At 66.1% G+C, this 55,995-nt stretch carries 58 protein-coding genes and 1 riboswitch (2 of these 59 running past the window's edge); of the genes, 39 read left to right on the forward strand and 19 right to left on the reverse strand.

Annotated features, from left to right (window positions below; genetic code table 11):
• Window positions 1–645 carry the 3' portion of an ectoine/hydroxyectoine ABC transporter ATP-binding protein EhuA gene (gene ehuA / locus RM463_RS10850; RefSeq protein WP_409228647.1) on the forward strand. Its footprint begins 126 nt before the window's first position, so 645 of the gene's 771 nt are visible here — the last part of the coding sequence; its start codon lies off the left edge, out of view; the stop codon is at window positions 643–645.
• A 27-nt stretch (window positions 646–672) separates the two neighbouring features.
• Here the strand turns inward: ehuA and RM463_RS10855 are convergent, their stop codons facing one another.
• From RM463_RS10855 to RM463_RS10875, 5 genes are all read right to left on the reverse strand, one after another.
• Window positions 673–1,485 carry a transporter substrate-binding domain-containing protein gene (locus RM463_RS10855; protein ID WP_311430140.1) on the reverse strand — a complete coding sequence of 271 codons (813 nt, stop codon included), beginning with the start codon at window positions 1,483–1,485 and terminating at the stop codon, window positions 673–675.
• Between the two features lie 280 nt (window positions 1,486–1,765).
• Window positions 1,766–3,202 (reverse strand): cytochrome D1 domain-containing protein, encoded by a 1,437-nt coding sequence (locus RM463_RS10860; RefSeq protein WP_311430025.1) that lies wholly within the window; start codon window positions 3,200–3,202, stop codon window positions 1,766–1,768.
• Window positions 3,203–3,310: 108 nt separating this feature from the next.
• A complete protein-coding gene (locus RM463_RS10865; RefSeq protein WP_311430026.1) occupies window positions 3,311–3,724 on the reverse strand; it encodes a hypothetical protein in 414 nt (137 codons plus the stop codon).
• 55 nt (window positions 3,725–3,779) lie between these two features.
• Window positions 3,780–4,541 carry a zf-HC2 domain-containing protein gene (locus RM463_RS10870; RefSeq protein WP_311430027.1) on the reverse strand — a complete coding sequence of 254 codons (762 nt, stop codon included), beginning with the start codon at window positions 4,539–4,541 and terminating at the stop codon, window positions 3,780–3,782.
• Window positions 4,534–5,127, reverse strand: a complete 594-nt coding sequence (locus RM463_RS10875; protein ID WP_311430028.1) for a sigma-70 family RNA polymerase sigma factor — start codon at window positions 5,125–5,127, stop codon at window positions 4,534–4,536. Before RM463_RS10875 ends, RM463_RS10870 begins: the two co-directional genes overlap by 8 nt.
• Before the next feature lie 162 nt (window positions 5,128–5,289).
• On the opposite strand from RM463_RS10875, the gene RM463_RS10880 reads away from it, so the two are divergent.
• Window positions 5,290–5,403 (forward strand): TOBE domain-containing protein, encoded by a 114-nt coding sequence (locus RM463_RS10880; RefSeq protein WP_311430029.1) that lies wholly within the window; start codon window positions 5,290–5,292, stop codon window positions 5,401–5,403.
• Between the two features lie 25 nt (window positions 5,404–5,428).
• Here RM463_RS10880 and RM463_RS10885 read toward each other — a convergent pair whose 3' ends face one another.
• Complete coding sequence (locus tag RM463_RS10885; RefSeq protein WP_311430030.1) at window positions 5,429–6,643, reverse strand: YbfB/YjiJ family MFS transporter; 1,215 nt, start codon at window positions 6,641–6,643, stop codon at window positions 5,429–5,431.
• A gap of 521 nt (window positions 6,644–7,164) precedes the next feature.
• Here RM463_RS10885 and RM463_RS10890 point away from each other — a divergent pair.
• Window positions 7,165–7,719: a helix-turn-helix domain-containing protein gene (locus tag RM463_RS10890; protein ID WP_311430031.1), complete on the forward strand. Its 555-nt coding sequence runs from the start codon at window positions 7,165–7,167 to the stop codon at window positions 7,717–7,719.
• A gap of 70 nt (window positions 7,720–7,789) precedes the next feature.
• Here RM463_RS10890 and trxA read toward each other — a convergent pair whose 3' ends face one another.
• The 3 genes from trxA to RM463_RS10905 all read right to left on the reverse strand — a co-directional run bounded on the left by trxA (window position 7,790) and on the right by RM463_RS10905 (window position 9,543).
• A complete protein-coding gene (gene trxA, locus RM463_RS10895) occupies window positions 7,790–8,119 on the reverse strand; it encodes a thioredoxin (RefSeq protein WP_195689509.1) in 330 nt (109 codons plus the stop codon).
• Between the two features lie 14 nt (window positions 8,120–8,133).
• Complete coding sequence (locus tag RM463_RS10900; RefSeq protein ID WP_195689510.1) at window positions 8,134–8,688, reverse strand: carboxymuconolactone decarboxylase family protein; 555 nt, start codon at window positions 8,686–8,688, stop codon at window positions 8,134–8,136.
• A 300-nt stretch (window positions 8,689–8,988) separates the two neighbouring features.
• A complete protein-coding gene (locus RM463_RS10905) occupies window positions 8,989–9,543 on the reverse strand; it encodes a cytochrome b (RefSeq protein WP_311430141.1) in 555 nt (184 codons plus the stop codon).
• 240 nt (window positions 9,544–9,783) lie between these two features.
• Here RM463_RS10905 and RM463_RS10910 point away from each other — a divergent pair, with 240 nt between their 5' ends.
• The 10 genes from RM463_RS10910 to bktB all read left to right on the forward strand — a co-directional run bounded on the left by RM463_RS10910 (window position 9,784) and on the right by bktB (window position 20,541).
• Entirely contained in the window at window positions 9,784–10,785 is a 1,002-nt protein-coding gene (locus RM463_RS10910; protein ID WP_311430032.1) for an aldo/keto reductase, read from the forward strand.
• Window positions 10,786–10,946: 161 nt separating this feature from the next.
• Window positions 10,947–12,125 carry an FAD-dependent monooxygenase gene (locus tag RM463_RS10915; protein WP_311430033.1) on the forward strand — a complete coding sequence of 393 codons (1,179 nt, stop codon included), beginning with the start codon at window positions 10,947–10,949 and terminating at the stop codon, window positions 12,123–12,125.
• 134 nt (window positions 12,126–12,259) lie between these two features.
• Window positions 12,260–12,409: a hypothetical protein gene (locus tag RM463_RS10920; protein ID WP_165927470.1), complete on the forward strand. Its 150-nt coding sequence runs from the start codon at window positions 12,260–12,262 to the stop codon at window positions 12,407–12,409.
• Window positions 12,409–13,143 carry a metal ABC transporter ATP-binding protein gene (locus RM463_RS10925; protein WP_311430034.1) on the forward strand — a complete coding sequence of 245 codons (735 nt, stop codon included), beginning with the start codon at window positions 12,409–12,411 and terminating at the stop codon, window positions 13,141–13,143. The genes RM463_RS10920 and RM463_RS10925 overlap by 1 nt, the downstream gene beginning before the upstream one ends.
• On the forward strand, window positions 13,127–14,017 hold the full coding sequence (locus RM463_RS10930) for a metal ABC transporter permease (RefSeq protein WP_195689515.1): 891 nt from the start codon (window positions 13,127–13,129) through the stop codon (window positions 14,015–14,017). The genes RM463_RS10925 and RM463_RS10930 overlap by 17 nt, the downstream gene beginning before the upstream one ends.
• 20 nt (window positions 14,018–14,037) lie before the next feature.
• On the forward strand, window positions 14,038–15,084 hold the full coding sequence (locus RM463_RS10935) for a metal ABC transporter solute-binding protein, Zn/Mn family (RefSeq protein ID WP_311430035.1): 1,047 nt from the start codon (window positions 14,038–14,040) through the stop codon (window positions 15,082–15,084).
• Window positions 15,085–15,370: 286 nt separating this feature from the next.
• Window positions 15,371–16,597 carry an ABC transporter substrate-binding protein gene (locus tag RM463_RS10940; protein ID WP_311430036.1) on the forward strand — a complete coding sequence of 409 codons (1,227 nt, stop codon included), beginning with the start codon at window positions 15,371–15,373 and terminating at the stop codon, window positions 16,595–16,597.
• A 44-nt stretch (window positions 16,598–16,641) separates the two neighbouring features.
• Window positions 16,642–18,186 carry an acyl-CoA synthetase gene (locus RM463_RS10945; protein ID WP_311430037.1) on the forward strand — a complete coding sequence of 515 codons (1,545 nt, stop codon included), beginning with the start codon at window positions 16,642–16,644 and terminating at the stop codon, window positions 18,184–18,186.
• 23 nt (window positions 18,187–18,209) lie between these two features.
• On the forward strand, window positions 18,210–19,337 hold the full coding sequence (locus RM463_RS10950) for an acyl-CoA dehydrogenase family protein (RefSeq protein ID WP_311430142.1): 1,128 nt from the start codon (window positions 18,210–18,212) through the stop codon (window positions 19,335–19,337).
• Between the two features lie 16 nt (window positions 19,338–19,353).
• The gene (gene bktB, locus RM463_RS10955; protein WP_311430038.1) at window positions 19,354–20,541 is read left to right on the forward strand and encodes a beta-ketothiolase BktB; all 1,188 of its coding nucleotides are present in this window, start codon (window positions 19,354–19,356) and stop codon (window positions 20,539–20,541) included.
• A 121-nt stretch (window positions 20,542–20,662) separates the two neighbouring features.
• Here bktB and RM463_RS10960 read toward each other — a convergent pair whose 3' ends face one another.
• The gene (locus RM463_RS10960; protein ID WP_311430039.1) at window positions 20,663–21,673 is read right to left on the reverse strand and encodes an AraC family transcriptional regulator ligand-binding domain-containing protein; all 1,011 of its coding nucleotides are present in this window, start codon (window positions 21,671–21,673) and stop codon (window positions 20,663–20,665) included.
• A gap of 161 nt (window positions 21,674–21,834) precedes the next feature.
• Between RM463_RS10960 and RM463_RS10965 the strand changes: the two genes are divergently transcribed.
• The 12 genes from RM463_RS10965 (at window position 21,835) to RM463_RS11020 (ending at window position 35,889) form a co-directional block, all read left to right on the forward strand.
• The gene (locus RM463_RS10965) at window positions 21,835–22,521 is read left to right on the forward strand and encodes an ABC transporter ATP-binding protein (RefSeq protein WP_311430040.1); all 687 of its coding nucleotides are present in this window, start codon (window positions 21,835–21,837) and stop codon (window positions 22,519–22,521) included.
• The gene (locus tag RM463_RS10970) at window positions 22,521–25,031 is read left to right on the forward strand and encodes an ABC transporter permease (protein ID WP_311430041.1); all 2,511 of its coding nucleotides are present in this window, start codon (window positions 22,521–22,523) and stop codon (window positions 25,029–25,031) included. Before RM463_RS10965 ends, RM463_RS10970 begins: the two co-directional genes overlap by 1 nt.
• Window positions 25,032–25,502: 471 nt before the next feature.
• Window positions 25,503–26,645, forward strand: coding sequence for an amine dehydrogenase large subunit (locus RM463_RS10975; RefSeq protein ID WP_311430042.1), 1,143 nt, complete (start codon window positions 25,503–25,505; stop codon window positions 26,643–26,645).
• Between the two features lie 10 nt (window positions 26,646–26,655).
• Complete coding sequence (locus tag RM463_RS10980) at window positions 26,656–27,195, forward strand: MauE/DoxX family redox-associated membrane protein (RefSeq protein ID WP_311430043.1); 540 nt, start codon at window positions 26,656–26,658, stop codon at window positions 27,193–27,195.
• 16 nt (window positions 27,196–27,211) lie between these two features.
• Window positions 27,212–27,799, forward strand: coding sequence for a methylamine dehydrogenase accessory protein MauD (mauD, locus tag RM463_RS10985; protein ID WP_229333161.1), 588 nt, complete (start codon window positions 27,212–27,214; stop codon window positions 27,797–27,799).
• A 52-nt stretch (window positions 27,800–27,851) separates the two neighbouring features.
• On the forward strand, window positions 27,852–28,376 hold the full coding sequence (locus tag RM463_RS10990) for a methylamine dehydrogenase light chain (protein WP_161422942.1): 525 nt from the start codon (window positions 27,852–27,854) through the stop codon (window positions 28,374–28,376).
• Window positions 28,377–28,384: 8 nt separating this feature from the next.
• Entirely contained in the window at window positions 28,385–28,927 is a 543-nt protein-coding gene (locus tag RM463_RS10995; RefSeq protein ID WP_311430044.1) for a cytochrome C, read from the forward strand.
• A gap of 54 nt (window positions 28,928–28,981) precedes the next feature.
• Window positions 28,982–30,856, forward strand: a complete 1,875-nt coding sequence (locus RM463_RS11000) for an FAD-dependent oxidoreductase (RefSeq protein ID WP_311430045.1) — start codon at window positions 28,982–28,984, stop codon at window positions 30,854–30,856.
• A 15-nt stretch (window positions 30,857–30,871) separates the two neighbouring features.
• On the forward strand, window positions 30,872–31,363 hold the full coding sequence (locus RM463_RS11005) for a cytochrome c3 family protein (protein ID WP_311430046.1): 492 nt from the start codon (window positions 30,872–30,874) through the stop codon (window positions 31,361–31,363).
• Window positions 31,364–31,508: 145 nt separating this feature from the next.
• Window positions 31,509–32,708, forward strand: a complete 1,200-nt coding sequence (locus RM463_RS11010) for a lipocalin-like domain-containing protein (protein ID WP_311430047.1) — start codon at window positions 31,509–31,511, stop codon at window positions 32,706–32,708.
• Between the two features lie 185 nt (window positions 32,709–32,893).
• Window positions 32,894–35,110, forward strand: a complete 2,217-nt coding sequence (locus RM463_RS11015; RefSeq protein ID WP_311430048.1) for a TonB-dependent siderophore receptor — start codon at window positions 32,894–32,896, stop codon at window positions 35,108–35,110.
• Window positions 35,111–35,208: 98 nt separating this feature from the next.
• Window positions 35,209–35,889: a Fe2+-dependent dioxygenase gene (locus tag RM463_RS11020; RefSeq protein WP_195689528.1), complete on the forward strand. Its 681-nt coding sequence runs from the start codon at window positions 35,209–35,211 to the stop codon at window positions 35,887–35,889.
• Window positions 35,890–36,055: 166 nt separating this feature from the next.
• On the opposite strand, the gene RM463_RS11025 is transcribed toward RM463_RS11020, so the two are convergent.
• Window positions 36,056–37,024, reverse strand: a complete 969-nt coding sequence (locus RM463_RS11025; RefSeq protein WP_311430049.1) for an ABC transporter substrate-binding protein — start codon at window positions 37,022–37,024, stop codon at window positions 36,056–36,058.
• Window positions 37,025–37,181: 157 nt separating this feature from the next.
• Window positions 37,182–37,670: a lactoylglutathione lyase gene (gloA, locus tag RM463_RS11030; RefSeq protein WP_311430050.1), complete on the reverse strand. Its 489-nt coding sequence runs from the start codon at window positions 37,668–37,670 to the stop codon at window positions 37,182–37,184.
• A gap of 278 nt (window positions 37,671–37,948) precedes the next feature.
• Between gloA and RM463_RS11035 the strand changes: the two genes are divergently transcribed.
• The 4 genes from RM463_RS11035 to RM463_RS11050 are packed head-to-tail and all read left to right on the forward strand — an operon-like array spanning window position 37,949 to window position 40,956.
• Window positions 37,949–38,293, forward strand: a complete 345-nt coding sequence (locus tag RM463_RS11035; protein WP_195689532.1) for a hypothetical protein — start codon at window positions 37,949–37,951, stop codon at window positions 38,291–38,293.
• 52 nt (window positions 38,294–38,345) lie between these two features.
• Window positions 38,346–38,852 carry a C40 family peptidase gene (locus RM463_RS11040; protein WP_311430051.1) on the forward strand — a complete coding sequence of 169 codons (507 nt, stop codon included), beginning with the start codon at window positions 38,346–38,348 and terminating at the stop codon, window positions 38,850–38,852.
• 41 nt (window positions 38,853–38,893) lie between these two features.
• Window positions 38,894–39,574, forward strand: coding sequence for a response regulator transcription factor (locus RM463_RS11045; RefSeq protein WP_311430052.1), 681 nt, complete (start codon window positions 38,894–38,896; stop codon window positions 39,572–39,574).
• Window positions 39,571–40,956: an ATP-binding protein gene (locus tag RM463_RS11050; RefSeq protein ID WP_311430053.1), complete on the forward strand. Its 1,386-nt coding sequence runs from the start codon at window positions 39,571–39,573 to the stop codon at window positions 40,954–40,956. The genes RM463_RS11045 and RM463_RS11050 overlap by 4 nt, the downstream gene beginning before the upstream one ends.
• 26 nt (window positions 40,957–40,982) lie before the next feature.
• Here RM463_RS11050 and RM463_RS11055 read toward each other — a convergent pair whose 3' ends face one another.
• Window positions 40,983–41,150 (reverse strand): hypothetical protein, encoded by a 168-nt coding sequence (locus RM463_RS11055; RefSeq protein WP_195689536.1) that lies wholly within the window; start codon window positions 41,148–41,150, stop codon window positions 40,983–40,985.
• A gap of 178 nt (window positions 41,151–41,328) precedes the next feature.
• A complete protein-coding gene (locus RM463_RS11060; RefSeq protein WP_311430054.1) occupies window positions 41,329–41,937 on the reverse strand; it encodes a CBS domain-containing protein in 609 nt (202 codons plus the stop codon).
• A gap of 134 nt (window positions 41,938–42,071) precedes the next feature.
• Between RM463_RS11060 and nhaD the strand changes: the two genes are divergently transcribed.
• The 3 genes from nhaD to thiE all read left to right on the forward strand — a co-directional run bounded on the left by nhaD (window position 42,072) and on the right by thiE (window position 45,141).
• Entirely contained in the window at window positions 42,072–43,538 is a 1,467-nt protein-coding gene (nhaD, locus tag RM463_RS11065) for a sodium:proton antiporter NhaD (protein WP_409228651.1), read from the forward strand.
• A gap of 46 nt (window positions 43,539–43,584) precedes the next feature.
• Window positions 43,585–43,683: riboswitch (TPP riboswitch) on the forward strand.
• A gap of 32 nt (window positions 43,684–43,715) precedes the next feature.
• On the forward strand, window positions 43,716–44,537 hold the full coding sequence (gene thiM / locus RM463_RS11070; RefSeq protein WP_311430055.1) for a hydroxyethylthiazole kinase: 822 nt from the start codon (window positions 43,716–43,718) through the stop codon (window positions 44,535–44,537).
• A complete protein-coding gene (thiE, locus tag RM463_RS11075; RefSeq protein WP_311430056.1) occupies window positions 44,527–45,141 on the forward strand; it encodes a thiamine phosphate synthase in 615 nt (204 codons plus the stop codon). The genes thiM and thiE overlap by 11 nt, the downstream gene beginning before the upstream one ends.
• A gap of 40 nt (window positions 45,142–45,181) precedes the next feature.
• On the opposite strand, the gene RM463_RS11080 is transcribed toward thiE, so the two are convergent.
• From RM463_RS11080 to RM463_RS11090, 3 genes are all read right to left on the reverse strand, one after another.
• Window positions 45,182–46,057 (reverse strand): DMT family transporter, encoded by an 876-nt coding sequence (locus RM463_RS11080; protein WP_195689540.1) that lies wholly within the window; start codon window positions 46,055–46,057, stop codon window positions 45,182–45,184.
• A 112-nt stretch (window positions 46,058–46,169) separates the two neighbouring features.
• The gene (locus tag RM463_RS11085; RefSeq protein ID WP_311430057.1) at window positions 46,170–47,588 is read right to left on the reverse strand and encodes a serine hydrolase; all 1,419 of its coding nucleotides are present in this window, start codon (window positions 47,586–47,588) and stop codon (window positions 46,170–46,172) included.
• Between the two features lie 116 nt (window positions 47,589–47,704).
• The gene (locus RM463_RS11090; protein ID WP_311430058.1) at window positions 47,705–48,466 is read right to left on the reverse strand and encodes a TSUP family transporter; all 762 of its coding nucleotides are present in this window, start codon (window positions 48,464–48,466) and stop codon (window positions 47,705–47,707) included.
• A gap of 199 nt (window positions 48,467–48,665) precedes the next feature.
• Between RM463_RS11090 and RM463_RS11095 the strand changes: the two genes are divergently transcribed.
• From RM463_RS11095 to RM463_RS11110, 4 genes are all read left to right on the forward strand, one after another.
• Window positions 48,666–49,574: a 3-keto-5-aminohexanoate cleavage protein gene (locus RM463_RS11095; RefSeq protein ID WP_195689543.1), complete on the forward strand. Its 909-nt coding sequence runs from the start codon at window positions 48,666–48,668 to the stop codon at window positions 49,572–49,574.
• On the forward strand, window positions 49,571–50,527 hold the full coding sequence (locus RM463_RS11100) for an L-carnitine dehydrogenase (protein WP_311430059.1): 957 nt from the start codon (window positions 49,571–49,573) through the stop codon (window positions 50,525–50,527). The genes RM463_RS11095 and RM463_RS11100 overlap by 4 nt, the downstream gene beginning before the upstream one ends.
• Window positions 50,527–50,982 (forward strand): thioesterase family protein, encoded by a 456-nt coding sequence (locus RM463_RS11105; RefSeq protein WP_311430060.1) that lies wholly within the window; start codon window positions 50,527–50,529, stop codon window positions 50,980–50,982. Before RM463_RS11100 ends, RM463_RS11105 begins: the two co-directional genes overlap by 1 nt.
• Before the next feature lie 166 nt (window positions 50,983–51,148).
• Complete coding sequence (locus RM463_RS11110; RefSeq protein ID WP_027960703.1) at window positions 51,149–52,756, forward strand: BCCT family transporter; 1,608 nt, start codon at window positions 51,149–51,151, stop codon at window positions 52,754–52,756.
• 109 nt (window positions 52,757–52,865) lie between these two features.
• On the opposite strand, the gene RM463_RS11115 is transcribed toward RM463_RS11110, so the two are convergent.
• Entirely contained in the window at window positions 52,866–53,480 is a 615-nt protein-coding gene (locus RM463_RS11115; protein WP_311430061.1) for a hypothetical protein, read from the reverse strand.
• Between RM463_RS11115 and RM463_RS11120 the strand changes: the two genes are divergently transcribed.
• Complete coding sequence (locus RM463_RS11120) at window positions 53,445–54,098, forward strand: hypothetical protein (RefSeq protein ID WP_311430062.1); 654 nt, start codon at window positions 53,445–53,447, stop codon at window positions 54,096–54,098. The genes RM463_RS11115 and RM463_RS11120 overlap by 36 nt on opposite strands.
• Window positions 54,099–54,220: 122 nt before the next feature.
• Window positions 54,221–54,895, forward strand: coding sequence for a Fe2+-dependent dioxygenase (locus tag RM463_RS11125; RefSeq protein WP_195689546.1), 675 nt, complete (start codon window positions 54,221–54,223; stop codon window positions 54,893–54,895).
• A gap of 319 nt (window positions 54,896–55,214) precedes the next feature.
• Here the strand turns inward: RM463_RS11125 and RM463_RS11130 are convergent, their stop codons facing one another.
• Window positions 55,215–55,481, reverse strand: coding sequence for a GreA/GreB family elongation factor (locus RM463_RS11130; RefSeq protein ID WP_311430063.1), 267 nt, complete (start codon window positions 55,479–55,481; stop codon window positions 55,215–55,217).
• Between the two features lie 410 nt (window positions 55,482–55,891).
• Here RM463_RS11130 and RM463_RS11135 point away from each other — a divergent pair, with 410 nt between their 5' ends.
• A protein-coding gene (locus tag RM463_RS11135) for a GlxA family transcriptional regulator (RefSeq protein ID WP_311430064.1) crosses the window boundary here: on the forward strand, window positions 55,892–55,995 show its 5' end (the start). 865 nt of this gene lie beyond the right edge of the window; 104 of the gene's 969 nt are visible here — the first part of the coding sequence; the start codon lies at window positions 55,892–55,894; the stop codon falls past the right edge of the window.

Below are 55,995 nucleotides of genomic sequence, written 5' to 3' on the forward strand. Positions count from 1 at the left end.
ACCACCGTGCTGCGCATGCTGATGACGCTGGAGAAGATCGACAGCGGCGTGATCTATGTCGATGGCGAGCCCCTGACCCATATGGAGCAGAACGGCCAATTGGTGCGTGCCAATGCCGCTCATATGCGTCGGATGCGCGGCAAGATCGGCATGTGCTTCCAGCATTTCAATCTCTTCCCGCACATGACTGCGCTCGAAAACTGCATGGAGGGGCCGGTACAGGTGCTCGGCATACCGAAGAAGGAGGCCGAGGAGCGCGCGCTGGAACTTCTGGAGATGGTGGGCATGGCGCACAAGAGCGACCAGCACCCCTCACGACTTTCCGGCGGGCAGCAGCAGCGCGTCGCCATTGCTCGAGCGCTGGCCATGCGGCCCAAGGTCATGCTGTTCGATGAGGTGACCTCCGCCCTGGATCCGGAAGTCATCAGCGAGGTTACCGGTGTCATCCGCAGCCTGGTCGACCAGCACAGCCTGACTATGCTGATGGTGACCCACCAGATCGGCTTTGCTCGGGATATCTCGGATCGGGTGTGTTTCTTCTATGGTGGACAGATCGAGGAGCAGGGGGCGCCCGGCGTGCTGCTGGACAACCCCCAGAAGGAGCGCACTCAGCAGTTCCTGAGCGCGGTCCTAGAAGCTAACTGATCCAACAGCGACTCATTGAACAAGAGCTTAGTCGGACTGGCAGGCGTCTTCCGTGGTCAGTTCGCCGGGCAGGAAGGCTTCAAGGTAGTTATCCGGGGTGACGGTTGCCATCATTTCCTCTGAGCCCATGTACTCCTCCAGCGCGTCGTTGAATGCCTCGCGAAATGCCGAATCCTCCGGGCGGAAGCCAATGCCGACCACCTGCTTTTCACGCCCCACAAACAGCTCCGGGTCGGTAATATCAAAGCTATCGTCCATATCGGCGGCGTGCTTGGCTTCCAACACGTTAATGGCAACCGCATCGGTCCGTCCGGTGCGCAGTGCCGCCAGGGCTTCCGTGGTGCCCGGCACTTCCGTGATGCTGCTTTCGGGAACGCCGGCACTCTCGGCATCCGCCAGCGTGTTGTAGCCGGAGGGTGCCACCATGGTCAGGTCCTGATCGATCAGATCCTGGTAGGTTTCGAGGTTCTTGGGGTTGCCGCTGGGCACGACGAAGGTATCCCCAAAGGCACCGATTGGATCTGAGAAATCCATGTTTTCGCAGCGCGCTTTGACCACATACATCCCCCCGGTCACCATATCGACACGACCGGCTTTCAGGCTGGGAATCAGGCTGGCCCAGTCGGTCAGCACGGGTTCGATATTGGTGTGGCCCATGCGCTCCAACACATCGACGGCAATCCCGTTGACAAACCCCTGGGGTGAGCCATCATCACCGGCATAGGCCCAGGGCGGTGCCGCGGCGAAACCCAGACGAATCGTGTCACCCTCCTCAATCCGCTCCTCCAGCATGCCGGCCTGAGCGGACGTTGCCGCCATCACGGCGCCCAACGACAGCATTTTCACCCAGTTAGTCTTTGATAAACCCATCGCTCACCTCACTTCCATCAAGTTAAGAATACTCAACCAGTATGGCATAGGTTCGCGATACGCCTCTCACGCTAGGCGGGCGCCTTGGCTTCGACATCAGGCCGTTGAGCCATCTGATCCGATCCACTCCGCGTAGTCAGCAGGGCAGCGTGATCAGCCCAACGTCGAGCCCTTGGCTGCGTACCTCTGGCCGACCCCCGACTGCCCCATCGCACTCGGCGATGGGGCTTCCTGTCTGCCTGGGCTGGGCTCAGGGATTGCCCGGTACGGCGATCCAGAACGGGAAGGCCCCGTCGACCGGCACCTGCTGCACCACCTCGAGGGTCTCGGTATCGATCACCGCGAGGGTATTGTCGCCTGTGATCGAGGCGTAGAGATAGCGGCCGTCCCGGCTGGCCCGCACCCCGTGGGGCCCGGTACCGACCTCCACCTCGGCGGCGATCGTCATGGCCTGGGCGTCGATGACGGTGACCGTGGAGTCGGCGATGGCGCCGGTGGCCACATAGCGCCCGCCGGGCACCACGTCGATGCCGCCATGGCCGTTGCCGACGGCGAAGGTCTCGACCAGGGTGCGGCTCTCAAGATCAAGCACCCCGACCTGGCCCACGAAGTCGCGGATCCACAGCCGCCGGCTGTCTTCGGAAAGATCGAGGTTGTGCGGAGTATCGAGCCCCGGCGTGGGGATCTCGTCGACCTTCTCCAGGCTCGCCATGTCGATCACGGCAATGGCGCCACCACCTTGCAGGGTCACATAGGCCCGGCTGCCGTCGGCGGTGAACACGGCGTTATGCGGCTCCTTGCCGACCGGGATCGTCTTGATCAGCTCGCCGGCGTCGAGATCGATCACCGCCACGATGCCCTGCCCCGGGGCCACGGCCAGGCCATGGCACCCGTCGGGGGCGATCTTCACGCCCTGGGCCACCTCGCCGATCGGCAGCGTCGCGGTGAGCTCGCCGCTACGCGCATCCATCACGTAGACATCGCCGGTCTTGAAGCCTGAGACCAGCAGCCGCGTGCCGTCCGGGCTCAGGGCATCGTAGTGGGCCCCGGGCACCTCCGGCCAGGCCGCTCCGGCGGGCAGCGACTGGATGATGCTGCTGTTCTGCACCGCCACATAGGCGGGCTCGGGGAAGGTCGCCTCGCTCGCTGCCGTCTGCGGTGCTGCCGCATCTGCGCCGGCCTCGGCTGCCGGGGTGGTCTCGGCAAAGCCCGCCAGCTCCCGACGCAGCCGATGCACGTCGCGGCCGCTCAGCGCCTCCTCGCCCAGGGCGGCGATCTCCTCGGCGCGGTAGGGGCGGAAGTTCTCGGGCGCGGCCGCAGGATCGAGCCCGGTCAGCATGTAGTTGAGCACCTCGGCGATCTGGGCATCGCTGAGCGCCCCGCCCCAGGCCGGCATATTGCCGTCATAGGCGACGCCATCGACGACGATCGGCCCGGTCAGGCCATGGTGCAGCACCTGGGCCAGGTAGGTGCGCCCGTCCGGCTCGCCCTCGGCGGCGTAGAGCCCGCCGACATGGCCCTTGTGAGGTGGGAAGACGCCGCTTACTCCCTCGCCGCTCGGCTGGTGGCAGGCGGCGCAATGCCGGTCGTAGAGCGCGGCGCCATCGGTCGTCTCCTGCGCCGCGGCCAGCGTCGCGGTCCCGCCGAGCAGGCAGGCCGTCATCCAGGGAAGCATCGGGTATTTCATCGTCGTCTCTCGTGTCTGGCCAGACACGCTCGCGCTCGTCGTCGAGACGGGCCGCGCACAGCGCTTGCTGGGGAATAAAGAAGGCCGGGGCAGTGCCCGGCCAGGGACTTACTGCACCGCCACGGACCGCACCACCGGCTTGCCGTCGACGACCAGCGGCGGGTCGACGTCCACCGAGCCGGGGCCGAAGGCATACTCGCCGGGCGTGCCGGTATCCCGGTGAAGCATCACGTAGAGCCGCTCGCCGGCGGCCACCTCGCGCTCCAGCGGCACTTCGACGGCCGTATGCTCACCGCCGGCCACGGCGACATGGCCGATGGAGGCTGGCGCCACGATCTTGCCCTCGGCATCGCTGGCATGGACCACCACGAAACCGTCCTCGGCAAGGCTCACCGCCTCCACCGTGACGCGGCTACCGGGCGCCTGCGCCGAGACCTCGAGGCGCGGCGCCTCGGCCGCGACCGCACTACCAACCAGGCCCAGCGTCAGGGCCGCGGCGATCAGGGAATGACGAATCGGCATGGGATAACACTCCTTTGCTTGGGAACAAGATGCATAGAACAGCGGCGCTGGCCCGTCACAGCCGCAGCCGCTCCAGTTCGGCGGGAGGCAACTCGCCCACCACCAGCGAGCCGGCGTTGTCGCCCGGCCAGCCCACCACTGCCTGGTCGCCCAGGTGGGCGACGTAGCGGCCCTGCCGGGCGATCGCCTCGCGCACGCTGGCCCGATTGAAGAACAGCGGGCCGCTGACCACGTACTGGACCACGGTGCGCGCCTCGACCCGGTAGGCCAGCGCCGCCGCCGGCTGCCCCTGCAGCGCGGTCGGCCAGGCTCCGAGGAATTCCACCCCGGGCCCGCCGAGCGGCTCCAGGGGCAGCGAAAGCGTACGCGAGAGAGCCGCGATATCCGCGGACGCCTGGTGCGGCAGCGCGCCGGTCGAGAGCTGGCGGAAATCCGCTACGGCGTCGCGCACCATCGGCACCCCCTGACGCTCCTGCCAGGCCGGCAGCCCCAGCATCATCGCAAGCGCGCAGGCCTGGACCGCCGCCAACCCCCAGCCCAGCCAACCCCACAGCGGACGAGCCGCGCGACGTGTGGCCGGCGGCACCAGTCGCCCACGCAGGCGTTGCTCGGCGGCCGCGGCCGTCCGCTCGCCAGCGGCTAGCCCGGCCAGGCGCCGCTTCACCGCCGATTGCCGGGCCAGCTCCTCCCGGCACAGGGCACATTCGGTCAAGTGATCCGCCATGGCCTGACGCGCCGACTCACCCAGCTCATCATCCAGGTAGGGCGCCACCCGCTCCAGCCAGGCATCGTGAGCCCCACGATCGTGATCACTCATGGCGTTTCCCCTCCCTGCCGGCGGTGGTCTGGCGACCGGCATGCTCCGCCGACTCGGCCAGCAGCGCACCGAGCAGGCGCCGCCCTCGAGCCAGCCGGCTGGTGACCGTGCCCAGCGGCAGCGCCAGCGTCTCGGCGATCTCCCGGTAGCGATATCCCATCAGGTCATGCAGCTCGACGACGATGGCGAAGTCATCCGGCAGCCGGCGCAGCAGGTCCGCCACCCGGTCGTCTGCCTGGGCCGCCACGGCCTGCTCGAAGGGCCCCGGCGTCTCGCCGGCGATGGCCTGCCAGTGCGCCTCCTCGAGATCGGTGATCGGAAGCAGCACCTGACGGCGCGCCCGTGTGCGGTGATGATCGGCGATCTGGCGCAGCAGGATGCGCACCAGCCAGGGCCGCGACGCCGCCGCCGAGCGTAGCCCCTCGAGCTTCTCCCACCCTGCGATGCAGCACTCCTGCACCAGATCCTCGGCCAGGGCAGCATCGCCCGTGCGCTGCAGGGCAATGTGCACCAGGTGCGCCACATGCGGCTGCACCAGGCGTCGATAGCGCCTCTCTCGCGACGAAAAATGACCCAGAAACCGCATCCCGCTCTGCTCCCGATGATGATAGTGCGCTGCCCATGACCATAGAGACGGCACGAGTCCGAGACTTTATTCCCGGCGTGGTGAAATTCGGAGAATGAGACTGGCTTGGCCGCACTTCAAAAGCTCGGCTCACAGAGAGATTGGAGCGGTAGGCGGACGAACGTGATCCAGTCGATGGTCACCAGCGACGCCATCGAGGAGCTCGGCATCGCCGTGGGCAGCGAGGTTCAGGTGGTCATCAAGGCCTCGGGTGTGATGCTCGGCATCGACGACTGAGGTAAGCGAATCGCCCAACGGTGCACTAGGCCACAGCCTTGGCCTCGGCATCCAGCCGTTGGGCGGTCTGGTCCACCCCGCGCAGCCACACCAGCAGCACCGCACCCAGGGCGACGAAGCCACCCGCCAGCCACAGGCCGGTGTCGTAGTGGCCGGTGGCCTCGGCGAGCATGCCGGTCAGCGCCGGGGCGATGATCTGGGCGGCACCGTAGGCCAGTGTCATGCGCCCCATCATGCGCGCCGGGCTTTGTGGGTAGAGCCGGCCGGCCATGGTCAGCACCAGGCTGACACAGCCCAGGAAGGTGCCGCCGTAGAGCAGCGCACTCGCCAGCACCCCCGCCAGGTTGTCGGTCACCGCCGGCAGCACGATCCCCACCACCTGCAGGCCCATGGCGGCGATCAGCGCGCCGAGATAGCCGATCCAGCGCGCGATCAGATCCCACAGCATTACCGCGGGCGCCGCCGCCAGGCCCACCAGAGCGAAGGTCCAGTTGCCGGCCCCGGCCAGCAGCGGCTCACGTTCGACGATGGCGACGATAAAGGTCGCGCTGATCACATAGCCGTAGCCGGCACAGAAGTAGGCGGCCAGCATCAGCCGCATGAAGGTACGGCTGGGCGGCTGGACCCGGCGCTGCTCTCCCCCGCTGCCCGATGCCGGCTTCGCGGGTCTCGGCAGCCAGCACCAGGCGGGGATCAGCAGCGCCACGGCCAGGGCGGCGAAGCCCCACCACTGGGCCTGCCAGTCGAACGAGAGCCGCAGCATCAGCTCGACCGTCAGGGCCGCCAGCAGCATGCCCAGGCCGACTCCAGCGAAGTGGATGCCGAGCTCGCCACGCTGCCGATGGCTGATCAACCAGTGCAGGATCAGCCCCGAGGCGAGCAGCATGGCGCCGCTGCTGGAGAAGCCGGCCACCAGGCGCATCGTCGCCCATAGCCAGAAGCTGTCGGCCAGCGCCATGCCGGCGGTGGAGAGCAGCGCCAGCACCAGGGTGAGGCGATAGAGCGTATCCTTGAGCCGGATGCTGCTGATGGAGGCCGCAGTCAGTGCCCCGAGCATATAACCGGCGTAGTTGAGAGCGGCCAGCCAGCCTCCCTGGGCGTCACTCAGCCAGGTCTGCTGCTGCATCACCGGCAGCAGCGGGGTATAGGCGAAACGCGCCACGCCCACACATAGCAGCTGGCTGAACAGCCCGGCCAGCAGCACGCGGTAGCGCGGTAAGAGTAGAAAGGGCTTGGCCATGCCTGGCGCTCCGTAATCCTTGGAAGGTGGCGCCGATAGGGGGCGCATCACCGGCCAACCTACCACATGCTCGGTGATAGGAAATCGCGACGTTCGCCCAACTGCAGGTGCGTCCCGGCAGACGAGTCAGGCTTGCACGGAGAGGACCCGGCCCATGGGGGCCACCGGATAGCGATTGCGAGCGGGAAGATGATGCAGGCCACATCATCTCTTTTTTGGTCGCAGCCAATGCATGGAAGCAGTCAATGCATAGAAAAGTGCCATGCCTTCACCGCCCCTCGAGACAAAACCGGTGCGATCGAGCATCGTGACAAGCCGCTTAATCAGCCATGAAGGAGGCACTTTTCTGCTTTCATTGACGGCCAGCGCCGAATGGCGACGGCTGGACGCTGGCAGGGCCGAAAGGATAGCATTGAGCGATCACTCAAGCTTTATCCTCAAGGGGTGAAGCGCTTAAATCATGGACCGGCATCATGTCCCGAGTTACACAACATAACCGGCAAGAGTCTCTGGAACGTGCCTTGCAGCTATTTTGGCACAAGGGGTTTCATGACACCTCACTCAAGGATCTCGAGCGGGCGCTGGAGATGCACCCCGGGAGTATCTATGCCACTTTCGGCAGCAAGGGTCAGCTATTCCAGGAAGCGCTGGAGCGCTATGCCCACCTGGCACTGATTGAGCTTGAGCGCACCCTGGCGGCTCACGAGTCACCGCTAGCCGGACTGGCTGCCTATTTGCGCCAGCTTGGAGGACTACGCGATCAAACGGTACCCAGCCGGGCCTGCATGCTGGTCAAGAGCCTGCTGGAACTGGGGGAGCGAGAGAAGGACGCCCGGGAGAAGGCAGAGGCGCTACTGACGACGATGGAGGGGCGCTTTATCGACAGCTTCGCAAAGGCCCAGCAGACAGGAGAGCTGGACGAGGAGCTCGACCCCACCCGGCTTGGCCGACGGTTACAGGCCGAGGTGATGGGGCTGCGCTCCTTCGCCCAGCGCGATGTCGATAGTGCAGCCGTACATGCTCTGGCCGACGACATGGCATCCTCTCTGGAAGCGCTGCGCTCCTCTGCTCACTGAGCGGTAAAGACGTGGCCCGTTGAGGCGATCTCCTCAACGGGCCACATAGCGCCTCTCGATACCCAGGCGCCTAGCCTCGGATGTTGCGATCCAACAGGGCGTCCAGGCTCTCCTTGGGTTGCACTCCACTGAGTGACTCGAGCTTTTCCCCTTCCCTGTAGAGGGTCACGGTAGGCAGGCCCCGCACGCCATTCTGGGCAGCCAGCACCGGCGCTTCATCGACATTGAGGGTCACCACCTTGAGGGTCTCCCTGCGCTCCTCGGCGATGGATTCGATTACCGGGTCGAGCATCTTGCAGGGTGCACACCACGGCGCCCAGAACTTGATCAGTACGGGCTTGTGGCTTTCCACTACCTCGTCGACGTAACTGCCTTCATCGACTGCTGTCAGATTATTCACGTCGTCTCCCTATCTCAGCTGACCTTGTGCCACTCGAACTTCTTGAAGGGTTCGTCGAGCGGTGTATCGGCAAGGTGGTTGGTGTAATTGCTCATGACCTTTTGCGCCACCGCCAGAACCACCTCAAGGATCTGACGCTTGGTGAAGCCCATCTCCAGGAATGCCTGAACGTCGCTGTCCTCGACGTTTCCGCGCCCGCGCACCACTGCAAGCGTGAAGTCTCGCAGGGCTTCCAGACGTGCCGTAGGCAGCGGAGTTTCGTTGCGCAGGGCCTCCGTGATGGCATCGTCCACCTGCATGCTCTTGGCTATGCCGGTATGCGCGGGCACGCAGTAGTGGCACGCATGCTCAACGTTGATGGTTTGCCATACCACGGTCACTTCTTCGTCATTGAAGCTGCTGTCCAGAAACAGCTGGTGAAGCTGCTGGTAAGCATCGAGCAGGCCAGGCGCCTCCGCCATCACGGCGTGCAGGCCCGGGACCATGCCGAAGGCTTGTATGGAGTTATCAAGAAGCTTCTGGCTTTCTTCTGGTGCGCTTTGCTTGTCGTGAAGGGTAAATTCGGTCATTTGGCGAATCCTTGAGTCAGTAAAAATAGCGGCAAACCGACAACATGTCGTCGGGACCTGCATGCATTTGAGTGATCGCTCAAATTTAGACGCATGCATGGTTATGCCGTGTTTCATTAGTCACCCTAACGCATCTTGAGCGATCGCTCAAATTTCGACGCCTGGTCAACCGATCAGGTGGCGTCGACCCGACCTTCCCTCACGCCAGGAGCGGGAAAAACAGGAGGGGGAGGCACCCGGCCTCCCCCTCCTGTGTAGTGGCGACGTGCACCTGGTGAGGTGAGCAGCCAAATCGGCTCCTCAGCGCCGGACACCATGCCGCGGCAGCATGCGAACCAGTACATCCTCGCCCGCCAGGCGACGATGCAGGATCACCATGCCAACATGGCCGACAATCAGCGCCAGCAGCACCCAGCCAAGCAGGCCATGGAAGAGGCTGCCGGTGGCCGTCATCCACTCGATTTCGCCCTCGAAGCCTGACATCAGCGGGATGCCGAAAGGGGCGAAGGCACGCCCCGAGCCATATTGACGTAGCAGGGCGACCAGCGGCACCGCCACCATCAGGGCATACAGCGCTCGGTGGCCGAGGGTGGCGGCCAGGCTGACGGACACCGGCCGCCGCGCCCGCTCCACCAGGCTCCACACCAGACGAAGCACGATCAATGCCATCAACAGCGCCCCCAACGGCTTGTGGGCGCCCCATACGGCGGCTTCCAGGGCAGTATCCGGGAAGGCGAAGTGGGCAATGGCGGTGATGAACTGGATGGCGAAGAGCGCCGCCATGGCCCAGTGGAGCAGGCGACTGACAGCGCCATAGTGAGTGATAGGGGACGATATGTCGGGGTCCTGTGCGATGAAAAACCGTCACAGGCTACTGGCCGTTCGCGCAAGAAATATGAACCAGGTGTCGAGACACGCTAGCAGGGAGCGGCCAACGGTATGGCGTATCTTGATACTCTCGGGGCCCAGGCGATGACAGTAAGGAGGCCCTCATCTGCATCGCCTGGTGATCCGAGCCTGACGCTTGGCTGCGTGGTGAAGATTGTCGCCCGTCGCCCTGAACACACCATCCTTAACACACTACAAGGATCCGTGATGAACCCCCTGATCGCTCGCCTCAAGGCCGTCTCCTCCCCCGCCATCGGCCTGGGCTGCATGAACCTCTCCCACGGCTACGGCCACTCGCTTTCGGAGGCCGAGGGGCGGCGCGCCCTGGAGGAAGCCTTCAAGATGGGCTATCGCCACTTCGACACCGCCACCCTGTATGGCGCCACCGCCAACGAGCGCCTGGTGGGCAGGGCGCTCGCCGGCAAGCGTGACGAGATTCTGCTGGCCAGCAAGTGCGGCATGGCCATCGACCCCGAGCTGGGCCGAAAGGTGATCGATGGCCGCCCTGCCACCCTGCGCCGCCAGTGCGAGGCGAGTCTCGAGCGCATGCAGACCGACCATCTCGACCTCTACTACCTGCACCGCTGGGACAAGGGGGTGCCCATCGAGGAGAGTGTGGGCGAACTGGGGCGACTGATGGAGGAGGGCAAGATCGGCGCCATCGGCCTCTCCGAGGTATCCGCGGCCACCCTGCGTCGGGCGCGCTCCGAACACCCCATCGCCGCGCTGCAGACGGAGTACTCGCTGTGGACCCGCAACCCCGAGATCGCGGTACTCGAAGCGTGCCGTGAGGCCGATACCCTGCTCGTGGCCTTCAGCCCACTGGGGCGCGGCTTCCTTGCCGGGTCGGTCCGCGAGCGGGAGAGCCTGGTCGAGGGCGATGTACGCCTCGGCATGCCCCGTTTCACCACCGAGAACCTCACTCGCAATCTGGAATTGCTGACCGAACTCGAGCGCCTGGCCCACGAGCGGGAAGCCACCACTGGCCAGCTCGCCCTGGCCTGGCTGCGTGCCAAGGGCGACGACATCCTGCCCATCCCCGGCACCCGCCGCGTGACCCATATGCGTGAGAACCTGGCCGCCGAGGAACTGCCCCTGAGCGCCGACGACGTAACGCGCCTGGATGCGCTGTTCGCCCCGCCGCGTATCGCCGGTGCACGCTATGCCGAAGGGCCGCAGGCCGAGGTCGATACCGAGCAGTTCGAGTGAGGGCGATACCTGCGCGCGGTTGGGCACCCTGCCCCGTGCCGGCTCCGAACGACCGACGCTATCGGCGCTGGCCCTGGGCAGAAAGCAAGGCGGACTCGCTTGGCAGCGGCCGGCAAGCCCCCGACAATAGCCCCCTGAAAAAATGTGACGTGGAGAGAGGCATGGACGACACCCTGGATGCGGTCATCGTTGGCGGCGGCATGGTCGGGGCGGCCGTGGCGGCGGCGCTGGGTCAGGCCGGCATGCGCGTGGCACTGGTGGAGGGCGGCGCTCCACCGGCGGCGATTCCCGATGACGCTCCCTTCGACCTGCGGGTGTCGTCGCTCAACCTCGCCTCCCAGCGCCTGCTGGAGGAGGTCGGCGCCTGGTCCTTCATTCCCGAGTCGCGGCGCTGCCCCTTCCGCCATATCGAGGCCAGCGATGCGGCCGAGAAGCGCCATATACGCTTCAGTGCCATCGACCTCGAGCTGCCCGACTTCGGCTTCTTCGTCGAGAACCGGGTGATCCGTCGCGCCCTGTGGCAACGCCTGGCCGAGCTGCCTGGTGTCACCACGATCTGCCACGCCGGCCCGGTGGCCTGGGTGCCCGGCGGGCACCGCTGCCTGCTGGAGCTCGATAACGGCCGCCTGCTGGCGACGCGGCTGGTGGTGGGTGCCGACGGCGCCGGCTCCCACACCCGGGAGCTGGCCGGCATCGCCACCCGCGACGAGGACTACGGCCAGCGCGCCCTGATCACCAACGTGCGTACCCGGCTGCCCCAGCAGGATGTCAGCTGGCAACGCTTCGCCCCCCAGGGACCCCAGGCGATGCTGCCGCTGCCCGGTCACTACGCCTCGCTGATCTGGTACGACACTGCCGAGGCCACCCTGGCCCGGGAGGCGCTGGATGACGAGGCGCTGCGCCTGGCCATCGAGCAGGAGTTTCCCACTCGCCTGGGCGGCGTGGAGGAAGTGCTCGGGCGGGCCAGCTTCCCCATTCGGCGTCGCCACGCCGAACGCTATGTGCGCCCGCGCCTGGCACTGGTGGGCGATGCCGCCCATGTGATCCACCCGCTGGCCGGCCAGGGACTCAACCTGGGCATGCAGGACGCCGAGGCGTTGAGCCGGCGGGTGATCAATGCCTTCCGGTCGCGGCACGACCCCGGCGGCCGGGCGCCACTGGCCGGCTATGCCCGGGAGCGGCGCCCCCAGACCCTGGCGATGATCGCCGCCATGGAGACCTTCCATCATGTCTTCACCGGCGCCGCCCCGCTGCGCCACGCTGGTGCCGCCGGCATGGCCGTGGCCGAGCGTCTGGAGGGTGCCAAGCGCGCGGTGATGCGTCACGCCCTGGGGCTGTAGAGCCCACTCCTTACGAAGCCCCGCGCGGCGACCGCTCCAGGCAGGGGCCAGTCAACATATAGGCACTGGTCAGCCAGCGTTTTGTTATGTTATAACTTTTGCCGCTTTCCGCCGCCTACTGCCCAGAGGACCCCATGGCACACCGCAGACACCGGCACCGCCCGGAAGGACCCTGCCACTTCTCGCTGATGTCGCTTTCGGCCACCCGCCGCCTGCTGCTGGCGGCACTACCGCTGGTGGCCCTGTGGCTGGCGGTGGCCTGGGCCGCCGGCTGGGGGGTGTGATGTCACGCCTGCAGCTCGAGAACCTGACCCTGGCCCGCGGCGGGCGCACCGTGCTGGAGCATCTGGAGGGTCGCTTCCAGGACGGTGCCATCACCGCCCTGATGGGCACCAACGGGGCCGGCAAGAGCACCCTGATCAGCGCCATCATGGGCATGCTGCGACCGATCTCCGGCCGGGTGGCCTGCCAGGTGCCCAAGGAGCGCCGTGCCTGGCTGCCCCAGCAGCTGGCCCTGGATCTTACCTTCCCGATGAGCGTGGAAGAGCTGATCATGACCGGCAGCTGGCCCAGCCACGGCGCCCTCAAGGGGTACTGTGCGGCCCACTACCGCCGCGGCCGCGAGATCATGGCGCGCCTGGGCATCTCGCACCTGGCGCATCGCCAGCTGGGTGAGCTCTCCGGCGGCCAGCGCCAGCGCGCACTGATCGGCCGCACCCTGATGCAGGAGGCCGAGCTGCTGCTGCTCGACGAGCCCTTCGCCAACGTCGATATCGAGACGGTGGACGTGCTGATGGATGTGCTGCGCGACATGGCCCGGAATGGCGCCACCATCGTGGTGGTACTGCATGACCTGGAGCAGCTCTCGCGCCTGGCCGATGACGTGCTGATACTGACCGGTGGCCACGGCCGTTGGGCGAACCCTGACTCTCTTCTGGAGCGTTACGCCGGACAGCCGCCCCGTGCCCCCCGCCTGCCCCTCACCTTCCCGGATACCTTCGATGCTGGAACTGCTTGACGCCTGGCTGCTGGCCCCCCTCGACTACGGCTTCATGAAGCGCGCCCTGGTGGCCGGCCTGGCGCTGTCGCTGGCCGCCCCGCCGCTGGGGGTGTTCCTGATGCTGCGCGGCATGAGCCTGATCGGCGATGCCATGGCCCACGCCATCCTGCCCGGGGTGGCCCTGGGCTTCCTGGCCGCCGGCTTCTCGCTGCCGCTGATGAGCCTGGGCGGCATCCTCTCGGGCCTGCTGGTCGCGGTGCTGGCCGGCAGCGTGTCGCAGATGACCGGCCATCGCGAGGACTCGGCCATGGCCAGCTTCTTCCTGATCTCGCTGGCCGCCGGCGTCATGCTGGTCTCCATGGGTGGCAGCAGCGTCGACCTCACCCATGTGCTGTTCGGCTCGATACTGGCCGTCGACACCACCGCCCTGCTGCTGATCGCCGCCATCAGCAGCCTGATCGTGGTAGTGCTGGCGGTGATCTTCCGCGCCCTGGTGGTGGAGTGCCTGGACCCGCTGTTCCTGCGTGGCCAGGGCAGCCCGGTGAGCCTGATCCATGGCGTCTTCCTGGGCCTGGTGGTGCTCAACCTGACCGCCGGCTTCCAGACCCTGGGCACCCTGATGGCGGTGGGCCTGATGATGCTGCCGGCGACCACCGCCCGCTTCTGGAGCCAGCGCCTCGAGGGGCTGATCGGCATCGCCATCCTGGTCGCCCTGATCGCCAGCAGCGGCGGGCTGCTGCTCTCCTATCATCTCAACCTGCCCTCGGGCCCCTCGATCATCCTGCTCGCCGGGAGCGGCTACCTGCTCTCGGCCCTGGTGGGTCGCCACCACAGCCTGCTCGCCCGGCTGCGTCGCCGCGCCACGCCGCTGGGCGCCCCGGAACCCGAATGACTCAACGGAGATCCCCTGTCATGCGTCCGCTGTCCCCCGCCATCAATGCCCTGGGCCTGGCCGCCCTGCTCGCCCTGCCCACCGCCCATGCCGAGGAGCGCGTGCAGGTGCTGGCCAGCTTCAGCATCCTCGCCGATATGGTCGAGAATGTCGGTGGCGAACATGTCGAGGTCACCTCCCTGGTGGGCCCCGACAGCGATGCCCATGTCTATTCACCGCGGCCCACCGACGCCCGAGCCCTGGCCGAGGCGGATCTGGTGGTCTTCAACGGCCTGCAGTTCGAGGGCTGGATGGAGCGCCTGGTGGCAGCCAGCGACTACACCGGGCCACTGGTGGTCACCACGGAGGGCATCGAGGGGCTGGCCGATGCCGAGCATGAGGAGCACGGTGGCCATGACGAGCATGACCACAGCGATCATGACGAGCAGCACGGCGGCCATGACGCACATGGCCACGCCAGCCAAGATGCACATGACCATGGCGACCAGGACCCCCACGCCTGGCAGGACCTGATCGCCGGCAAGCGTTATGTGGCCAATATCCGCGACGGCCTGATCGAAGCCGACCCGGAGAACGCCGATGCCTATACCGCCAACGCGGCCCGCTATATCGACGCGATCGAGGCGGCCGATGACGAAGTCCGCGCGCTGATCGACGAGATCCCCGCCACCACCAGCGTCATCACCGGCCACGCCTCCTTCGGCCACTTCGCCCACGCCTACGGGCTGCGCTTCATGTCACTCCAGGGACTCTCCACCGACGCCGAACCCAGCGCCGCCGATATGGCCGGCCTGATCGAGGTGATCCACGAGCAGGATGTGCGCGCCCTCTTCCACGAGAACATGACCAGCCCCGCCCTGCTCGAGCAGCTGGCCGAGGAGACCGGTCTGCCCATCGCCGGCACCCTCTACGCCGACGCCCTGGCCAGCGAAGGCGAGGCCAGCACCTGGCTGGGCATGATGCGCCACAACGCCCACACCCTGCACGACGCCCTGGCCGAGCCGGGGCATGACGATCACGATCACGATCACGATCACGATCACGAGGATCATGGTCACGATCACTGAGCCACTCAGCCACTCAGCCACTAAGTTCGACCAGCCAGCATGAGGCGCCTTCGGGCGCCTCCTTGCGTTATTGGGGGTCTCATATCTTGGCCGTATATGTCGACTAACCGAGGCCTTGATTCCGCCAGTACGGCGATACGGCCGGAAAATTGGCAGTAAATGCAAAAATCCTGGCCCGATAGATCAACCCCTTCCCGATCTTTGTTCCTACCATGGGTCACGGGGCACCGGTTCACCACCCGCTCCAAGATCGACAACAACAACGCAAAAACGCAAAGGCACCCACATGATCCCTACCCGCACGTTTGCCCTCGGCACTCTCGCCGCCTCCATGCTGCTCGCCTCCCAGTCCGCTACCGCCGCCATCACCGATAACGAGATCCGCATCGGCTACCTGGCCGACATGACCGGTGCCTACCGAGATCCCATCGGCCCCCTGGGCGAGGATGCCATCCGGATGGCCATCGAGGACATGGGAGGCAAGGTGGCCGGTGCCAAGGTGGTGCTGTTCAGTGCCGATGACCGCAATAGCCCCGACGTGGGCTCCAGCGTGGTACGCGAGTGGATCGACGAACGCAACGTGGACATGGTGACCGGCCTGGTGGCCTCCTCGGTAACGCTTGCCACCGTCAAGCTCCTCGAGGAGGAGAACCGCCTGGGACTGGTCAACGGTGCGGTCTCCTCGAGCATCACCAACGAAAGCTGCTCACCCAACCATGTCCACTGGGTCTACGACACCTGGGCCATGTCCAACGGCACTGCCAGTGCCATCACCCAGAAAGGCAACACCGACTGGTACCTGCTGAGCGCCGACTACTCCTTCGGCCACGCCCTGGAGCGCGATGTCGCGCGAGTGGTGGAGGAGAGTGGCGGCAACGTGGTCGGCAGCATCCGCCACCCCTTCCCCAGCAGCGACTTTTCGTCGTACATGCTGCAGGCCCAGGCCTCTGGTGCCGATGTTATCGCCCTCAACAACGCGGGCTCCGACACCATCAATGCCATTCGTACCGCCGGTCAGTTCGGATTGACACAGGCGGGCCAGATCCTGGCCGGCATGGTGCTGTTCAGCACCGACGTGCGCAGCCTCGGCCTCGAGGCCGCCCAGGGTCTGCAGTTCACCACCGCCTGGTTCCACGATATCGATGACGAGGCCCGCGCCTGGGCCGAGCGCTTCCGCGAGCGCACCGGCAGCATGCCCACTCAGGTTCATGCCGGCCTCTACTCCAGCACCCTGCACTATCTGCAGGCCATCGAGTCGACCGCCACCGATGAGGCCCAGGCGGTACGCGCCCAGATGGCGGCAACTCCGATCGACGATATCTTCGCCAGCGGCGGCTATATCCGCGAGGACGGGCGCATGGTTCATGACATGTACCTGGTGGAGGTGAAGTCACCGCAGGAAGCCGCCGACGAGGACGATCTCTTCCGCCTGGTACGCACCATTCCCGCCGCCGAAGCGTTTCGGCCCCTGGACCAGAGCGACTGCCGCCTGATCAAGCACAGCGATGCCTGACGCCCCTCTCCCCCCAACAAGACAGCACAACTCGTGGAGATGAGATGACCATGCAGAACCGCATCCAGCAGCACACCATCGGCGCCGCCCTGGGGCGCACCGCCCGCAAGCACGCCGCACGTTCGGCACTGATCTTCAACGATCGCCAGTGGAGCTATGGCGAACTCGACCGGGCAGTCAACCGGGTGGCCAATCGCCTGCTGGCCCTGGGCCTCGAGCCCGGGGATCGCCTGGCGGTCTACGGCAAGAATTCCGACGCCTATGTGATCGCCTGGCTGGCCGCCACCCGTGCCGGCCTGGTGCATGTGCCGATCAATTTCGCCCTGAGCAGCGAGGAGCTCAGCTATATCCTCGAACAGTCCGGTGCCAGCGGCCTGCTGAGCGATCTCAGCCTGGTCGACAAGGTGGAGGCCGCCTGCCGAGGCCATGACCTGGTGCTTTCCGGTACCCTGCATGCTCAGGAGGGTGACGATTTCGATGTGATTCGGGAGGCCCTCGGCACGGGTGATGCCTCCGAGCCCGAGGTCATGCTCGATAGCCAGAGCCTGGCCCAGCTGCTCTACACCTCGGGCACAACCGCCGCCCCCAAGGCGGCGATGATGACCCACCAGGCCCTGCTCGCCGAGTACATGGCCTGCATGGTGGAGCTGGATATCAAGGCCGACGAGCCGATGCTGGCCGCCCTGCCCCTCTATCACTCGGCACAGATGCACGTCTTCCTGATGCCGGCCCTGCTGCTGGGCGCACCGATACACCTTCGCGAGGCGCCGGCCCCGGACGACTGCCTGGCACAGATCCAGCGCCACGGCATCGTGTCATTCTTCGCCCCGCCTACCGTGTGGATCGGCCTGCTGCGCCACCCGGAGTTCGATCGACATGATCTCGGCCACCTGAAGAAGGCCTACTACGGTGCCTCGATCATGCCGGTTCCGGTGGTGGAGGAGCTGCATCGCCGCATCCCCGGCGTAGGGCTCTACAACTGCTACGGCCAGAGCGAGATCGCCCCGCTGGCCACGGTGCTGCGTCCCGAGGAGCACGATGCCAGGCCGGCCTCGGCGGGGCGCCCCATCCTCACCGTGGAAACCCGCATCGTCGACGCCGAGATGAACGACGTACCGGCCGGGGAGCAGGGCGAGATCATTCATCGCTCGCCTCAACTGCTCACCGGCTACTGGGGCAAGCCCGAGATGACCGAAGAGGCGTTTCTTGGCGGCTGGTTCCACTCTGGCGATGTGGGCTACCTCGATGAGGAGGGCTATCTGTTCATCGTCGATCGCATCAAGGACGTGATCAATACCGGGGGTGTGCTGGTGGCCAGTCGCGAGGTGGAAGACGTGATGTTCCAGCACCCCGCCGTCTCCGAGGTAGCCGTGATCGGGCTGCCGGATGAGAAGTGGATCGAGGCGATTACCGCCGTGGTGGTGCTCAGGGAGGGTGAGGAAGTCAGCGAGGAGGCGCTGATCGAGCATGCTCGAGCCCGCATGGCGCACTACAAGGTACCCAAGCAGATTCACTTCAGTGATGCACTGCCCAAGAGCACCGCCGGCAAGATTCTCAAGCGACACCTGCGCAAGGAGCTTCACCCGTGATCGTGAGTACACCACAGGACGAGATGACCCCGCTGTTTCACGACATGATCTGCCGCTTCCTCGAACAGGAGGTCACCCCCCACTACGAGGCCTGGGAGGAAGCCGGCGAGATGCCTCGCGCACTCTGGCGCCAGATGGGTGAGGCGGGGCTGTTGGGTATCGACATGCCGGAGGCCCTGGGTGGGGCCGGTGCCGACGTCGCCATTACCCAGCTGGTCATCGAGGAGATCTCGCGGCATGGCTTCGGCGGGCTGGCCAGCGCCTACAACATCCACGCCAATATCGTCATGCCCTATCTGCTGCATATCGCCTCCCCGGCACAACAGCGGCGCTGGCTTCCCTCCATGGCCAGTGGCGAGGCGATTGGCGCCATCGCCATGACCGAGCCCGGGGCCGGCAGTGACCTGGCGGCCATCAAGACCCGGGCCCGGCGTACCGCAGCGGGCTGGCGCCTGGAGGGCAGCAAGATCTTCATCACCAACGGCCAGGTGGCCGATCTGGTGATCGTCTGTGCCAAGACCGATCCCGATGCCGGCGCCAGGGGCGTCTCGCTGTTTCTGGTCGACACCTCGCTGCCCGGCTTCACTCGTGGTCAGCCGATCAAGAAGATCGGCCAGCACGCCAGCGACACCGCCGAGCTGTTCTTCGACGGCATCGAGCTGCCCGAGGATGCCCTGCTCGGTGAGGAAGGCGCCGGCTTTGCCTACCTGATGCAGGAGTTGCCCCGGGAGCGCCTCGGCGTCGGCGCCCAGGCACTGGGCGCCATGCAGGGCGCACTGGAGCTGACGCTCGAGTACGTGAAGGAGCGCCGCGCCTTCGGCCAGCGGGTGGGCGATTTCCAGAATACCCGCTTCACCCTGGCCGAGGTGCGGGCGGATATCGACATGGGCCGTGCCTATCTCGAGAAGTGCATGGCCCAGTATCGCCTGGGCACCATGGGCCCTACCGAGGCAGCCATCCTCAAGCTGCGCCTCACCGAAATGCAGTGCGCCACCGCCAATACCTGCCTGCAGCTGTTCGGTGGCTATGGCTATACCCGCGAATACCCCATCTCACGCTTCTACCTGGATGCCCGGGTGCAGACCATCTACGCCGGCACCTCGGAAATCATGAAAGAAGTCGTCGCCCGCTCGCTGCTGGGCAAGGCCTGAACCTGGAGGGTCCCTTATGTACCTCGATTCCGTTGTTATCCTGGACGGCGCCCGCACCGCCATCGGCGGCTTTGGCGGCAGCCTCGCGGGGCTGGCCCCCCATGAGCTCGGCACCCTCACCGCTCGGGAGGCATTGAAGCGCGCCGGGGTCGAGGCCGAAGCGATCGATCACGCCGTCTACGGCCATATCATCACCACCGGCCCCGAGGACGCCTATCTGGCACGCCATATCGCCCGGGATGCCGGCGTTCCCGATGCCGCCGGCGCCTTCAACGTCAACCGCCTGTGTGGCTCCGGCGTACAAGCACTGCTGTCGGCGGCCCAGCAGATCGCCCTGGGCGATAGCCGCTTCGCCCTGTCGGGCGGTGCCGAGTCCATGAGCCGCGGGGCCTATCTGCTGCCACCCCAGGCGCGTAGCGGCTTGCGCATGGGCCACGCCGAGGTGACCGACCTGACCCTGGGCATTCTCAGCGACCCCTTCGGCAGTGGCCATATGGGCGTTACCGCCGAAAACATCGCCAGCCGCTGCGGACTGAGCCGGGAGACGGTCGACCGGTTTGCCATGCAGAGTCACCACAAGGCGGCCCGAGCCATCGCCGAGGGGCGCTTTACCGAGCAGATCGTGCCGGTCACCGTGCGTGAGGGGAAGCAGGAGCGCGTCTTCGAGCGTGACGAGCATGTGCGCGACGGCGTCACCCTGGAGGAGCTCGCCCGCCTCCGGCCCGCCTTCCAGAAGGAGGGCCTGGTCACCGCCGGCAACGCCTCGGGTCTCAACGATGGCGCGGCAAGCCTGGTGCTGGCCCATGCCGACGAGGCGGAACGCCAGGGCCTGAGGCCCCGGGCACGGCTGCGCGTGGGCACCAGCGCCGGAGTCGAGCCACACCTGATGGGGCTGGGGCCGATTCCCGCGGTACGCCGCTGCCTCGAGCAGGCCGGCCTCTCCATCAACGATATGGATGTCATCGAATCCAACGAGGCCTTCGCCGCCCAGGCCATCGCCGTCGCCGATGCGCTGGAGTTCCCCGCCGACAAACTCAACCCCAATGGCGGTGCGGTGGGCCTCGGCCATCCGGTGGGCGCCACCGGGGCCATCCTGGTGATCAAGGCGCTGGCCGAGCTGGAGCGTATCGATGGCCGCTACGGCCTGATCACGCTCTGCATCGGTGGCGGCCAGGGCATCGCGCTGTTGATCGAGCGCTGCTGATACATGAGTTGCTTCAGGGTGGTGTGCATGGCCGGGCCCAGCCAGGTCATTGAGCTGCGTCCTGCAAGCGATGAAGTGCCCGTTGCCGGTGTGTCCGACGACAAGTTCGGCAAAGACATCGTCAGCTGGCATGGGCCAATGCCGCCCGCCGGTAGGCGGCGGGCGTATCACCGGTCCAGCTACGAAAGGCGCGGCTGAAGCAGGCCTGATCCTCGAAGCCGAGCCGCTGGGCGATACTCGCGAGAGGCTGGTCGCTGCGAGTCAGGGCCTGCACGGCGACATCGCGTCGGCACTCGTCCTTCACCGCCTGAAAGCGCGTGCCCTCCGCGGCCAGGTGGCGCGACAGGGTTCGCACCGACATATGCAGCGCCTCGGCTACCTCGGCCACCCCGGCGGCATAGGCATCTTGGCGAGTCAGGTGCTCGCGCACCCGGTGGGAGAGCAGCCGCTCCTCGAAGGAGACATAGAACCAGTCCGCCGGGGCACGCTGCAGAAAGGCGCCCAGGTGACGCTTGGTCTGGCGGATCGGCTCGTCGAGCACCGCCCGATCGAAGTAGATCGCGGTCTGGGGGCGATCGAAGAGTAGCCGGCCGGGATAGAAGTAGCGGTAGTCGGCGCTATGCGCGGGCTGGGGGTAGGCGCACTCCAGGGTGATCGGCGGAATCTTGCGGGCGATCATCCAGGAGGCGATGCCATGCCAGAGCTTGAGCATCAGCTCATGCACCAGGATGCGGCTGCCCGCCGGCGGGCGATGTTCCACCAGGCCGATCCGCACCAGGTCATCGGCATGACTGACCTCGTAGCCAAAATCATCGAGCAGGATATGGAAGAACAGCCGATAGCGGTGCAGGGCCACCTTGAGGGTGGGCGCCTCCAGCAGACTCAGGCAGAGCAGCTTGAGGGTGCCGCCTCGCAGCGGCCGCGAGAAGAAGCCCGGGGTCTCGTCGTCACACTCGTTGACCAGCAGTCGGTAGAGGGTGGCAAACTGCCCGACGGTCACCCGGCCATGTGACGACTCCAGCAGCCGCGGCGATATGCCGGCGCGCCGCAGCAGGCTGGCTCGCTCGGCCGCCATGCCCGGCACACCATGGAATAGCTCACCAACGAAATGCCGTGACACCGTCACCGTCATGCTCTTCGTCTCCCTCTTGCCATCCGGCCCATGAGTGCTTGGTTATACCCGATCATGGCGTCGGTCACACTCCTCCCACCGTCGTCTGGGGCTGGCACGGGTTCTGTGCCACCATTCCAGGCTGGACCGCATCCGCTCACTCCAGCGTCTGGGAGGCCGCCATGCTCGAGTTTCACCAGGTCTACAAGGCCTACACCACCCCTCAAGGGCCCCTCGAGGTGCTGCGTGGCGTCGACCTGACGCTGGAGGCGGGCCAGAGCCTGGCGCTGATGGGCGAGTCGGGCAGCGGCAAGTCCACCCTGCTGCATCTGGCCGCCGGGCTCGACCTGCCGGATAGCGGCGAGGTGCGCCTGGGGGGCCGAGCGGTCTCCACGCTCGGCGAGCCCGAGCGCGCCAGGCTGCGCCGCGAGAGGTTGGGGCTGGTCTTCCAGCAGTTCCACCTGGTGCCCAGCCTCAGCGTGATCGACAACCTGCGCCTGCAGGCGCGCCTGGCCGGCGTGGAGAGGAGTGCCTGGTCGAGGGAGCTGATCGAGCGGCTGGGGCTGGCCGGGCTGGAGGGGCGCTATCCCGAGCAGCTCTCCGGCGGCCAGCAGCAGCGCCTGGCCATCGGCCGCGCCCTGGCGCCACGCCCCTCTCTGCTGCTCGCCGACGAGCCCACCGGCAATCTGGATGAGGGCAGCGCCGACGCTATCCTGGCGCTGTTGCTGGAGCTGGTCCGCGACACCGGCTGTGCGCTGCTGATGGTGACCCACAGCCCGAGAGTCGCCGCCCCTCTCGATCGCCGCCTGGTGCTCTCGCACGCCCGGCTGGCCTCGTCGCAACAGGCCGCACAGGAGGCCACACCGTGATGGCCACCCCGCTTGCCACCCTGCTCGCCACCCTGCTCTCCCACTACCGCCGCCACCCCGGCCAGCTGGCCATGCTGCTGCTGGGCCTGTGGGTGGCCAGCGCCCTGTGGAGCGGCGTGCAGGCGATCAATGCCTCGGCCAAGGAGAGCTATGCTCGGGCCGAGGCGCTGTTCACCACCCGCCTCGACCGCCTGGAGCGACTCGATGGCGCCCCCCTGACCCGTGACGACTACCTCGCCCTGCGCCGCCAGGGCCTGCCGGTCTCCCCGCTGCTGGAGGGCGAGCTCACCGCACCCGACGGCACCCGCCTGACGCTGATCGGCATCGACCCCCTGACCCTGCCCGGCGACAGCGCCTTCGCCACCGCCAACAGCACCGGTGAGCTGACCGGTTTCCTGACGCCGCCCTGGCAGACGCGCATCGCCCCGGACACCCTGCCGGCCCTGGGCCTGGCACTCGATGAAGCGCCGGGCGCGACACCGACCCTGGGGGCGGGGCGACTGCCGCCGCTCTTTCTGGCCCCCTCGCTGCCACCCCACACGCTGGTGATGGATATCGCCGCGGCGGCCAGGCTGCTCGAGAGCGGCGCGACCCTGAGCCGACTGGTCAACGCCCCGGGGGCGCTGGAGGTGGCCCCGGCGGGCCTCACCCTGACCCGTTCGACCCACCTGGTCTCGCCGGGCCAGCTGACCCAGAGCTTCCACCTCAACCTCACCGCCCTGGCCCTGCTGGCGCTGATCGTTGGCCTGTTTATCGTCCAGGCGGCCCTGGGCCTGGCCCTGGAGCAGCGTCTGGAGATGCTGCGCACCCTGCGCGCCCTGGGAGTGTCGGGTCGCGCCCTGGTGGCCGGCCTGGCCCTGGAGCTGCTGCTGTTTGGCGTTATCGGTGCCCTGGCCGGCATCGCCGGCGGGGTGTGGCTGGCCCGGGCGCTGCTGCCCGACGTGGCCGCCACCCTGGGCAGCCTCTACGGTGCCGGGGTGGGTGTGGAGCTGCGCCTGCCCTGGCACTACTGGTTCGGCGGCCTGGCGGTCACCCTGGGGGGCCTGCTGCTGGCCGGCACCGGGGTACTGTGGCGAGCCGCCCGCCTGTCGGTGCTCGACCTCGGCCGCGCCCAGGCATGGCGCACCGGCTACCAGCGCCAGCTGTGGCGCATGACCCTGGCCGGCGGAGTCGTCGCGCTGAGCGGCCTGGGGCTATGGACCTGGCTGTCGCGACAGCCCGCCGGCGAGGGGCTAGCGGCGGGGTTTGCCCTGATGGCCGCCATGCTGCTGCTGGGGGCGCTATGGCTGCCGCCGCTGCTGGCCGCGGCCCTGGCGGGGCTTGCGCGCCTGGCCCGCCGGCGCCCGCTGGCCCAGTGGGCGCTCGCCGATCTGCAGCTGCAGCTACCGCGGCTGTCGCTGTCGCTGATGGCGCTGCTGATCGCGCTCTCGGCAAGCCTGGGGGTCAACAGCATGGTCGGCGGCTTCCGCCTGACCTTCCTGGAGTGGCTCGATCAGCGGCTGGTGGCCGACCTCTACCTGGACCCACCGGCGGAACGCTTCGACGCGGTGCACGCCTGGTTGGGCGAGCGTGCGGAAGTGGAGGAGCGCCTGGCCACCCGCCAGGGCGAGAGCACCCTGCTGGCGGTGAGCGGCGATTCGGGGGAGCGCCCCCTGGAGGTGCCGGTCTCGCTATTCGGCCTGACCCCGGGGAAAAGCCTGACCCCGACCTGGCCGCTGCTGGAGACCCACCAGGATGTGACGGCGGCCTGGGCGTCGCTGCGAGACGGGGCCGCCTTTATCAACGAGCAGCTGGCCATCGCCGAGGGGCTCGCCCCCGGGGATCGCCTGACCCTGGCCTCATCCGGCGGCCGGGAGATCCTTCAGGTGGCGGCGATCTATCCCGACTACGGCAACCCGCGGGGCGAGGTGCTGATGACCGCCGACGAGCTGGGCAGGCGTTTCGCCGCCCCAGCGGACTCCATCGGCATCGTGCTGACCCGCGGCGCCGATGCCGAGGCCCTCGCCGCGGCGCTGGGCCGCGAGTTCGCCCTGGGTCGTGATGCCCTGCGCGACCAGGCCGAGGTCAAGCGCATCGCCACCGGCATCTTCGAGCGCACCTTCACCATCACCCGCGCCCTCAACACCCTGACCCTGGCGGTGGCCGCCCTGGCGCTGCTGGCCAGCCTGCTCGCCCAGGCCCGCGAGCGACGCCGGCGGCTGGCGCCGATGTGGGCCCTGGGCGTGCCGAGGGGCCGGCTGCTTCGGGTCCAGCTCGCCCAGCTGGGTGGCGCGGCACTGGCGGTGGGCCTGGTTGCCGTGCCGCTGGGCATCGCCATCACCTGGGGGCTGGTGGCGGTGATCAACGTGGCCGCCTTCGGCTGGCGGCTGCCGCTGCATCTCTTTCCTGGAGAGATCGCCCTGACCCTGGCCACCGCCGTGGTGGTGGCGCTGCTCGCCGCGACGCTGCCGGCACTGCGCCTGTGGCGCACGCCACCCCGGGCGCTGCTGGCCGAGGAGCAGGCCTCTTGAGTGACGCTCGCCCCGGGCACTCAGGCGCCCCGATGCGGGCCCGCCCTTCGGGTTAGCGCAGTTGCCAACAGGGTAATGTGAAAGGCGACAGGGTCTGTCTCCGGAACAGTCTGAGCGGTGCTGCTCTCCGCGAGAGTGCTGGCCTGCCCTCGGCGCTAGTAGAAAATCACGGAATCACCATGCCACCTAGGTCCAACCCCTCGACTCGGGGCAGTGGTAGATGACGCAACGTCACTGCTGCTGCCCTTCTCCACATTATTGCCCCATGGCAACAATATCATTCCCTGCTGCAACGGTGCGGAGTGATGCCCTTTGCTATACCAGAGGCTGCAAGGCAATAAAACTAATATAAAAAAAGGCCGGAACAGCATATGCCTTCAATTGAGTCATGCCGGCGACCGTCATCTCGATACGGCAGAAATATTGACCGGCAGTCGTTCGCTTAATAATTCAACAAGAAAGGAAGACAGGATGCTCAAGAAGTCCCTCTATCGCACGGGGCTGGCCGTGTCGCTAAGCTCCCTGCTCATATCGACCGCCTGGGCCCAGCTGGCGAGAGAAAGCTATTCGATCGAGATCCTCGACGAACCGGATCAACACCGCACCTATATCGTCGACAACAACTTCACCCATGCGCTCTCCACCCGCATTCGCGTCGTCGATCCCGACGAGCAGAAACTTCTCGGCACCATATCGACGGGTTATATGGCTCCCATGGTGCTGTCTCACGATAAAAGCACGATATATACGGCCGATATCTTCTACGCTCGCGGCACCCGCGGCGAGCGCACCGATGTCCTGACCGCCACGGACGCACAAACGCTGAACCCTCTGTGGGAAGTCGAACTCCCCGCCAAGCTCGCCAACATGTTGACCGAGCTGTACATGCTGACCATCAGCGATGACGACCGCTTCGTCTACGCCTACAACTTCACGCCGGCGACCTCGATCACCGTCGTCGATGTGAAGAACCAGGAGATGGTCAATGAGATCGAGATTCCGGGCTGCATGCTCAACTACCCGGTGGGCGATCGCGCCTTCGCCTCCATCTGCGGCGATGGCACCCTGCAGAAGGTGGTGATCGACGACCAGGGGCAGGAGGTCAGTCGTAGCAAGACGCGGTTCTTCGACCCCGACGAAGAGCTGATGAATGAACGGGCCATTCTCAACGGGGACACCTACTACTTCACCACCACCGATGGCGTGATCCAGCCGGTGCATATCGTCGATGGCGAGCTTCAGGCCGGCGAGCGCTGGTCGCTGTTCGGTGAAGATCACCAGCAGGAAAACTGGGGTGTCGGTGGCTGGCAACTACTGGCCGCCTCCCCTCACCTGAACCGTCTCTATGCGCTGGTACACTCTGATCATGAGCCACGCAAGTGGGAAGACCCCAGCGACACTGTCTGGGCCTACGACCTGGAGAGTGGCGAGAAGGTCGGCGAGATCACGTTTCCCAACCACGTCTGGAGCATTCATGTCACCAAGGATGAGTCGCCGCTGCTGCTCGGAGGCACGGTAGAGGGTGACATGGAGGTCTACGACCTCTCCCAGAATAGCCATGTGGCCACCATGGAAGAGATCGCCGGCACCCCCATCCTGATGCTGAGCCACTAAGGGGGACGGCATGACACTCTATCCCGTTTTTACCCTGGCGCTCTCGGCCATCCTGGCCGTCATCCTGCTGAGCGCCGCGATGCACAAGCTGCGGGCTCCCCAGCGCTTTCGGCGACAGCTGGATGACTACGCGCTGCTGCCCCCAGGCAGCCTAAGGATCGTTGCCCGCACGGTACCGGCGCTGGAAATCGCCCTGGCCATCCTGCTGCTGACCCCTGCCCTGCGCGTGGTCGGCGCCCTCGGCACGGCGCTGCTGCTGGGCGGCTATGCCGGTGCGATGGCCATCAACCTGTGGCGCGGGCGCAGCGACATCGACTGTGGCTGCAGTGGCCCGGGGATGGAGCGCCCGCTGAGCCCGGCCCTGCTGTGGCGCAATGCCCTGCTGGTGCTGATGGCACTGCTGGCCGCCCTGCCCACCCACACGCATCCCCTGGGCGGCTTCGATCTGTTCCTGATCCTGGCCTGCAGCCTGATGGGATTGATGATCTACACCTCGGTTGAGGGTCTCCTGGCCAATCGGCCACGTCTCAATGCACTACAAGGAAAATAACGCTATGGATGCCAACATGATCTCGCACATCCTGCTCTGGATCGGCCTCATCGCCCTGGCCCTGGTGGTGGTGGCACTGGTACGACAAATCGGCGTGCTTCACGCCCGCATCGCCCCCGCCGGCGCCCTGATCCTGGACAAGGGTGTCGAGGTGAACAACCCCGCCCCTCAAGTGACCTCCGCCGACCGGCACGGCAGGCCGGTCAACGTCGGCTACAAGGGCGAGCGCGGCCAGCTGCTGTTCTTCCTGTCGCCCACCTGTCCGGTGTGCAAGTCGCTGCTGCCGACGCTGCGCTCGCTGGGCAAGACCTATCGCCAGGAGCTCGAGGTGATCTACGTCAGTGACGGTGATCAAGAACAGCAGATGGAGCTGATCAAGCAGCACCACCTCGAGGATGCCCGCTATGTCATCGGGCCGGAGATCGGCATGACCTATCAGATCGGCAAGCTGCCCTATGCCGTGCTGATCGATGCCGAGGGCGTGCTCAAGGCCAAGGGACTCGTCAACAACCGCGAGCATCTGGAGAGCCTGTTCGAGGCCCAGACGATGGGCGTCGGCACGCTGCAGGAATACATGCGCCAGCAGACCGCGGCGACTCAATAACAGGCACAACAACGCACACAACAACAAGCACAACAACAGGAGGACCGCTCACATGAGCCTACTCGACCGCCTCTTCGAACGTACCTCACGCCGTGTGGCCCACTCCACCTCCCGCCGCAACACCCTGTTCAAGCTGGGCTCCTGGATGGTGGCCGGTAGCGCCCTGCCGCTGATCCTGCCCATCGACCGCAGCGCCGGCAACGCCCATGCGGCCGAGAAGGGCGAACCCGGCGACCCGGGCGATCCCACCTCGTGCGACTACTGGCGCTACTGCTCCATCGACGGCTACCTGTGCAGCTGCTGTGGTGGCAGCAAGACCTCCTGCCCCCCGGGCACCGATATTTCCCGGGTGGCCTGGGTGGGCACCTGCCGCAACCCGGCGGACGGTCGCGACTACATCATTTCCTACAACGACTGCTGTGGAAACCAGCCGTGCGGCAAGTGTGCCTGTAACCGTAACGACAGCGAGCAGCCGATCTACCGGCCGTTCAACAACAACGACATCAACTGGTGCATCGGTGCGGAGAGCAACACCTATGTCTGCACCATCACGGTCATTCAAGGGGTAGCCACCTGATTGCCATGATGACGCTACGTATTTCCAACGGAGCCAGAACGCTGGTGGGACTATTCAGCTTGATCGCGGCCAGCTCGCTGGCCGCACAAAGCCTGCCCATGCCCAACACCAAGCCGGCACCGGGCAACGAGATACGACCGGCCCCACCACACCAGATGGCCTACCGCCCCGAGGTCTACTACCGGCTCGAATGTGGCGGCTGCCACCTGGGCGATGGCGAAGGCAAGCGCAAGAATGACATCCCCCGCATGAAGGACTTCGTCGGCCACTTCCTGTCGGTCGAAGGGGGGCGGGAGTTTCTCGTCCAGGTGCCCGGCTCGGCCTACTCGAGCTTCGCCGACGACCAGCTGGCCGAGTTGATCAACTGGATCATCACCGACGGCATCGCCGGCACCAGCAAACCCGAGGAGTTCACGCCCTACACCGCCGAGGAGGTGGCGGCACTGCGTGCCCAGCCGCTCGGCAAGGTCGAGGAGACCCGCGATGTGCTGCTCGACCGCATGCGGGCCAAGGACATTGCCATTCATGATGGCCTCAAGGATCGCCCCTAGCGGCAGCGCCGCAAGGGGCGGCCCTTGCCCAGGCCGACAACGGAGAGCTCACGCGTGGCAACGCCGATAGTCATCGGCGCCGGGCCTGCCGGCATGCACCTGGCGCGCCGGCTGGCCCGGCACGAGGAGGTGCTGGTGCTGGACGCCGACCCCGATAGCCCCCAGGCCACCGAGGCGCGTCCGCAACTGCTTGCCCATCTATCCTTCGATCCCTCCCACTCCGCTCGCGTGTCTCCGGACACGCCCACGAACCCCGGCCCCTTGCCGCCGACAGCAGGGCTCCGTCTGCTTTCCGGACGCCGGGCGGTAAGGATCGACCGGAATAACCACCGTGTCATCGACGAGACCGGCCAGGCCCATGATTACTCTCGCCTGTTCCTCGCCCTGGGCGCCTCGCCCCGCTGGCCCACGCTCCTCGGAAGCCGGCTCGCCGGAGTGCAGACCCTCTATACCCGCCGCCAGCTCGACACCCTGCTCGACGCCCTGGATCATCGGGAACCTCTGCTGATCGTGGGCGGCGGCCTGCTCGCCGTCGAGCTCGCCGCCCTGGCGGCAGAGCGTGTCAGCGTCACCCTGGTCGCCCGCCGCCGGCTACTGGGACGCTACCTAAGCCCCGACATCGGCGCCAGCGTCGTTCGGCATCTCGAGAAACGCGGTGCCCGGGTGCTGGAGCAGGCGCCGCCGCACCGCCTGCTGGGCCGTCACAGGGTGACCGGCGTGGCGCTGGCAGACGGCCGGACCCTGATGACACGACGCATCGTGCTGGCCTGCGGCATCACCCCCAATACGCGACTGGCCCGGGAGGCGGGGCTCGCCACCGACGCGGGCATCCTGGTCAATGCCGACATGCGTAGCCCCAGTGACCCCAGGATCTTCGCCGTGGGCGACTGTGCCCAGCCGCCCTGGCCATCGATGCGGGGCAATATCACTCAGGTCCTTCACCTCGCCGATCTGGCCCTCGCCACGGTCGGTGGCGAGCCGCCACCGGCGCCCCCGGAAGGGCTGCATCGGGAGTGCCGGCTGGGAAACGACACCCGGCTGGTCGTGGCCGGGACCCACCCGCCATCGGTCTCGACCTCAAGCGCTACACCCACCAAGGGGGAGACGCTCACGGCTCGACGCGGAGGCCGCGTACTGCGCGCGACGCTACATCAGCAGCGCCTCGTTGCCTTCGAGGCACTGCTGCCCTCCCCTCAGGCCAGGCGACTCACCGAGCGCTGGTCGGACCGTGGGGCACTCTGCCAAACGGACATGGTGGGACTGCGCTGGCTGGCCTGGCTGCCACCGCGCCGCCCCTCCGACCCCCTGATCTGTCGCTGTGCCGGTGTTCGCCACTCGGCCATTCGGGCGGCCATCGCCGAGCACGGCGGCGAGACGGCGATGATCCGCCGGGCCACCCGGGCGGGCGACTACTGCGGCAACTGCCTCGATGAGATCGCCAGCCTGGCCGGCCGACGCCCGTGGCGCAGCCGCCTGATGCGCTGGTCGATGGCGGTGGCGACACTACTCCTCGCCGGCGTGCTGGGGGCGCTGCCGGTCTGGTCGGTTCCCGACAGCGTGCTCCCGGCGCATGCCTTCACGGCCTACCGCCTGATGACCGATGCCATCGTCCGGGAGCTCAGCGGCTATCTGCTGCTCCTCGCCATCCTGCTGACGCTGGTGATCCGCGGCGGCCCCCGCCGCTACTGGTGGCATGGCCTGCTGGGGGGCGGTGCCCTGCTGCTGATGCCCCTGCACGCCCTGGGCGGCCTTTCCAGCGGCGCCGGCCTGAATGCCGGACTCGTCGCACTGGTGCTGCTGGTCGTGCTGAGCGGTGCCCTGGCGATGCTGCACCGACGGCGGCTCCTGCTGCGGCTCGGCCATCGGGTCGCCACGCTGCTCCTGCTGGCGGCGACCCTGCTGCATCTGGTGTTCATCTATCAATATTGAGGGCGCATACCGACGATGATCTCCAGCCAACGCCTTCTGTTTATCGGCCTGTTGCTGGCCCTGCTGGCCGGCGCCGCCCTGCTGATGCTGGGTCAATGGCAGCACGCGGCCAGCCCGGCACCGCTCTCCCGGGGGCATGCCGGCCTCGAGTGCGCCGACTGCCATCTCGACATCAACAGCAGTCAGGCCACGCTGAGCATCGGCTGCCAGGGCTGCCACGAGGAAGTGCTCGGCGAGCAGCGAGCCCACTCGCCAGAGTACCTCTCCGTCGTTGGCCGCGGTGACTCCCCCTGGCACACCCGACCGGATGGCTGCCTGGACTGCCATAACGGGCATGTTCGCGCCGGTGACGGCTTCGCCAGCGCGCTGCCCGCCGATCAATGCACGCTATGCCATGCCGGCATCGTCACCGAACACGACTATCACCTGGGGCTCGACTTCAACAGCTGCGCAAGCTGCCACCGCTATCATGACCGGGTCATCTCCCGGCCCAGGCCCGCTGACTAGCCGGGCGTTGTGCCGCTTCCGGGCTACGAGGCACCCCTCGCTTACAGCGAGCCGTCATGCCGTTCCCACCGGCAGGCGACGGCGCTACTGTTAGGGGGCATCATCCTAGGGACCATCTTTGCATCTACCTCGAGGAGCGATACGCATGCCGGTTCGTGCTATCTGGCGGTCTTGGCGGCCGGTATTGTTGCTGGGATCACTGCTGGGGGCCCTTCTGGCCATGACCGGGTGCGACGACGCCTCACCCGAGCGCTCGAGCGCCGGCTTCGCCGGACTGGGCGAGAGCGATGGCGGTTTCATGCAGGCCAGCCCCGACACGCCACTGCACTTTCCCGCGGATCATGGCTCGCACCCCGGCTACCGCATCGAGTGGTGGTATCTCACCGCCAACCTGGAGGATGAGCAGGGCGAACCGCTGGGGCTGCAGTGGACCCTGTTCCGCCAGGCGCTGCTGCCACCTGGAGCACCACCCGGGGAGACGCCCTCCGAGCCGGCCCCCTGGGTGGCCGACCAGCTCTGGATGGCGCATATGGCCGTCTCCCGGGGTGGGCAGCACGCCGTCAGCGAGCGCTTCGCGCGCAGCCACTCGGCGCCCCCTCCCCAACAGGCGGCCAGCCAGGCCGGCGCGACCGCCCACCCCTTCCGGGCCTGGATCGACGACTGGTCGCTGGCCAGCGATGTCAGTGACCCCGAGGCCGACACCTTCGAGCGGCTGAGGCTCACCGCCTTCGACGGCAAAGGCGACAAACGCTTCGGCTATCGCCTCGAGCTGACGGCGGAGGGGCCCCTGGTGCGGCATGGCGACAGCGGCTTCAGCCAGAAGTCGGCCGACGGTCAGGGCTCCCACTACTACAGCCAACCCTTCTGGCGTATCGAGGGCGAGGTGACCCTGGCCGGCGAGACACGCGAGGTCAGCGGTCGGGGCTGGCTCGACCGCGAATGGAGCAGCCAGCTGCTGAGCCCCGACCAGACGGGATGGGACTGGTTCTCGCTGCATCTCGACAGCGGCAACCGCCTGATGGCCTTCCGGTTGCGTGGCGGCGGAGACGACGGCGGTGACTACCGCTCCGGCAGCTGGATCCTGGCGGATGGTACCACCCATCCGCTGGGTTCGCAGGAGCTGGCGATGACCCCGCTGGCCACCACCCGCGTGGCGGGCCACGAGATGCCAACCCGCTGGCGTTTGAAGGTGCCCAAACGCGACCTCGACCTGATCGTAGAGGCGCCCCATGCCGAGCGCTGGATGGAGACCACCGTGCCCTACTGGGAGGGCGAGGTGATCGCCCGCGATCATGATGGCGGCGAGCAGCTGGGAGTGGGCTATCTGGAGATGACCGGCTACTGAGTGGCCACCCGGCTGTCCAACTGCGCAACTGCCCAACTGCCCAACTGCGCCACTACCGAACTATCCAACTACCCAACCGGGAATATGGAAAAAAAGTGATTGACTGTGCAGTTGGTGCAAATGAGAATGTGTCTCCTTCTGATAATAGTTCTCTTCCACCACCTCCCCTGACAAGGAACTGTGCAGTGAAACCTGGCATCACCTCCGTCCAACGCACCCCCTACCGTCTTCTGGCCTCGGCGGCGGGTCTCGCCATGGCGTCGGCCGCCGCCCCCGCCATGGCCCAGTCCAGTGAGGCGGTAGAGCTCGACTCGCTGACGGTGATCGGCGAGTACAGCGATACCGGCTACAAGAGCGAGCGTTCGGCATCCGGCAAGTACGTCAAGCCGCTGCTGGATACCCCCCAGACGGTCAGCGTGGTGCCCGAGCAGGTGATCGAGGAGCAGCAGGCGCTGAGCCTGCGCCAGGTGCTCTCCAACGTGTCGGGCATCACCTTCGATGCCGGCGAGGGCGGCGGCGGCTCGGGTGACAAGATCAACATCCGTGGCTTCAGCGCCAACGCCAACATGAAGGTGGATGGCCTGCGCGACAGCAGCCAGAACAACCGCAGCGACATGTTCAACACCGAGCGCGTCGAGGTGATCAAGGGCCCGAGTTCGGTATTCGGCGGCGCGGGCACCGCCGGCGGGGTGGTCAATATGATCAGCAAGACCCCCAAGAACCGCAGCTTCGTGGATGCCGGCCTGGGACTGGGCAGCGACGACTACCGCCGCCTGACCCTCGATGCCAACCAGACGCTGGATGGCGTGGGGCAAGACAGTGCCCTGCGCCTGAACCTGATGGCCCATGAAAATGACGTGCCGGGCCGCGATGATATCGGTCGCGAGCGCCTTGGCATCGCCCCCTCGCTGACCCTGGGGCTGAGCGATGCCACCCGTGCGACCCTGAGCTATGTCTACCAGAAGGATGACAACCTGCCGGACTACGGCCTGCCGGCGGAGAACGGCAGGGTGCTGTCCGGCGTCGACCACGAGGCCTACTACGGCTGGCGCAACCTCGATGAGGAGAGGATCGAGAGCAATATCGCCACGCTCACCCTGGAGCACGACTTCAGCGACAGGACCTGGCTGGAGAACAAGACGCGCTACACCCACCTCGACCGCGATACCACCATTTCGGCGGCGCACGTCGATCGCGACGGCCTGGCGCCGGGACGTTACAAGCCGGCAGGCCCCCAGGCCTACCGACGGGACGTGACCACGGAGATGTGGATCAACCAGACCCACCTGACCACCCGCTTCGACACCGCGGGCTTCGAGCATGAGCTGCTGGTGGGCGCCGAGGTGTCCCGCGAGACCTACGACCGCACGGCCTCCAATCTGGGGTTGGGTAGCGATGCGCACCCCTACCCCGACGGTGGCTATGACCTCTCCAACCCGCCGGGCCGCTGGGATGGCGACACCACCTATACGCCGCGTGGCGCCAACGAGGCCACACTGAACAATCAGGCGCTCTATGTATTCGATACCATCACCCTGGACCCGCAGTGGGATCTGAGCCTGGGCCTGCGCCACGACTGGATCGACGGCGAGGCGATCGACAAGGAGAGCAACGAGCGTCAATCCACCCGCGACAAGGAGCTCAGCGGGCGCGCCGGGGTGGTCTACAAGCCAGCAGACAACGGCCGCGTCTACCTGGCCTACGGCACCTCCTTTGCTCCCTCCGCGGAAAACCTGGCCACCTCGGGCGGCCTGCCCCGGGGCAATGGTGGCGAGAACCTGTCGCCCGAGGAGAGCTCGACCTGGGAACTGGGCACCAAGTGGGAGTTCATGGAGGGTCGGCTGGGCCTGGAGGGTGCGCTGTTCCGGGTCGACAAGGACAACGTTCGCGAACAGGATGCCAACGACGACCTCCGGCTGGCCGGCGAGCAGCGGGTACAGGGGGTCGAGCTGGGGATCACCGGCCAGCTCACCGATGCCTGGGGCGTCTATGCCAACTACACCTATCTCGACAGCGAGACACGCAAGTCGATCGCCGAGCCTCAGACCAACGGCCGTGATCCTGTCGGTCACTCCCTGGGCAACACGCCGGATCACAGCTTCAACCTGTGGACGACCTACGATATCGCCCCGAACCTCCAGCTGGGCTATGGCGCCCGCTACGTGGGCGAGCGACAGGTCGCCTCCGACGTGGCCGGCACCGTGGACAGCTACTGGTTGCACAACGCCATGCTGGCCTATCGGGTGACCGACAACCTCAGCGCCCAGTTCAACGTCAACAACCTGTTCGACGAGGAGTATGTCGAGCGCGTGCGTCCGCGCCCCGGCACCGCATCGCGCAGCTCGGCAGTGGAGATCGGCGACGGTCGCGCGGGCATCCTGACCCTCGACTATCGCTTCTGACCCAGCGCTTCTGATCGACCGGCAGTGACGACAGCTGTCTTTCCTCGCCCGACCCCGCTCAGAGGTCGGGCACGCTTCATTCAAGAGGGTCGTGACCCATGATGCTGCATATTCCCGAGGTGCTCGATAAGACGCAGGTCGCCGAGTGCCGCGAGCTGCTCCTCCAGGCGCCCTGGCAGGACGGCAAGTCCACCGCCGGCTTCCAGTCGGCACTGGCCAAGCACAACCTGCAGCTGCCGGAGGAGGCCGAAGTGGCCCAGCGGCTGAGCAGGGTGGTACTGGCGGCGCTGGAGCGCCATCCGCTGTTTGTCGCCGGCGCCCTGCCGGCCAGGATATTTCCGCCGCTGTTCAACTGCTATCAGGGCGGGCAGTCGTTCGGACTGCATGTGGACAACGCCATGCGCATGGATCGCCGGCGCGGCGAGTACCTGCGCACCGATCTGTCGGCCACGCTGTTCTTCAGCGAGCCGGAGAGCTACGACGGCGGCGAGCTGGTCGTCGAGGACACCTATGGTGCGCACAGCGTCAAGCTGCCGGCGGGGGATCTGATCCTCTATCCCGCCTCCAGCCTGCATCGGGTCACCCCGGTGACCCGTGGCGCGCGCCTCGGCGCCTTCTTCTGGATTCAGAGCATGGTCCGCGACGAGGGCCAGCGCAGCCTGCTGTTCGACCTGGACACGGCCATCCAGCAGACCCATCAACAGCTCGGGGCCGACCATGCGACCAGCATTCAGCTGACCGGGGTCTACCACAATCTGCTGCGTCGCTGGGCACTCTAGGTATGTAAGTCCACGAGGTCAGGCGCTCCTGGCGAATTGCAGTCCCACCATCATGCCGGCACCGCCACCGAACGGCGTGATGCTGGTTCACCATGCTTCCAAAGACATCAAGGCCGCCCGTAGGCGGCCTTGATGCGGCAACGAGGGCAGCGCCTCATCGGGCGGTTCAGGCGTCGGGAATCTCCAGCGTTTCCTGAATCACCGGCCAGGCTTCCTTGCCACCGTCACGGGTGGTCACGCCCTCCAGGAAGGCCTTGACCCGCTCGGGGTTGTCGCGCAGCCACTCCAGTGCGACCTCCTCGGGCGGGCGCTCCTCGAAGCTGAAGCCGTAGATCATCGCACTCTGGTCGTCGGCGCTGAACACCAGCTGGTCGAGCAACCGGGTAGCATTGGGGTTCGTTTCGGCGAAGCGGCTGGTAACCAGCGAGATAACGTCGCTGCGGCCACCATCCGGCCCCCAGGCATCCTCTGGGTCATCGAGGAAGCGGATGTCGTATTCGATGGTCATCCAGTGGGGCGTCCAGGCGTAGAAGACGATCCACTCATCCTTGGCCATGGCCGCCCGCGCCTGGCTGAGCATGCCGGGTGTCGACGTTTCCGACAGTTCCCACTCGTCGAGGCAGTAGGTGCCGTTGTCCTGCATCTCGGCCAGCAGATTGCTGGTCCCCGAGCCCACCTCGATGGAGTAGAGCGTGCCGCCGGCCTTGTCCCGCAGCTCTTCACTGCAGAGATCCTCGGCCGAGGTGTAGCCTTCGTCATGGATGTAGGTGGGTACCACGAAGCCCAGTCGTGCACCGTCGACGTTGGTGCCCAGATCGACCAGCGGATTGTCGCTCTGCATGGCGGTGTCGTACATGCCCTGCTGGGCCGGCAGCCAGGCGGCCAGGTAGGCGTCGAGCTCACCCTGGCCAAGTGCCTGATAGGTGATGGTGGACCCCACCTCCTGTGACCGACTCTCATACCCCAGTGCATTCAGCAGCTGTGAGGCGAGCTCGGTCTTGACCGTCACGCCGGGCCAGGGCGGCACGGAGAAGCGTACCGTGGCAGGCTCCTCGGCCTGGGCGGTCATGGCCAGCGGAGCGGCCAGCAGGGCGCCAGCCAGGGCCAGGGTGATAGGTCGACGTGGCAAGTTCATCGGGTCTCCTTGGCAGATCATGCCATGAATGGACGTGAGCTCACCTTATCGCCCTCCAGCGTGGAGGGCAAAGACGCCCCCTTCCACGAAATGCCTCTCCGCCGATGCGGTCTCAGTCACCCATCGCGGCAAGGCGGTCGGCCTGAACCACCTCGATTCAGTAGCCATCGGCGTCCTTCACGAACACCACGTTCTTCATCTTGCCCTGGTCGGAGCGCTTGATGAACTCGACATCGTTGGCGTCGAACCACGCCTCGGCCGCCTCGAGATCCGGCACGCTGAAGCAGATATGTCCGAAGCCCTGGGGCTCGGCATTGCCGTCATGATAGGCGAAGTCCTGCTGCTCCTCGGTGCCCCAGTTGTGGGTCAGCTCCAGCAGCCCCTTCTGGCTGAAGGTCCAGACGGTACGTTGGCCGGCCTCTGCCGGCACGGCGTCACCCTCCTCCATGCGGGCCAGGAAGTAGAGCGAGAACTGCATCTCCTCGAAATCGAGGCGGCGCACCACCGACATGCCGAACACCCGCGAGTAGAAGGCCAGGGCCTTCTCGGGGTCCTTGACCCGCAGCATGGTGTGATTGAGGCGGAATCCCTCGGTCTCGGCCGTGGGGGCCTGTACCCCGGGATGCTGTTCACCCTGGAAGCTCATGGATCACTCCTGTTTTGCGCGAATGTAAGCATAGATATGGGGGCGAAGACGGCGGTTTTCCAGCCAGGTCAATCTGCATAAGAACAACACACAGCAGCTATACATAAGCACTATATGTAAAAGCTATACAATGCATCACCTTTACGCCTTCTCACTCCGAAAATTGCCAGAAAAAGGCCAACTTCGGCTTGAGTGGCGCCACAATAGCTCTACACTTCCTATACAGGGATGATGCTTTCCGCTTGCCATTCGGCTGAATCAACCTTAGAGGCCTCCCCATGAACGCCCATGCCTACGACCTTCACGACCGTATCACCCTGAAACAGCTGGCCAACGCCCTGAACCACGGCTTCACGCCTGTCGTCGAGATAGAGTCCATGGATGGCATCTATACGGTGCGCTTCCATCACGGCACAGGCGTCTGTGAGCTCGCCGACGCAAAGGGCAACACTCGCACCTTCCTGGGTACCGGAGAGATTCGCGATCTGCTTGGCAATCTGGGGCTGAGCCACGGGGTATTGACCTGGTCCGATCAGTGCGGCGACGAGATGATCGGGGTGCCCGGCCATGCCGTGACCCCCGATGAAATGCTTGCCTATGGCACGCGCATCGCCTTCCGTTAGTGCGTTCGCCGGACTAGGCTAGGGGCGAACTTGCCGCCCGCGTGGAGCTCGAATGCCCCCTTTCCTCTCCGTTTATCTACCTCCGGTATCGATACGACTGATCGCTCTGCTGTTGCCCCTGATGCTGCTTACCGGCTGTGCCGGCAAGCAGCTGGCGGTGGAGGACCCGCCGCCTCACGAAGGGCTCTCCATCGATCGCGTGCTGATACTCGCCGCGGCCGAGCGCACCCTGGGCACACCCTATCGCTTCGGCGGCAACACCCCCTCAGGGGTCGACTGTTCGGGCCTGGTGCAGCTGGCCTACCAGGCCGCGGGCATTGCCGTCCCACGCACCGCCGACGCCCAGTTTCGCCAACTGCCGAAGGTGGACCGCGCCCGCCCGGGCGACCTGCTGTTCTTCGACACCAGCGGAGGCGGCAAGGCCAGCCATGTCGGCATCTATCGCGGCAATGGGCAAATGATCCATGCCCCCGGTCGTGGCCGCCGAGTGGAGACCTCGCCGGTGGAGATCGATTACTGGCAGGAGCGCTTTCTGGGCGCCGCCGCCCTGGCACCCTGATCTCCAGTTTGACAAGCCAGCCCCCAAGGAGAGAACAACCGATGCGCATCCTGCTGGTGGAGGATGATCCAAGCCTGGCCGCGGGCATCCGCCTGGCCCTCAAGCCGGAACACTACACCGTGGACCATCTTGGCGACGGGGCCATGGCCCTCGCCGCCCTGCAGGGCGACGAGCCCTTCGATGCCGTGATTCTCGATCTTGGCCTGCCGGGGCTCGACGGCATGCGGGTGCTGGAGGCCGTGCGGCGGAGCGGCAATCGGGTGCCGGTGCTGGTGCTCACCGCCCGGGATGCCGTGGATGACCGTATCGAAGGCCTCGATGCCGGCGCCGACGACTACCTGGTCAAGCCCTTCGAGGTCGCCGAACTCAAGGCGCGGCTGCGCGCCCTGCTGCGCCGCAGCCAGGGCCAGGCCACACCGCTGCTGGAGTGCCGCGGCATCCAGCTCGACTCCACCAGACGCCAGGTGAGCTACCAGGGCCAGGAGATCACCCTGTCACGCCGTGAGTTCACCCTGCTTCAGGAGTTCATGAGCCATCCGGGGCGGGTCTTTACCCGCGATACCCTGACCCGCCTGGTCTACGGCTGGGAGGAGGACGTGGAGAGCAATGCCATCGAGGTGCATGTCCATCATCTGCGTCGCAAGCTGTTCCCTGGCCTGATCCGCACGGTACGCGGCATCGGCTATGTGCTGGACCGTGCGCCTCAGGAGGCCGGAGCGTGAGCTCCATTCGTCGCCGTACCCTGGGACTGGTACTGCTGGTATTCGGCGTCAGCATGCTGGCCATCGGCCTGGTCAGCTACCGCTACGCCGCCCACGAGATCGAGGAACTCTATGATGCCAGCCTGGCCCAGAGCGCCCGCCTGCTGGAAGGGCTTATCCAGGCACCACTGCCGGAGGGGCAGCGACAGGCACTGCTGGCCAGCCTCGAGAGTGCCCTGCTGCGAGCCGAGCAGTCGGACAAGCGCTTGGCCGGCCATCGTTACGAGAGCAGGCTGGCCTTTCAAGTGTGGGAAGATGATCGACTGGTACTGCGATCGGCCAGCGCTCCGCCCGAGCCTTTCACCGATGCGCCCCCCGGCTATGCCAGCAGCCAGCGGGCGGACCATGACTGGCGGGTCTATATCCTCGACCTGCCCGAGTCGTCGCGGCGGGTGATGGTCGCCGAGCGTGATGACGTGCGCGGTGAGCTGATTCGCGCCGTGGCCCTGCGCACCCTGCTGCCGGACCTGATCGGCCTGCCCCTGCTGGCTCTGCTGCTGTGGTGGGCCACCGGCCGTGGGCTGCGGCCGCTATCGCGGCTGGCCGCGGCGATCCGCCAACGCGATCCCCACAACCTGCAGCCGCTGGTGATGCAGCCCCTGCCCCGGGAACTGGACACCATCGTCGGTGCCCTGAACCGCCTGCTGGAACGCATCCGGCATCTACGGGTACGCGAGAAGCGTTTTATCGCCGATGCCGCCCACGAGCTGCGCACCCCCCTGGCGGTACTCGACCTGCACGCCCAGAACGCCCTGGCCGCCGAGGACCCCGCCGACCGCCACGAGGCGCTGCAGGAGCTACGCGGCGGCGTGTCCCGAGCCACTCGGCTGGTCTCCCAGCTGCTGACCCTGGCACGCCTGGAGCCCGAAGAGGTGGAGCAGGAGGCGGCGCCACGTGTGGCGAGCAACTTGCTGATCGAGGTACGCGAGGCGCTGGCCGAGCTCTCACCGCTGGCCATCGAGCGAAACCAGACCCTGGACCTTGTCGCCGACGAGGCGGATGACTGGCAACTGGCCGCCGAGCCGGGCGCCATCGGTATCCTGGTGCAGAATCTGGTCGGCAACGCCCTGCGCTATAGCCCGGACGGCGGCCGGGTGACGGTGGCCCTGGAGGACGATACGGACCATCTGATGCTGCAGGTGGATGACCAGGGCCCGGGAATCCCCGCCGCGGAGCGCGAGCGCGTCACCGAGCGTTTCCATCGCGTCGGCCCCGGAGCCGGTGCCGGCCTGGGGCTATCCATCGTCGAGCGCCTGCTGGCCCGCCACGGCGGCACGCTCGATCTCGGACCCGCCCCCGGGGGTGGGCTGCGTGTCGTGGCGATGCTGCCCCGGGACGCCTGAGCTTCGCGTCCCTCCGCAACCTCCCCCTACTCGTCAGCCAACGACGCTTGCGGCTCCCCATCGGTCGACACTGTCTTCTCGCCCCCAGCCTCGTCCCCACCGAACGTCATCCCCAATACGCGCCTGTCGACATAGTGCAGCAGCCCTAGCTGAAAAAGCAGCACCAGGAAACACCAGAACAGTGCCTTGATCATGGCCCCCTCCTTTCGAAGGCTCACAGCCTTCATGCTTGTGATTGCGATTCCGCCGTCGACAGAGAAGGCGCCTTCGTCGTCAAGAACTCGACAGCGTCCTGAGCATCCTCGCGATAGCTTCGCTGAAACACCGCCAATACCTATCGCGACATGGCCTGTGCCAAGGTCATCCACTGCCTCACAGATCATGTCCCATCATCATCCTGTAGGTATCTGCAAAGCTATTCGCCGTTGCCACCTCTGGCGTTGCGCTCTCCGTCCGCCCGACGGCCCGTCGAATATCAGCCGCCGAGACCAGGCCACGAATTCGCAGGCTTCCCTGCTGATCGCGCTCGGTCACCAGCAGGTGCTGGTCGGTCATCGATTCCAGTGATAGCAGCAGGTCGCCAATGGTTAAAGTGGCAAGCTGCTCCAGCGGCATGGCCGAGAGCTTCTGCCAGGGTGTCATGATCATGCCCACGGTCACCTCATCGCTCGAGAGACCATGCTGTTGCTGGGCAAGCGTGATGCGACGACCACCAATGACCTCACGGGCTGCCAGCACGCCGATGCAACACTGCTGATCATCGGTGACCAATAGCAGGCGAAATCCACCATGGCGCATCATCAAGTGGGCCTCATTGACATCGGCATCGGCCCGAATCGTGCGGGGAGCCACCCGCAAGAAGTCCGTGAGCATCTCGAGGGCAGGATTCAATACGCTGAACCCATCCCGGGCAGGGGTAGCCAGCCGCGGGGCTGCCTCGAGCCGACTGAGAGGCATGAAGGAAGCGTGTAACTGGTTCATGGGATTACTCCTGTGCGGGGTAAATGGGTACCACCGGCATTCATTTATTTACATTCACAGGACTCCCTTAAGGCAGCCTTAAGGCTAGAACAGCTATCATGCTGCCCCCTCTTCCTCGACGCTTCACTGCCACCATGACATCTCCCCTGAACGCCCTCCGCCAAGCGCCTTACCGCCTCGGCGCGTTTCTGTTTCTTGGTTTTTGCTGCCTGGCCATACCCTCTCTTGCCATGGCCAGCGCCGGCCCCCTCGATCTCACTGGCTCAGGGGTCGGCGTGATCTCGGTGGCACTCTTCGTGCTCGCCTACGCCCTGGTCATGTCCGAAGAGCTGCTGCACATGCGCAAGTCGAAGCCGGTGCTGGTCGCCGCCGGCCTGATCTGGGCGCTGGTGGCCTGGGCCTACACCAGTGCCGGACTGCCCCAACAGGCCGAGACGGCCTTTCGCGAAACGCTGCTCGAATACACCGAACTGCTGCTCTTCCTGCTGGTTGCGATGACCTATATCAACGCCCTGGAGGAGCGCCGGGTATTCGATGCGCTGCGCGCCTGGCTGGTACGCAAGGGGTTCAGCTACCGCAGCCTGTTCTGGATCACCGGCTGCCTCGCCTTCTGGATCTCGGCCATCGCCAACAACATGACCACCGCCATGTTGATGTGCGCCGTGGTGCTCAAGGTGGCCGAGGGCGACGACCGCTTCATCCGGCTCTGCTGCATCAATGTGGTGGTGGCATCGAACGCCGGGGGCGCCTTCAGCCCGTTCGGCGACATCACCACGCTGATGGTGTGGCAGGCCGGCCAGCTACCCTTCGGCGCCTTCTTCCAGCTGCTGGCACCTTCGCTGGTCAACTTCCTGGTACCGGCGCTGGTAATGAACTTCTTCATTCGCAACCGCAAGCCTCCGACCCTCACCGAGGAGGTGTGGCTCAAGCGTGGTGCGCGGCGCATCATCCTGCTGTTCCTGCTCACCGTGGCCATCTCGGTGCTGTGCCACTCGGTGCTCAGCCTGCCGCCGGCCATGGGCATGATGTTCGGCCTGGGCCTGCTGCAGTTCTTCGGTTACTTCCTGCGCCGCAGCCTGCCACGTTCACTGGACAGGAAGCGCACCCGTTATGCCCAGCGCGGTGACTGGAAGAAGCTGGAGCAGCTCGGCAGCGTGGTGCCCTTCGATATCTTCAGCCGTATCGCCCGCGCCGAGTGGGACACCCTGCTGTTCTTCTATGGCGTGGTGATGTGCGTGGGCGGACTGGGCTTCATGGGCTACCTGGCACTTCTCTCGGAGACGCTCTACGGTGGCTGGAACCCACTGTGGGCCAACATCGTGCTGGGCATCGTCTCGGCGGTCGTCGACAACATTCCGGTGATGTTCGCCGTGCTCTCCATGGCACCCGACATGTCCGAGGGCCATTGGCTACTGATCACCCTGACCGCCGGTGTCGGTGGCAGCCTGCTCTCCATGGGCTCCGCCGCCGGCGTGGCGCTGATGGGACAGGCTCGCGGGATCTACACCTTTGCCGGCCATCTACGCTGGGCGCCCGCCATCGCCCTGGGCTATGCGGCCAGCGTGGCGACGCACCTGATGATCAATCACTCCCTGTTTTAAGATCGATGCACGGGCTTTACAGGCTTATCCGGGGCAGGGATAGTGATGCCCACGACAGGGGCGCCGCGGCATCCACCGCGGTTGAGACGCACCCTTGGAACCTGACCCGGATCATGCCGGCGTAGGGAGTCGTGCAGCCCACCCCGGCGACTGCACCTCCCGCGCCCGGGAGGAATGATGACTACCGCCATCCGCGGACCGATCGACCCCGCCGCCCACCTGGTACGCCTGCGCGAGCGGGCGCCGCTGATTCACAACATCACCAATCTGGTGGCCATGAATCCCATGGCCAATGTGCTGCTGGCACTGGGCGCCTCGCCGGCCATGGTGCATGCCCGCGAGGAGGCCGCCGAGTTTGCGGCGCTGGCCGATGCGCTGACGATCAACATCGGCACCCTTTCTCCCCACTGGCTGGCCGCCATGGAGGAGGCCGCCGAGGCCGCGCAGCTGGCGGGCAAGCCCTGGGTATTCGACCCGGTGGCAGTGGGTGCCACCGCTTATCGCCGCGAGGCAGGCCAGCGCCTGCTGGAACATCGACCGACGGTGATCCGCGGCAACGCCTCGGAGATCCTCGCCCTGGAGCGTCAGGGCAGTGGCGGTCGCGGGGTCGACAGCAGCGACCCCATCGAGGCCGCCGAACAGGCCGCGATCACCCTGGCGCGGCGCACCGCGGCGGTGGTAGCGGTCACCGGTGAGGTCGACCTGGTCACCGATGGCCGGCACCTGGCCCGGGTGCCGGGTGGTCATCCCCTGATGCCCCGGGTCACCACCCTGGGCTGCGCCCTCACCGGGGTGGTGGCCGCCTTCCTGGCAGGGGCCGAGGATCCCTTCGCCGCCAGCGTGGCGGCACTCGCCTGCTACGGCGAGGCGGGGCGCCGCGCCGGTGAGGTGGCCAGCGGCCCCGGCAGCTTTTCGGTGGCCTTCCTCGATGCCCTCTACGCCCTCGACCACGACCAGCTTGTCACCCTGCCCACCCTGGAGGTGTCCGATGCGCCTTGATCTTTCCCTGTACCTCGTTACCGACCCGAGCCTGTGCGCCGACCATGGCCTGGAGAAGACCGTCGTGGCCGCGGTGCGCGGTGGCGCCACGGTGATACAGCTGCGCGACAAGCATGCCGATGACGGCGAGCTGATCGACCAGGCCCGGCGACTGAAGGCGGCCCTTGCCGGCAGCGGCGTGCCGCTGATCATCAATGACCGCCTGACGGTGGCGGTGGAGAGCGGCGCCGACGGCCTGCATATCGGTCAGGACGACGGCGAGGTGGCCGCGGCCCGAGCGGCACTGGGGGAACAGGCGATCCTGGGGCTCTCGGTGCAGACCCTGGAGCAGATGGCCCGCCTCGATGTCGAGCGTCTCGACTACCTGGGGCTTGGCCCGGTCTTCGCCACCCCGAGCAAGCACGACCATGCCGCCCCCCTGGGGTTCGAAGGGTTGGCCAGCCTGGTGGCGGCCAGTCCCCTGCCCAGCGTGGCGATCGGCGGACTCAAGGCGGAACATGCCGCCGCGGTACGCCAGACCGGCGCCCAGGGCCTGGCGGTGATCTCGGCGATCTGCGGCATGCCGGACCCGGAGGCCGCGGCGCGCGCCTTCTATCCCGACTAAATCATGCCCCGACTGAATCATGCCCCGCCTGATGCCTGGGTCAGGCGGTCGGGCGCCGCGCGAGCGAGGTGCGCCGCTCGTGGTAGGCGATCGCCAGGCCGCTGGCGATGATCAGGCTGCCGCCGACGAAGACCCAGAGGTCCGGCACCTCGTCCCAGAACCACCACCCCAGCAGCACCGCCCATAGCAGCGCGGTGTAGTCGAAGGGCGCCACCAGGGCGGCCGGTGCGTAGCGAAAGGCCAGGGTCAGGCCGGTCATCGCGCCCACGCCGAGGAAGCCCGCCATCAGGAAGGCCGGCCAGTGCAGGGGCGCCGGCATCTGCCACACCCACGGCAGCGTCGTGGCAGACACCAGCAGCGGCACCAGGGTGCTGTAGAAGACCAGCGCCCAGAGGTGCTCGCGGCTACCGTAACGCCGCGCGGTGATCATCGTCAGCGCGTAGAAGACCGCCGCGCCGACCACCACCAGGGCCCCCAGCTGGAAGCTCTCGCCACCCGGTCGCACCACCACCAGCACGCCCACAAAGCCCAGCGTGGTGGCCAGCAGTGTCGGCCGGTCGACCCGCTCACCCAGCAGCGGTACCGAGAGCAGGGTGACGAACAGCGGGGCGGCGAAGGCGATGGCGGTCGTCTCGGCCAGGGGCAGCAGGGTCAGCCCCCACATGAAGCAGATCATGGTGCCGGTGAAGATCAGGCCACGCAGCAGATGCACACCGGGACGCCGAGTGCTCAGGGTACGCAGGCCACCGTTAAAGCGCGCGATCAGCGCGATCAGCGGCAGCGACACCAGGGTGCGAAAGAAGATGATCTGCAGCGGCGAGTGCACTTCGCCCAGCCACTTGGTGATGGCATCCCCCAGCGCCAGGCAGAGCACCCCCAGGCACATCAAGCCGATTCCCTTGAACGACTCAGACATCGCGACTCCCCTTCCCGATCGTCCCGCATGACAAAAGCACCACCCCGTCGATCAGGGATCGACGGGGTGGTATCGAGATAAGGCTAGAAGGTTCGCAGACGAACGGCAAGAACTAGAGGGTGGCGTTGACCACCATGCAGTCGATGCCATCCCGAACCAGGCTTCGACAGGCGCGATAGGCCTGGTTCTCGTCGAGGTTGACCAGGCGAGCGCGGAACAGGGATTGCGGCCCGGGTACCTCATGAACATCCACGCGGGCATTGGCCAGGTCGCTGGCCAGCCGGTCGGCGGCACGACCGGCCAGGTTGCGGGCGTTGTCGGGGCTGCTGAAGGCGCCGACCTGGATACCCCAGCTGCCGCTGGGCCCCAGCGGCTCGAGGCGCTGGGTGGTACGGCTGACCGGTGCATCGGCCTGACTGATCAGTTCGCGGATCGGGTCGTTGGCGGAGCCCTGGGCGGTCTCGGGCAACGCCGAGGCCGCGCGGGGCAGCGGCTCGGGCGCCTCCAGACTAGCCACCTGGACCGCCGGCTCGGGTGGCAGACGACGCGTTACCCGAGCGGCTGGCTCAGGCGTCTGGCGGCTTGCCACCTGCACGGCCGGCGGAGCCGACGGCAGCGTGCGGCTCGGCACCGGTGCCGCCCGGGGCAGATCCATGCGCTCACCCGAGAAGTCGGCCTGGGCGACCCAGTCACCGCGCCCGAACAGCGAGGCCCGCACGAAACCGCGGTTCAGCAGGTCCGCCATATGGGCGTCGCGGGAGGCCGCGGTAAAGCCTCCCATGACCACCGACACCAGCCGACGTCCGTCGCGCACCGCCGAGGTCGCCACATTGAACCCCGAGGCGCGGATAAAGCCGGTCTTCAGGCCGTCGGCACCGGCATAGTTGTCGAGCAGGCGGTTGTGCCCGGTGATGGTCTTGCCCTTCCAGTCGAAGCTGGTGCGCGAGAAGTAGTGGTAGTACTGAGGGAAGTCCTGCATCAGACGCAGCGACAGGGTCGCCATGTCGCGGGCGGTGGTGGTCTGGCCGGCGTCGGGAAGACCGTTGGCGTTGCGGAAGGTGGTGCGACTCATGCCCAGCTCGCGCGCCTTGTCGGTCATCATGCGGGCGAAGTTGGCCTCGCTACCGCCCAGCGCCTCGGCCACCACCACGGCCACGTCATTGGCCGACTTGATGATCAGCGCCTCGATGGCGGTCTCCACCGGGATCGTCGAGCCCGCCTTTACATAGAGCTTGGAGGCGGGCTTTCCGGCCGCATAGGAAGAGACCGCCAGCGCATGATGCAGGCTCAGGCTACGATCCTCGAGCGCCTCGAAGAGCAGGTAGAGGGTCATCATCTTGGTCAAGGAGGCCGGGTAACGCGTCTCCTCGGCGTTGGCGGCATGCAGAATCTCGCCGCTTTCCACATCGACGACGATGGCCGCATAGCGAGGGTTGGCCTGCGCCACCCCGGCCAGCAGCACCGCCAGGCTCACCAGTAGCCCGAACGCCAATAGCCGTGAGCGGCCCATGGCCATGATCGCGGTCACCATAGTCTTCTCCCTCGAATGTCCCGAAGCGCTTTTTTTGAGGTTTCTAAAGGCATTATGGCCAGCATGACACCAGTTTACAGTGTCAGTTGCCAAAAAAAGAGGCGTCCTCCATCCCCTCACCCCATCAGCCGGGACGCCCCCAGCCAGACCAGTCGCAACGCCAGCAGCGTCAGGGCCCACTTGAACAGCGTATCGAAGCGGTGATCCGAAAGCCGCCTGAGCAGGCGCAGTCCCAGCCAGGTGCCAAGAAACCCCGAGGCGATCATGGCCAGCATCAGCCCCAGCCAGTCGCGAAACACGAAGCCGGCCATGCCGAACACGAAGGCCTTGGTCAGGTGCTGTGCGCTCATGCAGGCCGAGAAGGTGGCCACCTTGGTCAGCCGGTCGGCCTGACCCTGCTTGATGAAGGCGGCCACCATGGGTCCACTGGCACCCACCAGGCTGGAGAGCAACGTGGTCAGGGCGCCGGCCAGCAACACCCCGACCCGCCCGAGGGCACGCCTGGGCAAGCCCGGCCCCCAGCAGCTATAGAGCACGAAGGCGGCGATACACAGCTCCAGCAACCCGGCAGGCAGGCGTATCAGTAGCCAGGCCGCCGCCAGGGCACCCAGTACCACCCCGGGCAGGAAGGCCGCAATCACCTTGCGGTCGACATGACGCCAGGTCAGCGCTACCCGCCCGACATTGGAGCCCGTCTGCACCATGCCGTGCACCGGGATCAGCGCCGCCGCCGGCATCACCTGGGCCAGGGCCATGATCAGCAGCAACCCGCCGCCAACCCCTACCGCCGCGGTAAAGGCGGAGGTAAACACGGAGATCACGATCAGCAGCAGATTGATGCCGGCGGAGAGCGGCGAAAGCAGGTCGAGCAGCAGCATTGGGGCTCCCGGGGAGGATTTATTGCGGCGTCCAAGGGTAGCGAGAAAGCGCTCCGCAGGCCCTTATTTATTGACCATGTTCCGCGCCAGCTCCCACAACCGTCGTGTTTAATCAATCAAATGTCGCTTAACGCCAACAATGTGTATCGATGGCTGGCCACACTATGCGGGTCAAATCCTCCAACACAGGGAGCGGAGCATGAACCGCAACGTTATTCTGACCTGCGCCGTCACCGGTGCCGGCGACACCACCGGCAAGAACCCCAATGTGCCGGTCACCCCGCAACAGATCGCCGATAACTGCATCGAGGCCGCTCGCGCCGGCGCCAGCATTGCGCATATCCACGTGCGCGACCCGGAGACCGGCGGCATCAGCCACTCCCTGGACCACTTCCGTGAAGTAATGGAGCGCGTTCGCGAGGCGGACGTCGACATCGTCATGAACATCACCGCCGGCGGCGGTGGCGACTGGATCCCCGATGTCGAGGACCCGACCCGCGGCGGCCCGGGCACCGATATCCAGACGCCCGCCCAGCGCCACGAGCCGGTGGGCGAACTGCTGCCCGAGCTGTGCACCCTGGACTGCGGCAGCCTCAACTTCGGCGACATGGTCTATATCAACACCGCCGACTGGCTGCGCGAGCACGCCCGCCTGGTACAGGCCGCCGGCGTCAAGCCGGAGCTGGAGTGCTTCGACCTGGGCCACGTCTGGTTCGCCCGCCAGCTGCAGCAGGAGGGGCTGATCGACGGGGACCCGCTCTACCAGCTCTGCCTGGGCATCCCCTGGGGCGCCGAGGCCGACCCGGAAACCATGCTGGCCATGCGCAACAAGCTGCCCCAGAACGCCAACTGGGCGGCCTTCGGCATCGGCCGTCACCAGATGCCGATGGTGGCCCAGGCGATGATGCTGGGTGGCCACGCCAGGGTCGGCCTGGAAGACAACCTCTACCTCGAGAAGGGCGTGCTGGCCACCAACGGCGGCCTGGTCGAGAAGGCCGGCAACCTTATCGAGACCCTGGGCGGGCGTGTCATGACCCCGGCCGAGACTCGCGCGCACCTCAAGCTGCGCGACCCGAGCACCGGCAAGGTCGTGGGAGGTGAAGCATGAGCCAGCAACTGAGTGTCATTGGCACCGGCGTCATCGGTAACGGCTGGATCGCCCGGGCCCTGGCTCAGGGCTGGGATGTCGTCGCCTTCGACCCGGCGCCCGAGGCCGAAGCCCGCACCCGCGCCTTCGTCGACAACGCCTGGAGCTCCCTCGAGAAGCTCGGCCTGGCCGAAGGGGCGAGCCCCGAGCGGCTGCGCTTCGTCGCAGGCCTGGAAGAAGCCGTCGAGGGCGCCGACCTGATCCAGGAAAACGTCCCCGAGCGCCTCGAGCTGAAGCGCGAGATCCTCGCGGCCCTGGATGCCGCGGCGGCGACGGAGACCATCATTGGTTCGTCGACGTCCGGCTTCAAGCCCAGCGATCTTCAGCAGGATTGCGCCAAGGCGCCCGGCCGGGTGATCGTCGCTCACCCCTTCAACCCGGTCTACCTGCTGCCGCTGGTGGAGCTGGTCGGCGGCGAGGCTACCGAGACAGTCCAGATCGAGGCCGCCCAGGCCCTCTACCAGGATCTGGCCATGCGCCCACTGGTGGTGCGTCGCGAGATCGAGGGGCATATCGCCGACCGCCTGATGGAGGCGTTGTGGCGCGAGGCGCTGCACCTGGTCAACGATGGCGTGGCCACCACCGAGGAGATCGATGCCGCCGTGGTCTACGGCTGCGGCCTGCGCTGGTCACTGATGGGCACCTTCCTGACCTTCCATCTGGCCGGTGGCGAGCAGGGCATGCGGCATATGCTCGAACAGTTCGGCCCGGCGCTGAAGTTGCCGTGGACCAAGCTGGAAGCTCCCGAGCTCACCGATGAGCTGATCGACAAGGTGGTCGATGGCTGTGAGCATCAGGCCGCCGGCCGGCCGGTCGCCGAACTCGATCGCCGTCGCGATGACTTCCTGGTCGAGCTGCTCGACCTGGTGCAGAAGTACTGGCCCGAGGCCGAAGGCCTCGAGGGACGCATCTGATGGTGATCCTGGAGAGCCGTGTCGCATCGGAGTGGGTCGACTACAACGGCCACATGAACGACGCCGAGTATGCCCGGGTGTTCTCCCTGGCGCTGGAGGCGCTGATGGATCATATCGGCCTGGACGCCGCAGGACGCGAGCGCCACGGCTATACGATCTACACCCTGGAGACCCACCTCTGCTATCGCCGCGAGGCCCACGAGGGGCAGCCACTGAGCGTCGCCGTGACCCTGCTGGATCGTGACGCCAAGCGTCTGCATGCCTTCCTGGAGATGCACGACGAGGAGGGCAACCTGCTGGCCACCAGCGAGCAGATGCTGATGGGCATGAACCAGGCGAGCGGCCGACCGTCGCCCTTCCCGCCGGAGGTCGTGGAGGCCATCGCCACCCTGCCCCAGGCAGAGGCTTCGGCCTGGCCGGCCCTTGCAGGCCGCACCATCGGCATTCGGCGCTAGGACTCGATGCTGTTCGACGACGGTGCCGCCCTCGGGCGGCACTCCGGGATCGCCGGCCCGTTGCCCGGTTAAAGAGGACAAGACCATCGCTAATCACACACCCCCCATTCGTCCCTCATCCCCACCCAAGGATGACTCCCCCTATGTCGAGCTCGACACCGACTACATGGTCACCGAGCTGGCCCAGGGTGGATTCTTCCAGGGCATGCACCGCGGCATGACCCTTACCTCCGCGCTGCTGGTGCTGTTATTTGTGGCTTTCACCGGCTTCGGCTCGGAGACCGCAAGCACTCTGTTCGGCGCCACCCGCACCTGGATCGAAAGCACCTTCAGCGGCTACTATTTGATCACGGTGATGCTGCTGTTGACGGTCTGTGCGTTCATCGTCCTCAGCCGTTACGGCAGCGTGCGTCTGGGCCCCGATGACAGTCGCCCGGAATTCAGCAACTTCGCCTGGTTCTCGATGCTTCTTTCCGCCGGTATCGGCATCGGCATCCTGTTCTTCGGCGTCGCCGAACCGATCTTCTATCTCGACGATACCGGCGGCTTCGGCTACCCCAACAACCCCCACGCCGACATGGCCGGGGCCACCGCCATCGGCTATGAGCGGGCCATCGACGCGCTGCGAGTCACCGTCTTCCACTGGGGGCTGCACGGCTGGGCCATCTACGTGATCGTCGGCATGTCGCTGGCCTACTTCGCCTATCGCAAGGGGTTACCCCTGGCGCTGCGCTCGGCACTCTACCCCTTTATCGGTGAGCGGATCTTCGGCCCACTGGGGCATCTGTTCGATATCCTCGGCGTGCTGGGCTGTGTCTTCGGCGTCGCGACCTCCCTGGGCCTGGGCGTCAGCCAGATGGCCGTGGGCCTGGAGCGCCTGGTGGGTATCGGCTCGGGCCTGCCGACGCAGCTGATCCTGATCGCCCTTATCTCGGTGATCTCGATCCTCTCTGCCGTTACCGGGGTACGCCGCGGCATCCGCATCATCTCGGAGATGAACATCTGGACCTCGCTGTTCGTGGTCGGTGTCTTCCTGATCGGTGGACCCACCCTGTGGCTGATCACCGCCTTCGGCGAGACCCTGCTCGACTATGCGATCAACTTCATTCCCATGGGACTGTGGTTCGCGGACGAGCCGGCGACGGAGACGTGGCAGCAGGGCTGGACCATCTTCTACTGGGGCTGGTGGCTGGCCTGGGCGCCCTTCGTCGGGCTGTTCATCGCACGTATCTCCAAGGGCCGCACCCTGCGCGAGTTCGTGCTGGGTGTCCTGCTGGTCCCCACCCTGATCATCTTCGTCTGGCTGATCATCTTCGGCGGCAACGCCATGTATCAGGAGCTCAATGCCAGCGGCGGCCCCGGTAGCGCCGGCATCATCGAGCTGGTCAACGCCTGGCAGCTCCCCGCCGCGCTGTTTGCTACGGCCGATGGCATCGTGGGTACCGGCGTGTTCGGCTGGATACTGTCGGCGCTGATGGTCTTCCTGTTGATGAGCTGGTTCGTCACCTCCTCCGACTCCGGCACCCTGGTGTTGACCACCATCCTGTCGCTGGGTGACGACGAGCCGCCGGCACGCTTCCGGGTGTTCTGGGGTATCGTCATCGGCCTGGTGGCCGCGGTGCTGCTGGTGGCCGGCGGCCTGACGGCGCTGCAGACGGCGCTGATCGCCGCCGCCCTGCCGCTGAGTGCCGTCATTCTGGTGATGACCGTGGGGGTGCTGGTCTCGCTGCTGCGCGAGACGCGCCGAGCCAGGCAGGCCATCAAGCAGAGCTGACCCCTCGGGGCACAAGACACCCTGCCCCAATGACAAGGCCCGCCCCGGAACGTTCGGGGCGGGCCTTGTCTTTGACGGCCCGACGGCTTGCCGGGGCCCGCCTCTCGGCTCAGTAGCGGCCGAGTGTCGCTTCCAGCTTGAACAGCCGTGCAGAGAGCTCACCGGGGGTCATCACCGGGGTCTCCGGGGCCACCGCGGACGGCCATGCCTCGAGAGTCGACTCATAAGCCGCGAGCAGCTCATCATAGGCAGCCTCCTCATAGAGACCGGCCTGCTTCTCGAGCAGCGACTTGGCCGTCAGCACGAAGCCACGGCTGTCCTGATACTCGACGACGTTGACGAAGCGGCCATCATCCACCGCTTCCTCGTACTCGTGCAGTGCCTGGCGCAGCAGCGCCAGCTGGGCGCGACTCTGGAAGGCCACATCGTCGCGCAGCTCGCCATCCACGTCATGCATGGCGTCATCGATCGCCTCGAGCGCAGTCGTGTAGGCATCGGCCTTGCTCTCCCACTCGCCGGCGCCACGCATCGTCTCGACCAGCGCTTTCAGATTCGACTCCATGCCCTTCACGCCGTGCGCCTCAAGGGCCGGCTCCAGCATCTCGTAGTGCTCATGGATGGGGTGGCCGAAGTGTGGCTGGGCGGCGGCCTGCTCACCGGCCTGGTAGAGCTCGCGGGCCACGGCAAGATGGCCTTTCATCATCGCCAGGTTGGTGTAATACACGCCGGGGTTGCTGACGTCGATGGCATAGCCGCCTTCGCCGCCTTCACCGCCTTCACCGCCTTCACCGCCTTCACCGCCTTCACCGCCTTCACCACCGGCGGAGACGTTCAGATAGTCAAAGACCGCATAGGGGTCGGTCGCAGCGCTGCCTTCACCACCCTCGCCACCTTCGCCACCTTCGCCACCTTCGTGGTGATGGCCGGCTTCACCACCTTCACCACCTTCACCGCCTTCACCGCCTTCGTGGTGATGGCCGGCTTCACCGCCCTCGCCACCTTCACCGCCTTCTCCGCCTTCTCCGCCTTCGCCACCTTCGCCGCCTTCGTGGTGATGGCCGGCTTCACCGCCCTCGCCACCTTCACCACCTTCACCGCCTTCGTGGTGGTGGCCGGCTTCACCGCCCTCGCCACCTTCACCACCCTCGCCGCCGTGATCGGCCTGGGCCAGCAGCAGACTGTCGGGACCCTGGGTATAGTCGGCAGCGGGCTCGGCCTCTGCCCAGCCGGCAGTGCTGGTGCCGAGCAGAACGCTGGCGCCGACGCCGACCCAGAGCTTGGTGCGGGTGCTGTTTGTCATGCAGACCTCCTTATTTATACATTTGACAGCTTATACGTTTGACAGGGGGTGGCCCTACAGGCCGATAGGAGCACGGGCGTAGAGTGCCGGCTTGGAAAGCTCAATGCAAACGATTCCCAGTTGTTTATAATCGAGGTTCATTTCTCGACCGACTGGAGCACCCCGTGATCCTCTGCATCGACCAGGCCATCTCCCCCGAGCTGCTCTCCCGCGTCCGGACCACCCTGACCGATGCCGCCTTCCGCGACGGTCGCGAGACCGCCGGCTGGCATGCCCGCACGGTCAAGCACAATCAGCAGGCCGACGGACGTCACCCCGAGATCGCCGAACTGCACAAGGAAGTGGCCAAGGGCCTGCAGGCCAACCCGCTGTTTCAGATGGCGGCACGCCCAAGGCGCATGAAACCGTTAATGTTCAGCCGTTACCGGGAAGGCATGAGCTACGGCAACCACGTCGACGATGCGATCATGGCCACCCCCCAGGGGGCGATGCGCACCGACCTCTCGTTCACGCTGTTTCTCAACGAGCCCGAGAGCTACGATGGCGGCGAGTTGCTGATCGATTCGACCGCTGGCGAGCAGACCTACAAGCTGCCGGCCGGTGCCCTGATCCTCTACCCCTCCTCCACCCTGCACCGGGTCGTGCCGGTCACCCGCGGTGAGCGTCTGGCCGTCGTCGGCTGGGTCCAGAGCCAGGTGCGTGACCCCCTGCAGCGCGAGATCCTGTTCGACCTGGATAGCACCCGCCGCCAGGAGTTCGAGGCCAATGGCAAGACCCGCACCTTCGATATGCTGTCGAAGAGCCTGGCGAACCTGCTGCGGATGTGGGCCGAAATTTAAACACTACCGTGGACCAGCCCTTTGGGGCCCGAAAGGCGTATAGAGTGCCCGCTGTTTAGCGGGCACTCTTATTCCATGAATCCGGGATTTATCCTGAAAAAATTATTCTTATACAACTCTCAATCCAACCAGCCACCCTGCTCTCAACCCAACTATCAATCCGGCCCTTCATCTGGCTCATCAGTTTAAGTTAAAAACAGACCCTTGGCTTCACCCCCAGACAGAAACTTATAAAACTTAATAATTCAATATCACTATAGAGAGGCGCTCCCCGAATAATTAAAGCCAGGATCAGTGAAGCTGCACAGGGGTTTTTTATTTACTGAACCTCAATGATGCGCACCTCTTTTTCAAACCCCATCATCACCACTTTCACGACCTCTCCCACCTTGGAGGAGAGCAGCGCCGCGCCGAGAGGCGAGAATATCGACACCAGCCCCCGTCTCGGATTCGCTTTGCCGGGCTCTGTCAAGGTATAGGTGCGTCGCTCACCCGTCGACAGGTCGACGATACGTATCATCCGGTCAATCGATGCCACGCTCGGATCCCCTCCCGCACCGGCCGCCAGTTCTTCGATCTTCTCCACGACAGATGCGTAATCGACTGGGCGCCCTCGAAAGAAGAAAGGGTGACACATACCCTTGGAGAAAACCTTGCCGACCGAACGATTTGCATAAATCACTCTAGACCTCAAAGCCACTTTCACGCCTCAAGACAAATAGCTTGCCATAGCAGCCATGTTGCATATGGGATCATTACTGCCAAACCTCACAACCATACCCGGTATAATACAAAAGGCAAGCCAGAAGACTTCCTTAGAGAAGTTGGCCAAAAACGCTGTTTAAAACACTTAACCAGGAAGAATCGCCAAAAACAACGAGAAAGTAGTATCATTTACTCCGCGCGCTCCCTTTCCTCCGCGTCCGCGCGCACCCTTGCAGCAAGGTACTGAAGAAAAACGTCCGGCAACAGGCCACCACCTCGGCACCCCTGACCATGAGAATTCAGCCCCCCGATACCCGCCCAGAACGCATCGGCTTCCTGCTGCTGCCGCGATTCGCCATGGTGGCCTTCTTCTCGGCGATCGAGCCGCTGCGCAT

This window comes from Halomonas sp. LES1 (assembly GCF_031846005.1).
GTDB lineage: Bacteria > Pseudomonadota > Gammaproteobacteria > Pseudomonadales > Halomonadaceae > Halomonas.

Coding starts and splice junctions, on each gene's coding strand:
- RM463_RS10960 (WP_311430039.1), bottom strand. CDS start 21,673: ATGACGGTGACGGTGTCACGGCATTTCGTTGGTGAGCTATTCCATGGT.
- RM463_RS10885 (WP_311430030.1), bottom strand. CDS start 6,643: ATGGCCAAGCCCTTTCTACTCTTACCGCGCTACCGCGTGCTGCTGGCC.
- RM463_RS11010 (WP_311430047.1), top strand. CDS start 31,509: ATGCCGGTTCGTGCTATCTGGCGGTCTTGGCGGCCGGTATTGTTGCTG.
- RM463_RS11045 (WP_311430052.1), top strand. CDS start 38,894: ATGCGCATCCTGCTGGTGGAGGATGATCCAAGCCTGGCCGCGGGCATC.
- RM463_RS11120 (WP_311430062.1), top strand. CDS start 53,445: ATGGCCTTTCATCATCGCCAGGTTGGTGTAATACACGCCGGGGTTGCT.
- RM463_RS10915 (WP_311430033.1), top strand. CDS start 10,947: ATGGACGACACCCTGGATGCGGTCATCGTTGGCGGCGGCATGGTCGGG.
- RM463_RS10980 (WP_311430043.1), top strand. CDS start 26,656: ATGACACTCTATCCCGTTTTTACCCTGGCGCTCTCGGCCATCCTGGCC.
- RM463_RS11090 (WP_311430058.1), bottom strand. CDS start 48,466: ATGCTGCTGCTCGACCTGCTTTCGCCGCTCTCCGCCGGCATCAATCTG.
- RM463_RS10900 (WP_195689510.1), bottom strand. CDS start 8,688: ATGACCGAATTTACCCTTCACGACAAGCAAAGCGCACCAGAAGAAAGC.
- RM463_RS11080 (WP_195689540.1), bottom strand. CDS start 46,057: ATGTCTGAGTCGTTCAAGGGAATCGGCTTGATGTGCCTGGGGGTGCTC.
- mauD (WP_229333161.1), top strand. CDS start 27,212: ATGATCTCGCACATCCTGCTCTGGATCGGCCTCATCGCCCTGGCCCTG.
- RM463_RS10870 (WP_311430027.1), bottom strand. CDS start 4,541: ATGAGTGATCACGATCGTGGGGCTCACGATGCCTGGCTGGAGCGGGTG.
- RM463_RS10920 (WP_165927470.1), top strand. CDS start 12,260: ATGGCACACCGCAGACACCGGCACCGCCCGGAAGGACCCTGCCACTTC.
- RM463_RS11060 (WP_311430054.1), bottom strand. CDS start 41,937: ATGAACCAGTTACACGCTTCCTTCATGCCTCTCAGTCGGCTCGAGGCA.
- RM463_RS10995 (WP_311430044.1), top strand. CDS start 28,385: ATGACGCTACGTATTTCCAACGGAGCCAGAACGCTGGTGGGACTATTC.
- RM463_RS11105 (WP_311430060.1), top strand. CDS start 50,527: ATGGTGATCCTGGAGAGCCGTGTCGCATCGGAGTGGGTCGACTACAAC.
- RM463_RS10990 (WP_161422942.1), top strand. CDS start 27,852: ATGAGCCTACTCGACCGCCTCTTCGAACGTACCTCACGCCGTGTGGCC.
- RM463_RS10945 (WP_311430037.1), top strand. CDS start 16,642: ATGACCATGCAGAACCGCATCCAGCAGCACACCATCGGCGCCGCCCTG.
- RM463_RS11035 (WP_195689532.1), top strand. CDS start 37,949: ATGAACGCCCATGCCTACGACCTTCACGACCGTATCACCCTGAAACAG.
- RM463_RS11055 (WP_195689536.1), bottom strand. CDS start 41,150: ATGATCAAGGCACTGTTCTGGTGTTTCCTGGTGCTGCTTTTTCAGCTA.
- RM463_RS11095 (WP_195689543.1), top strand. CDS start 48,666: ATGAACCGCAACGTTATTCTGACCTGCGCCGTCACCGGTGCCGGCGAC.
- RM463_RS10950 (WP_311430142.1), top strand. CDS start 18,210: ATGACCCCGCTGTTTCACGACATGATCTGCCGCTTCCTCGAACAGGAG.
- RM463_RS10875 (WP_311430028.1), bottom strand. CDS start 5,127: ATGCGGTTTCTGGGTCATTTTTCGTCGCGAGAGAGGCGCTATCGACGC.
- RM463_RS11040 (WP_311430051.1), top strand. CDS start 38,346: ATGCCCCCTTTCCTCTCCGTTTATCTACCTCCGGTATCGATACGACTG.
- RM463_RS10965 (WP_311430040.1), top strand. CDS start 21,835: ATGCTCGAGTTTCACCAGGTCTACAAGGCCTACACCACCCCTCAAGGG.
- RM463_RS10930 (WP_195689515.1), top strand. CDS start 13,127: ATGCTGGAACTGCTTGACGCCTGGCTGCTGGCCCCCCTCGACTACGGC.
- RM463_RS10970 (WP_311430041.1), top strand. CDS start 22,521: ATGGCCACCCCGCTTGCCACCCTGCTCGCCACCCTGCTCTCCCACTAC.
- bktB (WP_311430038.1), top strand. CDS start 19,354: ATGTACCTCGATTCCGTTGTTATCCTGGACGGCGCCCGCACCGCCATC.
- thiE (WP_311430056.1), top strand. CDS start 44,527: ATGCGCCTTGATCTTTCCCTGTACCTCGTTACCGACCCGAGCCTGTGC.
- RM463_RS10935 (WP_311430035.1), top strand. CDS start 14,038: ATGCGTCCGCTGTCCCCCGCCATCAATGCCCTGGGCCTGGCCGCCCTG.
- RM463_RS10925 (WP_311430034.1), top strand. CDS start 12,409: ATGTCACGCCTGCAGCTCGAGAACCTGACCCTGGCCCGCGGCGGGCGC.
- thiM (WP_311430055.1), top strand. CDS start 43,716: ATGACTACCGCCATCCGCGGACCGATCGACCCCGCCGCCCACCTGGTA.
- nhaD (WP_409228651.1), top strand. CDS start 42,072: ATGACATCTCCCCTGAACGCCCTCCGCCAAGCGCCTTACCGCCTCGGC.
- RM463_RS11005 (WP_311430046.1), top strand. CDS start 30,872: ATGATCTCCAGCCAACGCCTTCTGTTTATCGGCCTGTTGCTGGCCCTG.
- RM463_RS10910 (WP_311430032.1), top strand. CDS start 9,784: ATGAACCCCCTGATCGCTCGCCTCAAGGCCGTCTCCTCCCCCGCCATC.
- RM463_RS10865 (WP_311430026.1), bottom strand. CDS start 3,724: ATGCCGATTCGTCATTCCCTGATCGCCGCGGCCCTGACGCTGGGCCTG.
- RM463_RS10855 (WP_311430140.1), bottom strand. CDS start 1,485: ATGCTGTCGTTGGGCGCCGTGATGGCGGCAACGTCCGCTCAGGCCGGC.
- RM463_RS11110 (WP_027960703.1), top strand. CDS start 51,149: ATGGTCACCGAGCTGGCCCAGGGTGGATTCTTCCAGGGCATGCACCGC.
- RM463_RS10975 (WP_311430042.1), top strand. CDS start 25,503: ATGCTCAAGAAGTCCCTCTATCGCACGGGGCTGGCCGTGTCGCTAAGC.
- RM463_RS11085 (WP_311430057.1), bottom strand. CDS start 47,588: ATGGTGACCGCGATCATGGCCATGGGCCGCTCACGGCTATTGGCGTTC.
- RM463_RS11020 (WP_195689528.1), top strand. CDS start 35,209: ATGATGCTGCATATTCCCGAGGTGCTCGATAAGACGCAGGTCGCCGAG.
- RM463_RS10860 (WP_311430025.1), bottom strand. CDS start 3,202: ATGAAATACCCGATGCTTCCCTGGATGACGGCCTGCCTGCTCGGCGGG.
- RM463_RS10940 (WP_311430036.1), top strand. CDS start 15,371: ATGATCCCTACCCGCACGTTTGCCCTCGGCACTCTCGCCGCCTCCATG.
- RM463_RS11100 (WP_311430059.1), top strand. CDS start 49,571: ATGAGCCAGCAACTGAGTGTCATTGGCACCGGCGTCATCGGTAACGGC.
- gloA (WP_311430050.1), bottom strand. CDS start 37,670: ATGAGCTTCCAGGGTGAACAGCATCCCGGGGTACAGGCCCCCACGGCC.
- RM463_RS11025 (WP_311430049.1), bottom strand. CDS start 37,024: ATGAACTTGCCACGTCGACCTATCACCCTGGCCCTGGCTGGCGCCCTG.